Source organism: Streptomyces glomeratus (genome assembly GCF_021462825.1).
Lineage (GTDB): Bacteria > Actinomycetota > Actinomycetes > Streptomycetales > Streptomycetaceae > Streptomyces > Streptomyces glomeratus.
The window spans coordinates 288,358-343,068 of sequence record NZ_JAKEEB010000004.1 but is presented as its reverse complement, the minus strand read 5'-3'; the positions used below and the strand labels follow the sequence as shown (position 1 = coordinate 343,068).

63 protein-coding genes and 3 tRNA genes (1 of these 66 only partly in view) are annotated in these 54,711 nt (G+C 68.6%); 55 read left to right on the top strand and 11 right to left on the bottom strand.

The window, feature by feature from the left end:
- From LZ604_RS07360 to LZ604_RS07350, 3 genes are all read left to right on the top strand, one after another.
- A protein-coding gene (locus LZ604_RS07360; protein WP_234513476.1) for an AEC family transporter crosses the window boundary here: on the top strand, positions 1-6 show its 3' end. 915 nt of this gene lie to the left of the window's left edge; 6 of the gene's 921 nt are visible here — the last part of the coding sequence; the start codon falls outside the window, past its left edge; it ends in the stop codon at positions 4-6.
- Between the two features lie 165 nt (positions 7-171).
- Complete coding sequence (locus tag LZ604_RS07355; RefSeq protein ID WP_234513475.1) at positions 172-645, top strand: NUDIX domain-containing protein; 474 nt, start codon at positions 172-174, stop codon at positions 643-645.
- A gap of 64 nt (positions 646-709) precedes the next feature.
- Complete coding sequence (locus LZ604_RS07350; RefSeq protein ID WP_234513474.1) at positions 710-922, top strand: hypothetical protein; 213 nt, start codon at positions 710-712, stop codon at positions 920-922.
- A 37-nt stretch (positions 923-959) separates the two neighbouring features.
- Here LZ604_RS07350 and LZ604_RS07345 read toward each other — a convergent pair whose 3' ends face one another.
- A complete protein-coding gene (locus LZ604_RS07345; protein WP_234513473.1) occupies positions 960-1,622 on the bottom strand; it encodes an SDR family oxidoreductase in 663 nt (220 codons plus the stop codon).
- Positions 1,623-1,729: 107 nt separating this feature from the next.
- Entirely contained in the window at positions 1,730-2,977 is a 1,248-nt protein-coding gene (locus tag LZ604_RS07340) for an amidohydrolase family protein (RefSeq protein ID WP_234513472.1), read from the bottom strand.
- Between the two features lie 224 nt (positions 2,978-3,201).
- Here LZ604_RS07340 and LZ604_RS07335 point away from each other — a divergent pair.
- The 6 genes from LZ604_RS07335 to LZ604_RS07310 all read left to right on the top strand — a co-directional run bounded on the left by LZ604_RS07335 (position 3,202) and on the right by LZ604_RS07310 (position 5,920).
- Positions 3,202-3,274: transfer RNA gene (locus LZ604_RS07335), tRNA-Thr, on the top strand.
- 46 nt (positions 3,275-3,320) lie between these two features.
- Positions 3,321-3,393: transfer RNA gene (locus LZ604_RS07330), tRNA-Met, on the top strand.
- A 92-nt stretch (positions 3,394-3,485) separates the two neighbouring features.
- On the top strand, positions 3,486-3,650 hold the full coding sequence (rpmG, locus tag LZ604_RS07325; protein ID WP_003948671.1) for a 50S ribosomal protein L33: 165 nt from the start codon (positions 3,486-3,488) through the stop codon (positions 3,648-3,650).
- Between the two features lie 195 nt (positions 3,651-3,845).
- A complete protein-coding gene (locus tag LZ604_RS07320; RefSeq protein WP_234513471.1) occupies positions 3,846-4,301 on the top strand; it encodes a MaoC family dehydratase N-terminal domain-containing protein in 456 nt (151 codons plus the stop codon).
- A gap of 5 nt (positions 4,302-4,306) precedes the next feature.
- Positions 4,307-4,735: a MaoC family dehydratase gene (locus LZ604_RS07315; RefSeq protein ID WP_234513539.1), complete on the top strand. Its 429-nt coding sequence runs from the start codon at positions 4,307-4,309 to the stop codon at positions 4,733-4,735.
- Positions 4,736-4,864: 129 nt separating this feature from the next.
- Positions 4,865-5,920: a UDP-N-acetylmuramate dehydrogenase gene (locus LZ604_RS07310; RefSeq protein ID WP_234513470.1), complete on the top strand. Its 1,056-nt coding sequence runs from the start codon at positions 4,865-4,867 to the stop codon at positions 5,918-5,920.
- A 23-nt stretch (positions 5,921-5,943) separates the two neighbouring features.
- On the opposite strand, the gene LZ604_RS07305 is transcribed toward LZ604_RS07310, so the two are convergent.
- Positions 5,944-6,576, bottom strand: coding sequence for an NAD(P)-dependent oxidoreductase (locus LZ604_RS07305; RefSeq protein WP_234513469.1), 633 nt, complete (start codon positions 6,574-6,576; stop codon positions 5,944-5,946).
- A gap of 133 nt (positions 6,577-6,709) precedes the next feature.
- Here LZ604_RS07305 and LZ604_RS07300 point away from each other — a divergent pair, with 133 nt between their 5' ends.
- On the top strand, positions 6,710-7,327 hold the full coding sequence (locus LZ604_RS07300) for a TetR/AcrR family transcriptional regulator (protein WP_234513468.1): 618 nt from the start codon (positions 6,710-6,712) through the stop codon (positions 7,325-7,327).
- A gap of 70 nt (positions 7,328-7,397) precedes the next feature.
- On the opposite strand, the gene LZ604_RS07295 is transcribed toward LZ604_RS07300, so the two are convergent.
- Entirely contained in the window at positions 7,398-8,438 is a 1,041-nt protein-coding gene (locus LZ604_RS07295; RefSeq protein WP_234513467.1) for an adenosine deaminase, read from the bottom strand.
- 155 nt (positions 8,439-8,593) lie between these two features.
- Complete coding sequence (locus LZ604_RS07290) at positions 8,594-9,820, bottom strand: pyridoxal phosphate-dependent aminotransferase (protein ID WP_234513466.1); 1,227 nt, start codon at positions 9,818-9,820, stop codon at positions 8,594-8,596.
- Positions 9,821-10,082: 262 nt separating this feature from the next.
- Between LZ604_RS07290 and LZ604_RS07285 the strand changes: the two genes are divergently transcribed.
- The 11 genes from LZ604_RS07285 (at position 10,083) to LZ604_RS07235 (ending at position 24,490) form a co-directional block, all read left to right on the top strand.
- Positions 10,083-10,155: transfer RNA gene (locus tag LZ604_RS07285), tRNA-Trp, on the top strand.
- A gap of 109 nt (positions 10,156-10,264) precedes the next feature.
- Positions 10,265-10,552: a preprotein translocase subunit SecE gene (gene secE, locus LZ604_RS07280; RefSeq protein ID WP_234513465.1), complete on the top strand. Its 288-nt coding sequence runs from the start codon at positions 10,265-10,267 to the stop codon at positions 10,550-10,552.
- Positions 10,553-10,632: 80 nt separating this feature from the next.
- Positions 10,633-11,460, top strand: coding sequence for a transcription termination/antitermination protein NusG (gene nusG / locus LZ604_RS07275; RefSeq protein WP_234513464.1), 828 nt, complete (start codon positions 10,633-10,635; stop codon positions 11,458-11,460).
- 170 nt (positions 11,461-11,630) lie between these two features.
- A complete protein-coding gene (gene rplK / locus LZ604_RS07270; RefSeq protein WP_023547415.1) occupies positions 11,631-12,065 on the top strand; it encodes a 50S ribosomal protein L11 in 435 nt (144 codons plus the stop codon).
- A gap of 97 nt (positions 12,066-12,162) precedes the next feature.
- Entirely contained in the window at positions 12,163-12,888 is a 726-nt protein-coding gene (rplA, locus tag LZ604_RS07265; RefSeq protein ID WP_234513463.1) for a 50S ribosomal protein L1, read from the top strand.
- A gap of 207 nt (positions 12,889-13,095) precedes the next feature.
- Positions 13,096-13,977 (top strand): SCO4651 family lipoprotein, encoded by an 882-nt coding sequence (locus tag LZ604_RS07260; protein WP_234513462.1) that lies wholly within the window; start codon positions 13,096-13,098, stop codon positions 13,975-13,977.
- A gap of 110 nt (positions 13,978-14,087) precedes the next feature.
- Positions 14,088-14,954: an SCO4651 family lipoprotein gene (locus tag LZ604_RS07255; RefSeq protein ID WP_234513460.1), complete on the top strand. Its 867-nt coding sequence runs from the start codon at positions 14,088-14,090 to the stop codon at positions 14,952-14,954.
- 290 nt (positions 14,955-15,244) lie between these two features.
- Positions 15,245-15,775 carry a 50S ribosomal protein L10 gene (rplJ, locus tag LZ604_RS07250; protein WP_234513459.1) on the top strand — a complete coding sequence of 177 codons (531 nt, stop codon included), beginning with the start codon at positions 15,245-15,247 and terminating at the stop codon, positions 15,773-15,775.
- A gap of 111 nt (positions 15,776-15,886) precedes the next feature.
- Complete coding sequence (gene rplL, locus LZ604_RS07245) at positions 15,887-16,273, top strand: 50S ribosomal protein L7/L12 (protein WP_234513458.1); 387 nt, start codon at positions 15,887-15,889, stop codon at positions 16,271-16,273.
- Between the two features lie 731 nt (positions 16,274-17,004).
- The gene (rpoB, locus tag LZ604_RS07240) at positions 17,005-20,493 is read left to right on the top strand and encodes a DNA-directed RNA polymerase subunit beta (RefSeq protein ID WP_234513457.1); all 3,489 of its coding nucleotides are present in this window, start codon (positions 17,005-17,007) and stop codon (positions 20,491-20,493) included.
- Between the two features lie 97 nt (positions 20,494-20,590).
- Positions 20,591-24,490: a DNA-directed RNA polymerase subunit beta' gene (locus LZ604_RS07235; RefSeq protein ID WP_234513456.1), complete on the top strand. Its 3,900-nt coding sequence runs from the start codon at positions 20,591-20,593 to the stop codon at positions 24,488-24,490.
- Positions 24,491-24,571: 81 nt separating this feature from the next.
- Here LZ604_RS07235 and LZ604_RS07230 read toward each other — a convergent pair whose 3' ends face one another.
- From LZ604_RS07230 to LZ604_RS07205, 6 genes are all read right to left on the bottom strand, one after another.
- Entirely contained in the window at positions 24,572-25,489 is a 918-nt protein-coding gene (locus LZ604_RS07230; RefSeq protein WP_234513455.1) for a M48 family metalloprotease, read from the bottom strand.
- A 619-nt stretch (positions 25,490-26,108) separates the two neighbouring features.
- Complete coding sequence (locus LZ604_RS07225; RefSeq protein WP_234513454.1) at positions 26,109-26,669, bottom strand: Pycsar system effector family protein; 561 nt, start codon at positions 26,667-26,669, stop codon at positions 26,109-26,111.
- Positions 26,666-28,390: a hypothetical protein gene (locus LZ604_RS07220; protein ID WP_234513453.1), complete on the bottom strand. Its 1,725-nt coding sequence runs from the start codon at positions 28,388-28,390 to the stop codon at positions 26,666-26,668. Before LZ604_RS07220 ends, LZ604_RS07225 begins: the two co-directional genes overlap by 4 nt.
- A gap of 146 nt (positions 28,391-28,536) precedes the next feature.
- Positions 28,537-30,747 (bottom strand): hypothetical protein, encoded by a 2,211-nt coding sequence (locus LZ604_RS07215; protein ID WP_234513451.1) that lies wholly within the window; start codon positions 30,745-30,747, stop codon positions 28,537-28,539.
- Entirely contained in the window at positions 30,744-31,625 is an 882-nt protein-coding gene (locus LZ604_RS07210; RefSeq protein ID WP_234513450.1) for a hypothetical protein, read from the bottom strand. The genes LZ604_RS07215 and LZ604_RS07210 overlap by 4 nt, the downstream gene beginning before the upstream one ends.
- A 162-nt stretch (positions 31,626-31,787) precedes the next feature.
- A complete protein-coding gene (locus LZ604_RS07205) occupies positions 31,788-32,528 on the bottom strand; it encodes a Crp/Fnr family transcriptional regulator (protein ID WP_372482101.1) in 741 nt (246 codons plus the stop codon).
- A gap of 451 nt (positions 32,529-32,979) precedes the next feature.
- On the opposite strand from LZ604_RS07205, the gene rpsL reads away from it, so the two are divergent.
- The 34 genes from rpsL (at position 32,980) to LZ604_RS07035 (ending at position 54,533) form a co-directional block, all read left to right on the top strand.
- Positions 32,980-33,351: a 30S ribosomal protein S12 gene (gene rpsL / locus LZ604_RS07200; RefSeq protein WP_003948652.1), complete on the top strand. Its 372-nt coding sequence runs from the start codon at positions 32,980-32,982 to the stop codon at positions 33,349-33,351.
- Between the two features lie 2 nt (positions 33,352-33,353).
- Positions 33,354-33,824, top strand: a complete 471-nt coding sequence (gene rpsG / locus LZ604_RS07195) for a 30S ribosomal protein S7 (protein WP_009330725.1) — start codon at positions 33,354-33,356, stop codon at positions 33,822-33,824.
- 39 nt (positions 33,825-33,863) lie between these two features.
- Complete coding sequence (fusA, locus tag LZ604_RS07190; protein WP_234513448.1) at positions 33,864-35,990, top strand: elongation factor G; 2,127 nt, start codon at positions 33,864-33,866, stop codon at positions 35,988-35,990.
- A gap of 142 nt (positions 35,991-36,132) precedes the next feature.
- Positions 36,133-37,326 carry an elongation factor Tu gene (tuf, locus tag LZ604_RS07185; RefSeq protein WP_234513447.1) on the top strand — a complete coding sequence of 398 codons (1,194 nt, stop codon included), beginning with the start codon at positions 36,133-36,135 and terminating at the stop codon, positions 37,324-37,326.
- Between the two features lie 209 nt (positions 37,327-37,535).
- Positions 37,536-38,423 carry a hypothetical protein gene (locus LZ604_RS07180; RefSeq protein ID WP_234513446.1) on the top strand — a complete coding sequence of 296 codons (888 nt, stop codon included), beginning with the start codon at positions 37,536-37,538 and terminating at the stop codon, positions 38,421-38,423.
- A 409-nt stretch (positions 38,424-38,832) separates the two neighbouring features.
- Positions 38,833-39,141 carry a 30S ribosomal protein S10 gene (rpsJ, locus tag LZ604_RS07175; protein ID WP_003948644.1) on the top strand — a complete coding sequence of 103 codons (309 nt, stop codon included), beginning with the start codon at positions 38,833-38,835 and terminating at the stop codon, positions 39,139-39,141.
- A gap of 16 nt (positions 39,142-39,157) precedes the next feature.
- Entirely contained in the window at positions 39,158-39,802 is a 645-nt protein-coding gene (rplC, locus tag LZ604_RS07170) for a 50S ribosomal protein L3 (RefSeq protein WP_234513445.1), read from the top strand.
- An 8-nt stretch (positions 39,803-39,810) separates the two neighbouring features.
- Positions 39,811-40,464: a 50S ribosomal protein L4 gene (gene rplD, locus LZ604_RS07165; protein ID WP_234513443.1), complete on the top strand. Its 654-nt coding sequence runs from the start codon at positions 39,811-39,813 to the stop codon at positions 40,462-40,464.
- Entirely contained in the window at positions 40,464-40,883 is a 420-nt protein-coding gene (rplW, locus tag LZ604_RS07160; RefSeq protein WP_234513441.1) for a 50S ribosomal protein L23, read from the top strand. The genes rplD and rplW overlap by 1 nt, the downstream gene beginning before the upstream one ends.
- Before the next feature lie 40 nt (positions 40,884-40,923).
- On the top strand, positions 40,924-41,760 hold the full coding sequence (gene rplB, locus LZ604_RS07155; RefSeq protein WP_234513438.1) for a 50S ribosomal protein L2: 837 nt from the start codon (positions 40,924-40,926) through the stop codon (positions 41,758-41,760).
- Positions 41,761-41,772: 12 nt separating this feature from the next.
- Positions 41,773-42,054 carry a 30S ribosomal protein S19 gene (gene rpsS, locus LZ604_RS07150; protein WP_053759516.1) on the top strand — a complete coding sequence of 94 codons (282 nt, stop codon included), beginning with the start codon at positions 41,773-41,775 and terminating at the stop codon, positions 42,052-42,054.
- 45 nt (positions 42,055-42,099) lie between these two features.
- Complete coding sequence (gene rplV, locus LZ604_RS07145) at positions 42,100-42,447, top strand: 50S ribosomal protein L22 (RefSeq protein WP_039656230.1); 348 nt, start codon at positions 42,100-42,102, stop codon at positions 42,445-42,447.
- Positions 42,447-43,268, top strand: coding sequence for a 30S ribosomal protein S3 (gene rpsC, locus LZ604_RS07140; protein ID WP_003998826.1), 822 nt, complete (start codon positions 42,447-42,449; stop codon positions 43,266-43,268). The genes rplV and rpsC overlap by 1 nt, the downstream gene beginning before the upstream one ends.
- Before the next feature lie 5 nt (positions 43,269-43,273).
- On the top strand, positions 43,274-43,693 hold the full coding sequence (gene rplP / locus LZ604_RS07135) for a 50S ribosomal protein L16 (RefSeq protein WP_018564810.1): 420 nt from the start codon (positions 43,274-43,276) through the stop codon (positions 43,691-43,693).
- A complete protein-coding gene (gene rpmC, locus LZ604_RS07130) occupies positions 43,693-43,917 on the top strand; it encodes a 50S ribosomal protein L29 (RefSeq protein ID WP_018564811.1) in 225 nt (74 codons plus the stop codon). The genes rplP and rpmC overlap by 1 nt, the downstream gene beginning before the upstream one ends.
- Positions 43,917-44,201 (top strand): 30S ribosomal protein S17, encoded by a 285-nt coding sequence (gene rpsQ / locus LZ604_RS07125; protein ID WP_004984524.1) that lies wholly within the window; start codon positions 43,917-43,919, stop codon positions 44,199-44,201. The genes rpmC and rpsQ overlap by 1 nt, the downstream gene beginning before the upstream one ends.
- Before the next feature lie 96 nt (positions 44,202-44,297).
- The gene (gene rplN / locus LZ604_RS07120; protein WP_003998823.1) at positions 44,298-44,666 is read left to right on the top strand and encodes a 50S ribosomal protein L14; all 369 of its coding nucleotides are present in this window, start codon (positions 44,298-44,300) and stop codon (positions 44,664-44,666) included.
- 2 nt (positions 44,667-44,668) lie between these two features.
- Entirely contained in the window at positions 44,669-44,992 is a 324-nt protein-coding gene (gene rplX / locus LZ604_RS07115) for a 50S ribosomal protein L24 (RefSeq protein WP_234513436.1), read from the top strand.
- Complete coding sequence (gene rplE, locus LZ604_RS07110; RefSeq protein WP_234513434.1) at positions 44,992-45,549, top strand: 50S ribosomal protein L5; 558 nt, start codon at positions 44,992-44,994, stop codon at positions 45,547-45,549. Before rplX ends, rplE begins: the two co-directional genes overlap by 1 nt.
- Positions 45,550-45,554: 5 nt before the next feature.
- A complete protein-coding gene (locus LZ604_RS07105) occupies positions 45,555-45,740 on the top strand; it encodes a type Z 30S ribosomal protein S14 (RefSeq protein WP_003948630.1) in 186 nt (61 codons plus the stop codon).
- A gap of 209 nt (positions 45,741-45,949) precedes the next feature.
- The gene (rpsH, locus tag LZ604_RS07100; RefSeq protein ID WP_007494756.1) at positions 45,950-46,348 is read left to right on the top strand and encodes a 30S ribosomal protein S8; all 399 of its coding nucleotides are present in this window, start codon (positions 45,950-45,952) and stop codon (positions 46,346-46,348) included.
- 24 nt (positions 46,349-46,372) lie between these two features.
- Complete coding sequence (gene rplF, locus LZ604_RS07095; RefSeq protein ID WP_234513432.1) at positions 46,373-46,912, top strand: 50S ribosomal protein L6; 540 nt, start codon at positions 46,373-46,375, stop codon at positions 46,910-46,912.
- Between the two features lie 3 nt (positions 46,913-46,915).
- Positions 46,916-47,299, top strand: a complete 384-nt coding sequence (rplR, locus tag LZ604_RS07090) for a 50S ribosomal protein L18 (RefSeq protein ID WP_067299854.1) — start codon at positions 46,916-46,918, stop codon at positions 47,297-47,299.
- A gap of 36 nt (positions 47,300-47,335) precedes the next feature.
- The gene (gene rpsE, locus LZ604_RS07085; RefSeq protein WP_003992370.1) at positions 47,336-47,941 is read left to right on the top strand and encodes a 30S ribosomal protein S5; all 606 of its coding nucleotides are present in this window, start codon (positions 47,336-47,338) and stop codon (positions 47,939-47,941) included.
- A 2-nt stretch (positions 47,942-47,943) separates the two neighbouring features.
- Positions 47,944-48,126 carry a 50S ribosomal protein L30 gene (rpmD, locus tag LZ604_RS07080; RefSeq protein WP_003998814.1) on the top strand — a complete coding sequence of 61 codons (183 nt, stop codon included), beginning with the start codon at positions 47,944-47,946 and terminating at the stop codon, positions 48,124-48,126.
- A 2-nt stretch (positions 48,127-48,128) separates the two neighbouring features.
- On the top strand, positions 48,129-48,584 hold the full coding sequence (gene rplO / locus LZ604_RS07075) for a 50S ribosomal protein L15 (protein ID WP_030233862.1): 456 nt from the start codon (positions 48,129-48,131) through the stop codon (positions 48,582-48,584).
- A gap of 245 nt (positions 48,585-48,829) precedes the next feature.
- Positions 48,830-50,146: a preprotein translocase subunit SecY gene (gene secY, locus LZ604_RS07070; protein ID WP_234513430.1), complete on the top strand. Its 1,317-nt coding sequence runs from the start codon at positions 48,830-48,832 to the stop codon at positions 50,144-50,146.
- Positions 50,146-50,808 carry an adenylate kinase gene (locus LZ604_RS07065; protein ID WP_234513429.1) on the top strand — a complete coding sequence of 221 codons (663 nt, stop codon included), beginning with the start codon at positions 50,146-50,148 and terminating at the stop codon, positions 50,806-50,808. Before secY ends, LZ604_RS07065 begins: the two co-directional genes overlap by 1 nt.
- Before the next feature lie 149 nt (positions 50,809-50,957).
- Complete coding sequence (gene map, locus LZ604_RS07060) at positions 50,958-51,794, top strand: type I methionyl aminopeptidase (protein ID WP_234513428.1); 837 nt, start codon at positions 50,958-50,960, stop codon at positions 51,792-51,794.
- Positions 51,795-51,935: 141 nt separating this feature from the next.
- The gene (infA, locus tag LZ604_RS07055; RefSeq protein ID WP_003948620.1) at positions 51,936-52,157 is read left to right on the top strand and encodes a translation initiation factor IF-1; all 222 of its coding nucleotides are present in this window, start codon (positions 51,936-51,938) and stop codon (positions 52,155-52,157) included.
- A gap of 60 nt (positions 52,158-52,217) precedes the next feature.
- Positions 52,218-52,331, top strand: coding sequence for a 50S ribosomal protein L36 (rpmJ, locus tag LZ604_RS07050; RefSeq protein ID WP_003998809.1), 114 nt, complete (start codon positions 52,218-52,220; stop codon positions 52,329-52,331).
- Positions 52,332-52,519: 188 nt separating this feature from the next.
- Positions 52,520-52,900 (top strand): 30S ribosomal protein S13, encoded by a 381-nt coding sequence (gene rpsM, locus LZ604_RS07045; protein ID WP_234513427.1) that lies wholly within the window; start codon positions 52,520-52,522, stop codon positions 52,898-52,900.
- 64 nt (positions 52,901-52,964) lie between these two features.
- Complete coding sequence (gene rpsK / locus LZ604_RS07040; RefSeq protein WP_003956432.1) at positions 52,965-53,369, top strand: 30S ribosomal protein S11; 405 nt, start codon at positions 52,965-52,967, stop codon at positions 53,367-53,369.
- 141 nt (positions 53,370-53,510) lie between these two features.
- Positions 53,511-54,533, top strand: a complete 1,023-nt coding sequence (locus LZ604_RS07035; RefSeq protein WP_003966937.1) for a DNA-directed RNA polymerase subunit alpha — start codon at positions 53,511-53,513, stop codon at positions 54,531-54,533.
- The last annotated feature ends 178 nt before the right edge of the window (positions 54,534-54,711 follow it).

The following is a 54,711-nucleotide window of genomic DNA, read 5'->3' as shown; positions in this document are numbered from 1 at the left end:
GGTTGACAGGGCCCTCGGACGTTCGGCTCACGGCAGGTGGCGGCCGTCGGCCCGGACACCGCGGTTATCGTCGGAAGGTGTCCTTCGGTCGCGGTGCCGTACGCGTGGTCGGCGCGGCCCTGGGGCGATTGAGGTGTCCGTCCGTCGCCGCTGTCCCGGGGAGCCCGAGCCATGGGTCGTATCGACTATCTGCATGATCCGGACGCTCCACCCGCCAACTCCGTCGTTCCCTCGGTCGTGGCCTTCGTGCGGGACGGAGCGGGGCGGGTGTTGCTGATTCAGCGGTCCGACAACGGCCGTTGGGCGTTGCCGGGCGGAGGGCACGACATCGGGGAGACCATCGGGGACACGGTTGTCCGTGAGGTGAGGGAGGAGACCGGGATCGAGGTGGAGGTCGTCGGTCTCAGCGGGATCTACACCGACCCGGGGCATGTCATGCGGTACGACGACGGGGAGGTCCGCCAGGAGTTCAGCCTCTGCTTCCGGGCGCGCCCGGTCGGCGGGCGGCTGCGGACCAGCTCCGAGACGACGCAGGTCCGCTGGGTCGACCCGGGTGGCCTCGAGCATCTGGATGTGCACCCCACCATGCGGCTGCGGATCGAGCACGCGATGGACGAGAGCCGGCGCGCCCCCTACATCGGCTGAACCGTCCGGTTTTCCACCGGCTCACCTGCGCACCCGCCCCGGCGGGCTCTCGTACGCTGACGGCATGTCGTCGCCGCGCAGGAAGTGCCCCGAGTGCCGTCGGGAAATCGCCGTCGTGGCGGGGCGGTTCGCGCGGCACGATCCGCCGGGGGCGCGCGCCGACGGGGTGCTCGTCTCGTGCGCCGGTTCCCGTCGGCTCGCGCAGCCCGATGCCGCCCAGCCCACCTTCGACGGGTATGTCGTACCGGAGTTCCCGGGTCAGCTGCCGCTTTTCTGAGGCGTCGGCGGCGGGGGAGGGGTGACTCCGGCGCGGGTCAGTTTCCCGCCACGGACTTCACGGCCACCGACACGGGGGTCGAGCCGCCGATGAGTTCCAGGGTGAGACCGGCTGTCGCGGGCGTGTCGACGAGTTCCGCGATGACCGCGGCCACGTCGTCGCGCGGGATCGCGCCGCGTCCGGTGTGGGCCTCCAGGCGTACGAGGCCCTTGCCGGCGTCGTTCGTCAGCGCGCCGGGACGCAGGACCGTCCAGTCCAGGGACTTGTGGGCGCGTACGTACGCGTCGGCCTCGCCCTTGGCCCGCAGGTACACGTCGAAGACCTCGTCGCCCGGGTGCTCCGGGTCCGCGCCCATCGAGGAGACGACGATGAACCGGCGTACGCCGGCCCGTTCCGCCGCGTCCGCGAACTTGATCGCCGCGTCACGGTCCACCGTGTACTTGCGGTCCACGCCACTGCCCGGCCCCGCACCCGCCGCGAAGACGGCCGCGTCGGCTCCCTCCAGGTGCGCGGCGATCTGCTCGACCGGCTCCGAATCCGACTCCAGGTCGCAGACGATCGGTTCGGCGCCGCTCGCCCGCAGATCGTCGGCTTGTTCCGCGCGGCGGATGATTCCCGCTACCTCGTCACCACGCGCGGCGAGCAGCCGCTCCAGCCGCAGCGCGATCTGACCATGACCTCCAGCGATGACAATGCGCATGTTTCCGACCGTACGCCCGCGGGGGTCCCTTCGCCGCACGATCCCGTGCGCGGCTCGAAACCGGTGTTCGGCCCGGCACCGACGTCGCGTTCCTTCCCTGCAGGAGATCAGGAAGGCTGGGCCCGTCCCTGGCGCGGCAGGTCCAGGGCCACCGCCGCCGAACCGCAGTACTCCCGCACCGCGCTGGTACGGGCCACCACGCGCCCCCGGTGCACCACGATCCGGCTGTACGCGAGCGAGAGCGCCCCCGCCAGCTGTTCGCCGCGCACGGCGAGCAGCTCCGCCGGAAAGCCCGCCTCGACGCGCACCTCGGGCAGCCCGAGCGCGGCCCGCGCCGACGCGCTCACCGTGTCGTACGCGTCCTCGGGCCGCAGTCCGTACCGTGACGCCAGCAGATACGCCGCCTCCAGCGGGTCCCCGCGCCCGACCGGGTTCGCCACGTCCCTGAGCCCTCCGCTGCCCGCTGCCACCCGTACCCCGGCCGACCGCAGCAGCCGTACCGGAGCGGTGTCGCGCCGCTCGACGCCGCCGCAGCCGCCTTGCGGCAGGCAGACCACCGTCACCCCGGCGGCGGCGAGCCGGTCCGCGGCGCGGGCGGCCGTCCCCGCGGGAAGCCGCCCGAGACCGCCGCACGGACCCAGCGTCACCCCTGGGCGCAATCCGCCCGCCATGGCCGCGATCCGGGCGAGCCGTGCCGGGTCGTCGGCGTCCGTGTGCAGGTCGACCGGGCAGCCGTACTCGGAGGCCAGTTCGAGGACGGCCTCCACGTACCCCGTCGGATCGGGGTCCGTGTCCGGGCAGCCGCCCACCACCGCCGCGCCCATCTTGACCGCGTCGCGCAGCATCGCGAGCCCGTCCGCCCCGGCGGCCCCGGTCAGCACCCGCGGCATCGCCACCGTGGTCAGCTCGGCGAGCCCGCTCAGCGAACGCCGTGCCCGCAGGACCGCCGCCAGCCCCTCCAGCCCCTGGACGTCACCGATGTGGACGTGTGAGCGAAGGGCCGTGGCCCCGTGTCCGAGCTGCAGCAGCGCGGCCTCGGTGGCACGGCGCTGGACCTCGTCGGGGTGGTGCGAGACCGGCCCGTCGTCGTCCGCGGACAGGGCCGTGTCCCCGTGCGCGTGGGGCTCCGCGGGGGCCGGCAGGAGCAGATAGCCGCGCAGGTCGACGCGGGTTCCGGACGCCCCCACCGCCAGGCTGCCCGCGGTGCCGACGGCCTCGATGCGCCCGCCGCCCAGCCGTACGTCCACCGTCCGCCCGTCCGTGAGCCGTGCTCCGCAGAGCAGAAGGGGGTTCGGCTCGGCCGGTCCCGGCGGCGAGGGCGAGGAGTGGGGCGGCTGCGGTCGGCTGTCGGGCATCGCGCTCCTGTCGCTCGGGGCGGCTGCGCGCCAAGGGGCAATGGCACGGGCAAGATCACGGAGAGTGAGTCGAGCCTAGGGTGACGACCGGGCCGGGACGGGGAGGAGCGCAATAGTCGTATCGGTGTGGTGCTTGCCTGTGCGGGGCCCCGCAGGGCCGCGGACGGGTGCCGTGCAATGGATTTGGGCGAACGGCGGGCAACCGTGTAATGTCTTCATCGCTCGCCCCAATAGCTCAGTCGGCAGAGCGTCTCCATGGTAAGGAGAAGGTCTACGGTTCGATTCCGTATTGGGGCTCTGGTGTGAGAGGTTCCCGCCGTCAGGCGGGGTCCGATCGCATCACAGCGGTGTAGCTCAGTCGGTAGAGCAAGCGGCTCATAATCGCTGTGTCACCGGTTCAAGTCCGGTCACCGCTACTCACAGTAGCCGATTGTGGGGTCGGTCCTTCGATCGGCTACTCTTTCTTGCGTTTAAATGTTCGTCCATCCGTTCGTCAAGGAGCACTCACGTGGCTGCCACCGACGTCCGCCCGAAGATCACGCTTGCCTGCGTGGAGTGCAAGGAGCGGAACTACATCACCAAGAAGAACCGGCGTAACAACCCGGATCGTCTTGAGATGAAGAAGCACTGCCCGCGTTGCAATGCGCACACCGCGCACCGCGAGACGCGATAAATCAGGCTCGTACGCGAGGCCGTTCCTTCACTTGAGGGGACGGCCTCGCGGCGTTACGGCAGCCGGTGCCACGCCTTCCGCCGGCCGGACGAGAGAATGGTCCGCGCCGCACCGGCCGGGCGAAGAGCCCACCGTGACGGCGCCGGCGGCCTCGGTGAGGCCGGATCCGCAGAGTAACCAGGAGGTGCCGAGCCCATGGCGCTCGACCAGTCCTTCGTGGGGCGGTCCTACCCGCCCACCGAGCCCTACGAGGTGGGCCGGGAGAAGATCCGCGAGTTCGCGGAGGCGATCGGGGACGCCAACCCGGCCTACACCGATCCGGAGGCGGCCAAGGAACTCGGCCACTCCGATGTGATCGCCCCGCCGACCTTCGTCTTCGCGATCACGTACAAGGCCGCGGGCCAGGTCGTCCAGGACCCTCAGCTCGGCCTCGACTACAGCCGGGTCGTGCACGGTGACCAGAAGTTCACGTACACCCGCCCGGTGCGGGCCGGTGACCGGCTGAGCGTGACCTCGACCATCGAGTCGATCAAGTCGCTGGCCGGCAACGACGTGCTGGACATCCGCGGCGAGGTGCACGACGAGGCGGGCGAGCACGTGGTGACCGCCTGGACCAAGCTCGTGGCCCGGGCGTCGGAAGTGGAGGCATGACGCGTATGACCGCGAAGATCGCGTACGACACCGTCGAGGTCGGCACGGAGCTGCCGACGCAGACCTTCCCCGTCACCCGCGCCACGCTCGTGCAGTACGCGGGAGCCTCCGGGGACTTCAACCCGATCCACTGGAACGAGAAGTTCGCCAGGGAGGTGGGTCTGCCGGACGTCATCGCGCACGGCATGTTCACCATGGCCGAGGCCGCCCGTGTGGTGACCGACTGGGTCGGCGACCCGGGCGCGGTCGTCGAGTACGGGGTCCGCTTCACCCGGCCCGTCGTCGTCCCCAACGACGACCAGGGTGCTCTCATCGAGGTCAGCGGCAAGGTCGCGGCCAAGCTCGACGACCAGACCGTCCGCGTCGACCTCACGGCGACGAGCGCCGGCCAGAAGGTGCTGGGCATGTCCCGGGCGGTCGTACGACTGGCCTGACGGCTCGCGGCAACGGCCGACCGCACCTCACGGCCGAAGGCTGAGCCGCGTTCCGACGCCTCGCCCACCCGTACGCGGACCGCGTACGGGTGTGTCGGGGCTGTCGGTGGCGTCTCGTAGTCTTGGCGCGTGCAGGAACTCCACGACGCCCCGCTCGCCCCGCTGACCACCTTCCGGCTGGGCGGCCCCGCGACCCGCCTGATCACCGCCACCACCGATGCCGAGGTGATCGCCGCCGTCCGCGAGGCCGACGACTCCGGCACCCCGCTGCTGCTGATCGGCGGCGGATCCAACCTGGTGATCGGCGACAAGGGCTTCGACGGCACCGCTCTGCGCATCGCCACGAGGGGCTTCTCCCTCGACGGCACGGCGCTGGAGCTGGCCGCCGGCGAGATGTGGACCGATGCCGTCGCCCGTACCGTCGAGGCGGGACTCGCCGGAGTCGAGTGCCTCTCCGGAATTCCCGGCTCCGCCGGCGCGACCCCCATTCAGAACGTAGGGGCCTACGGCCAGGAGGTCTCCTCCACGATCACCGAGGTGGTCGCGTACGACCGCACGGCGCGCGAGACGGTCACGCTGACGAATGCCGAGTGCGCGTTCTCGTACCGCCACAGCCGCTTCAAGGCCGACCCCGACCGCTATGTCGTCCTGCGCGTCCGCTTCGCACTGGAGGACGCGCAGGGACTGTCGGGACCGGTCAAGTACGCCGAGACGGCCCGCGCCCTCGGTGTCCAGCCCGGTGAACGGGTGCCGCTGGCCACCGCCCGTGAGACGGTTCTCAAGCTGCGTGCGGGGAAAGGCATGGTGCTGGACCCCGAGGACCACGACACCTGGTCGGCGGGCTCCTTCTTCACCAACCCGATCCTCACGAACGAGGAGTTCGCCGCCTTCCACGCCCGTGTGAAGGAGCGGCTGGGCGAGGACGCGGAGCCGCCCGCGTACGCGGCGGGCGACGGCCACACCAAGACCTCCGCGGCCTGGCTCATCGACAAGGCGGGCTTCACCAAGGGGTACGGCAACGGGCCCGCCCGCATCTCCACCAAGCACACCCTGGCCCTCACCAACCGCGGCGACGCGACCACCGAAGACCTGCTGGCTCTGGCCCGCGAGGTCGTGACCGGCGTCCGGGAGGCCTTCGGGATCACGCTGGTCAACGAGCCGGTGACGGTGGGCGTCAGCCTCTGACGCGCCCCGGTGACAGCCGGGTCCTAGTAGGCCACTCCCACCCCCTGCTTCACCGTCCCCGGGTCGCCGGTCATCGCCAGCATCGCGTGGGCCACGTCGGCGCGGGCGATGAAGCGGCCACCGCGCGGGAAGCCTCCGACGACCCGGCGGTAGGAGCCGGTGAGCGGCTTGTTCTGCAGACGGGGCGGACGGACGACCGTCCAGTCCGTGGCGCTGCGGGCCAGCTCGGCCTCCATCTCCCGCAGATCGGCGTAGACGTCCTTGAGCAGCGCCGAGACCACACCGCGCACGGTGCGGTCCAGCATCCCGTCCCCCTCGGGCTCGGGGCCGACCGGACCGGCGCTGACCACGAGCAGCCGGCGCACTTCCTCGGCCTCCATGGCGCTCAGCACCGTGCGGGTGAGCCGGGTGGCGACCCCGGCATCCTTGCGGCTGCGCGCGCCGAGGCCGGACAGCACCGCGTCACGGCCGGCGACGGCGGGGCGGACCGCCTGCGGGACGGACAGATCGGCGCGGAACACCTTCAGGTGCGCTCCCGTCACGGTGAGCCGCGCCGGATCCCGGACCACCGCGGTGACCTCGTGTCCCGCGTCCAGCGCCTGCCGCACGATCTCCTGGCCTATGCCTCCGGTGGCACCGAAAACGGTGAGCTTCATGGGTACTCCCGTACGCCGTACGTCGATGTGAGTGGGTGGGTGAGTATTTACTCACCTATCTCGTCCTCTAGGGTGGGTAAGTACTCACCCACCCGTCAAGCCCCGGGGGGCGGCCGTGGAATCCTTGGTGCCCATGCAGCAGACGCAGCCGAAGCCGGCCCGGGTCCGTATCCTCGACGCCGCCCACGACCTGATGCGCACCGTCGGGCTCGCGCGGGCCACCACCAAGGAGATCGCCAAGGCGGCGGGCTGCTCGGAGGCGGCGCTGTACAAGTACTTCCCGAGCAAGGAAGAGCTGTTCATCGAGGTCCTGCACGAGCGTCTGCCGCGGCTCGCCCCGCTGCTGCGCAGCCTCGCCGCCGAACCCGGGCAGCGCACCCTGGAGGAGAACCTCACCGAGATCGCCCGCCGGGCGGCCCTCTTCTACGAGCAGAGCTTTCCGATCGCGGCCTCGCTGTACGCGGAGACCCAGCTCAAGCGGCGGCACGACGAGACGATGCGGCAGATGGGAGCGGGGCCGCACGTGCCCATCGAGGGCGTCGCCGCCTATCTGCGGGCCGAGCAGACCGCCGGGCGGGTCCGCGCCGGCGCGGACACCTTCGCGGCAGCGTCACTCCTCCTCGGCGCCTGCGCACAGCGCGCGTTCGCCTACGACGCGACGGAGACCGGTGCCCGGCCGCCCGTGGACGACTTCGCGCGCCGCCTCGCGCGGACGCTGCTGGGCGGGATCTCCGTCGCCGGGAGCCCGTAACGGCCGTGCGGCTTCCCCGGCGGCGGTGCGGGGGGAGCCCTCTGCGGGCCGCGCCGGGAGCCGCCGCCCGTCACGGGGCCGGTGCGTCGAGCCAGGAGTCCACGCCTGCCAGCAGCTTCGCCTTCACGTCCGCGGGGGCCGCCGATCCGCGGAGCGACTGCCGGGCCAGTTCCGCCAGCTCCGCGTCGGTGAAGCCGTGGTCCCGGCGGGCGATCTCGTACTGGGCCGCCAGGCGCGAGCCGAACAGCAGCGGGTCGTCGGCGCCCAGCGCCATCGGGACGCCCGCCTCGAAGAGCTTCCGCAGGGGGACGTCCTCGGGCTTCTCGTAGACGCCCAGCGCGACGTTCGACGCCGGGCACACCTCGCACGTCACCCCGCGGTCCGCCAGGCGCTTCAGCAGCCGCGGGTCCTCCGCCGCGCGCACCCCATGGCCCACCCGGTCGGCGTGCAGGTCGTCCAGGCAGTCGCGCACCGAGTACGGCCCCGTCAGCTCGCCGCCGTGCGGGGCCGACAGCAGCCCGCCGTCACGGGCGATGGCGAAGGCGCGGTCGAAGTCCCGGGCCATGCCCCGGCGTTCGTCGTTCGACAGGCCGAAGCCCACGACGCCGCGGTCCCGGTAGCGCACCGCCAGGCGCGCCAGGGTGCGGGCGTCCAGAGGGTGCTTCATCCGGTTCGCGGCGACCAGCACGCGCATCCCGAGCCCGGTCTCCCGCATCGCCGTGTCCACCGCGTCCAGGATGATCTCCAGCGCCGGGATGAGACCGCCCAGGCGCGGCGCGTACGACGTCGGGTCGACCTGGATCTCCAGCCACGCCGACCCGTCCCTGATGTCCTCCTCCGCGGCCTCCCGCACCAGCCGCTGGATGTCCTCCGGCTCTCTCAGGCATGAGCGCGCAGCGTCGTACAGCCGCTGGAAGCGGAACCAGCCCCGCTCGTCCGTCGCCCGCAGCTTGGGCGGCTCCCCGCTGACCAGCGCCTCGCTCAGGGCCTCGGGCAGCCGTACGCCGTACTTGTCGGCCAGTTCCAGGAGGGTGGCGGGCCGCATCGACCCGGTGAAGTGCAGGTGGAGATGGGCCTTCGGCAGCTCAGCGACATCACGTACGTGCTCCATCCCAGGATCCTGCCGCACCTCCCGGGCGTCCCGGTAGCGGTTTCCCCGGACGTGGTCTTGCTCGCACAAACGAAGGGGGCGCGGCGGGTGCGTCCACCCACCGCGCCCCTCGAGGCGTGAGCCCCCCGAGACGTCGGTCCCCGGCCCCGGAGACGTCAGTCCCGGGCCTCCGCCAGCAGCTTCTGGATCCGGCTCACGCCCTCGACCAGGTCCTCGTCACCGAGGGCGTAGGACAGCCGCAGGTAGCCGGGGGTGCCGAAGGCCTCGCCGGGAACGACCGCGACCTCGACCTCCTCCAGGATCAGCGCGGCCAGCTCCACCGTGTTCTGCGGGCGCTTGCCGCGGATCTCCTTGCCGATCAGCGCCTTCACCGACGGGTACGCGTAGAACGCGCCCTCCGGCTCCGGGCAGACCACGCCGTCGATCTCGTTCAGCATCCGCACGATGGTCCTGCGGCGCCGGTCGAAGGCCTCGCGCATCTTCGCGACCGCCTCCAGGTCGCCGGACACGGCCGCCAGGGCCGCCACCTGTGCGACGTTCGACACATTGGACGTCGCGTGCGACTGAAGGTTCGTCGCCGCCTTCACCACGTCCTTGGGGCCGATGATCCAGCCCACACGCCAGCCCGTCATCGCGTACGTCTTGGCGACGCCGTTGACCACGATGCACTTGTCGCGCAGCTCGGGCAGGAGCGCCGGCAGGGACACGGAGACCGCGTCGCCGTAGACGAGGTGCTCGTAGATCTCGTCGGTCAGCACCCACAGACCGTGCTCCACGGCCCAGCGGCCGATGGCCTCGGTCTCGGCCTCCGAGTACACCGCGCCGGTCGGGTTGGAGGGGGAGACGAAGAGAACGACCTTCGTCTTCTCCGTGCGGGCCGCCTCCAGCTGCTCGACGGAGACGCGGTAGCCGGTCGTCTCGTCGGCGACGACCTCCACCGGGACACCGCCGGCCAGCCGGATCGACTCCGGGTACGTCGTCCAGTACGGCGCCGGGACGATCACCTCGTCGCCCGGGTCCAGGATCGCCGCGAAGGCCTCGTAGATGGCCTGCTTGCCGCCGTTGGTGACCAGCACCTGCGAGGCGTCCACCTCGTAACCGGAGTCGCGCAGGGTCTTCGCGGCGATCGCGTTCTTCAGCTCGGGCAGGCCGCCGGCCGGCGTGTAGCGGTGGTACTTCGGGTTCTTGCAGGCCTCGACGGCCGCCTCGACGATGTAGTCCGGCGTCGGGAAGTCGGGCTCACCCGCGCCGAAGCCGATCACGGGGCGCCCGGCGGCCTTGAGGGCCTTGGCCTTGGCGTCCACGGCGAGGGTGGCGGACTCGGAGATCGCGCCGATCCGGGCGGAGACCCGACGCTCGGTGGGAGGGGTTGCAGCGCTCATGGACCCCATCGTTTCAGACCGGAAACGACGGCGGCACGCGGGTTTCACAGACTGAACCACCCCCGGGTCGCCGACTGGACACCAGTCCGGATCCGCGTGGTGGCCTGGCCGATCTTCGGCGGGCAAAGCCCGTACGGGCACTTTCTGTTCGACGCCCGGCCGCGGACCACGTACACTCTCACCTCGTTGGCCTCCAGCGGCGGCGATCGTGCGGGTGCACACCGAGCACCCGGTCGGATGCGGTACGTTGGGGTACAACCGAAGGGTCGTAGCTCAATTGGTAGAGCACTGGTCTCCAAAACCAGCGGTTGGGGGTTCAAGTCCCTCCGGCCCTGCTACACACTCCCCGACCAGGAAGTGTGCGCAGAGTACATACGTATTGCACTCGCCGTGCGGCTCCACCGGGCGCGGCACGGCCACGACCCGGGAATCAGGTGAGGACGAGTGACGGACGCCGTGGGCTCCATCGACATGCCTGACGCCCAGGATGAGCTGCAGGAGTCGAAGAAGAAGTCGCGCAAGGGCGGCAAGCGGGCCAAGAAGGGCCCGCTGAAGCGCCTTGCCCTCTTCTACCGCCAGATCGTCGCGGAGCTCCGCAAGGTCGTCTGGCCGAGCAGAAACCAGCTGACGTCGTACACCACCGTGGTGATCTTCTTCGTCGCGATCATGATCGCCCTGGTGACTCTGATTGACTATGGACTCAGCCACGCCGCCAAGTACGTCTTCGGCTGAGCCGAGAGCGAAGGACGCCGAGGTACCCGGCGTCCCTTTCGCGTGTTCCACCCCTATGTATCCAGGAAGAAGCAGCCACCGTGTCTGACCCGAACCTGAACGACGCCATCGAGCCGGACGAGTCCGTGGATGACGAGCTCGACATCGTCGAGGGCGCGGACGAGCAGGACGAGTTCGAGGCTGCCGAAGCCGAGGCGGGTGAGCCGGCCGAGGAGGCCGCCGTGAGCGTCGTGGACGAGGACGAGGTCGCCGAGCAGGACGAGGCCGCCGACGAGGAGGAGGCCGCGCCGGTCGACCCCGTCCAGGCCCTCCGCGAGGAGCTGCGCTCGCTGCCCGGCGAGTGGTACGTGATCCACACGTACGCCGGCTACGAGAACCGCGTGAAGACCAACCTCGAGCAGCGTGCCGTCTCGCTGAACGTCGAGGACTACATCTTCCAGGCCGAGGTGCCCCAGGAAGAGGTCGTCCAGATCAAGAACGGCGACCGCAAGACCATCCGCCAGAACAAGCTCCCGGGCTATGTCCTGGTGCGCATGGACCTGACGAACGAGTCCTGGGGCGTCGTCCGCAACACGCCCGGCGTCACCGGCTTCGTGGGCAACGCCTACGACCCGTATCCGCTGACCCTGGACGAGATCGTCAAGATGCTCGCCCCGGAGGCAGAGGAGAAGGCCGCGCGCGAGGCCGCCGAGGCCGAGGGCAAGCCGGCTCCGCAGCGCAAGGTCGAGGTCCAGGTGCTGGACTTCGAGGTCGGCGACTCGGTCACCGTCACCGACGGTCCGTTCGCCACGCTCCAGGCGACCATCAACGAGATCAACGCCGACTCCAAGAAGGTCAAGGGCCTCGTGGAGATCTTCGGCCGCGAGACGCCGGTCGAGCTGAGCTTCGACCAGATCCAGAAGAACTAACCCCTTCTGGTACGAGCACTTCCGACCAGGTCAGACAGGCTGCGAAAGCCGGTCTGACCTGCTCGGTTTTTGGCCCCGCAGCGGTACCCGTTATCGTTGTGCGGTATGCCTCCATCCGGATGATCCGGATCGGATGGCGAAAAACTCTCACTAAGGACCCGGAGAGAGCAATGCCTCCCAAGAAGAAGAAGGTCACGGGGCTTATCAAGCTCCAGATCCAGGCCGGTGCGGCCAACCCGGCTCCGCCGGTCGGTCCGGCGCTGGGTCAGCACGGCGTCAACATCATGGAGTTCTGCAAGGCCTACAACGCCGCGACCGAGTCGCAGCGCGGTTGGGTCATCCCGGTGGAGATCACGGTCTACGAGGACCGTTCCTTCACCTTCGTCACCAAGACGCCGCCGGCCGCCAAGATGATCCTCAAGGCCGCGGGCATCGAGAAGGGCTCCGGCGAGCCGCACAAGACCAAGGTCGCCAAGATCACCGAGGCGCAGGTCCGCGAGATCGCCCAGACCAAGATGCCCGACCTGAACGCGAACGACCTGGACGCCGCCGCGAAGATCATCGCCGGTACCGCGCGTTCCATGGGCGTCACGGTCGAGGGCTGACCCCCACCTTCGTAGATCATGCGGCCGTAGAAAGCCGCACGTGGCAGGGCCTGCTCGGCCCGTACCACGACTCCTTTCAGAACACACAGGAGCAGTTGTGAGCAAGCGCAGCAAGGCTCTCCGCGCTGCGGACGCCAAGGTCGACCGGGAGAAGCTCTACGCCCCGCTCGAGGCCGTCCGTCTCGCCAAGGAGACCTCCACGACCAAGTTCGACGGCACCGTCGAGGTCGCCTTCCGTCTGGGTGTCGACCCGCGCAAGGCCGACCAGATGGTCCGTGGCACCGTGAACCTCCCGCACGGCACCGGTAAGACCGCCCGGGTCCTGGTCTTCGCGACCGGTGACCGTGCCGAGGCCGCTCGTGCCGCGGGCGCCGACATCGTCGGCGCCGACGAGCTGATCGACGAGGTGTCGAAGGGCCGTCTGGACTTCGACGCCGTCGTCGCCACCCCGGACCTCATGGGCAAGGTCGGCCGCCTCGGCCGTGTCCTCGGCCCGCGTGGTCTGATGCCGAACCCGAAGACCGGCACCGTGACGCCGGACGTCACCAAGGCTGTCAACGACATCAAGGGTGGCAAGATCGAGTTCCGCGTCGACAAGCACTCGAACCTGCACTTCATCATCGGCAAGACGTCCTTCGACGACACCAAGCTGGTGGAGAACTACGGCGCCGCGCTGGAGGAGATCCTCCGTCTGAAGCCGTCCGCCGCCAAGGGTCGCTACATCAAGAAGGCCGCGGTCAGCACCACGATGGGCCCCGGTATCCCGGTCGACCCGAACCGCACCCGCAACCTCCTCGTCGAGGAGGACCCGGCCGCCGTCTGATCCCGACGGAAGCCGCGGGCACGCGCAGCCGACGCCGGGCCCCGCACCTTCGCAGGTGCGGGGCCCGGCGTTTTCGTGTGCCCGTCGTCCTCGCCCCGGGAGCCCGGCGGGTCCGGCAAGGGGCACATGCCGTTTCCCGTCAGGTGCGTGCCGTTCACCCCGCGTCGGAGTTAGCGTGAAGATCACTGAGCGCTCGAGGGGGAACGGATGAGGGACGGCATCGTCAGGCGCGGGGTCCTCCAGGTCGCAGCGGTCGCCGCGCTGTCCGCCCTGGCGGGGTGCAGCTTCTCCGACGACAGCGGCTCCTCCAAGGGCTCCGCGGCGCCCTCGGGCGGCCGCGCCGGCCGTGTCGACCCTCGGTCGGCCGCCGCCCTGCGAGCCGTCGAACAGGCCACCGTCAGGGCCGGTTCCGCCCGGATCGAGTCCTCCACCGCGATGGGCGGGATGCTCTCGCTGAAGACGGACGGCGCGCTCGGCTGGTCCGGCGACCCGGTCGGCACGCTCCGCATCACCTACACCGGCGGACAGCTCGCCACCACCATGCGCGAGCTGAGCAGCACCTCCATGGAGGCGCGGCTGCTGCCCGACGCCTACTACGCCAGGGTCGGCGAGACGTTCGCCCGCCGCCTTCAGGGCCGGCACTGGATTCGCTACGGCTACGGAGACCTGGCCGCCCTCCCCGGCGGCTCGGGCGCCTCTCTCACGGACCAGCTGCGCAACACCGCGCCACTCCAGCCGGTCCGGCTGCTGCGCGCTTCCGGGGGCGTGCGCAGGGTGGGCGAGGAGACGGTGCGCGGCCGGCGCACCACGCACTACTCGGGCACGGTGGACGCGGCGGCCCTCACCGGAGAGGACGCCGCCGCTCTGAAGGAGCGGCTGGAGCAGGCCGGGGTCACCGAGGAGACCGTCGACATCTGGGTCGACGATCGCGGCCTGCTGGTCAAGAAGGTGGAGAGGGGCGAGCTGGCCGGCGGGCGGATGTCGGCCACGGCCTACTACCGCGACTACGGCGTGAAGGTCTCGGCCGTCCGGCCCGCGGCGACGGACACCGCCGACTTCAAGGAACTGATGGGCACCCGGGGCCCATAGCACACTCCCGTTCGCCGCCCGCAGCCGGGAATTGACGCGCCACTGTCAGCCCTTCGGGATAAGCTCGCGGTCTTGACATGGATCAACCGTGGGTTCTCTTGGGGGGAATCATGACCTTTGCAGTACGGAACCGGGTGGAGCGCGGAGCGGCGGGCGCGGTGATCGCGGCCCTGGTCCTGGGTGGCGGAGCGGTCGCCTGTTCGAAGGGCACCGAGGAGAAGTCGCCGGAGATGACGCCCGCCGCGGCCGTCGCCGAGGCCGCGAAGACCACCGGGAAGATCACGTCCATGCACTACCGGATGACCGGTAAGGTGCCGGGCGCCGGCCAAGTGCAGGCCGAGGCCCGGATGAGCGTGAAGCCGCTGGCCATGAGCATGAAGATGACGGCCTCGGAGCAGAAGACCCAGGGTCCGGTCGAGATCCGGCTCGTCGACAAGGCGATGTACATCGGCGGGGGTGCCGAGGCCGCCAAGGAGATGGGCGGCAAGCACTGGATCAAGTTCGACCTGGCCGCGCTCGGTGCGGACAAGCAGCTGAACACCCAGCAGCTCGGGGCCGGTCAGGCGGGCCAGAACCCGGCCCAGGACTCCACCTTCCTCACCAGCTCCAAGCATGTGACGAAGGTCGGCGAAGAGACCGTCGACGGCGTGAAGACGACGCACTACAAGGGCGACATCACCCTCGCGGACATGCGCGCCTACCTCAAGGCCCAGAAGCTGGACAAGGCCACCCTCGCGCAGCGCGAGAAGAGCCTCGACCAGTACGCCAAGATGGGCGCCGACAAGATGGCCATGGACATGTGGATCGACGGCAGCAACCACACCAAGCAGTTCCGGATGCGCGGTGACGCCACCCAGGGCCCGCTGGACATGACCATCACCTTCCTCGACTACAACAAGCCGGTGACGGTGACGGCGCCGTCCGCCAAGGACACGGCCGACCTCGCCGAGATGATGAAGGGCGCCCGGCAGGGCTGACCCCGTGGCACCCGGGAACGGATTTGCCTGTCGGCGATCCGTTCCCGTACTCTCCTACAGAAGCCAAAGACCGCTGGTCGTTGCCGTGCGCTCGGACGAGAGCACGGTGACCGAAGGATCCGCCGCACTGCGGACGGCCCGCGCAGGTGACAGTGGAAGAACTCCCGGAGTGCGTGCGTGATCCGCGCGTGCGGCCGGTCGAGTCCGCCCCGTGCGCCTGCGCCGGGGCGTTTGTTTTTGCCCAGCCCCTTCCGAGCGGTCCTCATCACCCGGAAGGAGGCCGACGCTCTATGGCAAGGCCCGACAAGGCTGCCGCGGTAGCCGAGCTCGCGGAGCAGTTCCGCAGCTCGAACGCCGCCGTGCTGACCGAGTACCGGGGTCTCACTGTGGCGCAGCTCAAGACGCTGCGTCGTTCGCTCGGTGAGAACGCCCAGTACGCCGTGGTGAAGAACACGCTGACCAAGATTGCGGCCAACGAGGCCGGGATCACGACGCTCGACGACCTGTTCAACGGTCCGACGGCGGTCGCCTTCGTCACCGGTGACCCGGTGGAGTCGGCGAAGGGTCTTCGTGACTTCGCCAAGGACAACCCGAACCTCGTCATCAAGGGCGGTGTCCTTGAAGGCAAGGCGCTGTCCGCCGACGAGATCAAGAAGCTTGCGGACCTCGAGTCCCGCGAGGTTCTGCTCAGCAAGCTGGCCGGTGCCATGAAGGGCAAGCAGTCCCAGGCTGCCGCGCTCTTCCAGGCGCTGCCGTCGAAGCTCGTCCGCACCGTGGACGCTCTTCGCGCCAAGCAGGCCGAGCAGGGCGGTGCCGAGTAATTCGGCTCGCGCAGTGACCGCCGCCTGAGGCGACGGTCGTAGCGGGCCGAACGTACGCCCGCCATACATGTACATCCGGCACCAGCCGACTTATTGGAAGGATCGCCCATCATGGCGAAGCTCACCCAGGAAGACCTGCTCGCGCAGTTCGAGGAGATGACCCTCATCGAGCTCTCCGAGTTCGTGAAGGCGTTCGAGGAGAAGTTCGACGTCACCGCCGCCGCTCCGGTCGCCGTCGCCGCCGCCGGTGTCCCCGGTGCCCCGGCCGCCGAGGCCGAGGAGGAGAAGGACGAGTTCGACGTCATCCTCACCGGCGCCGGCGAGAAGAAGATCCAGGTCATCAAGGTCGTGCGTGAGCTGACCTCCCTCGGCCTGAAGGAGGCCAAGGACCTGGTCGACGGCACCCCGAAGCCGGTCCTGGAGAAGGTCAACAAGGAGCAGGCCGACAAGGCCGCCGAGGCCCTCAAGGGCGCCGGCGCCTCCGTCGAGGTCAAGTAACACCTCCTCGGGTCCCGCAGGGACCCACGGGCCCCCACAGGGCCCACCACCGGGCCCGCGCAGGGCTCACCGGGCCGTACGGGGCTTCGCTCCGTACGGCCCTTTCGCGTGTGCGGGTCGCGGTTCACCCGAACGCCGTAGCCGGCACCCGCGGGATTCCGGCCACGGCTCACCCGTAGGGCTGTAACGCGAACGCGGCGAAGGGCGATCATCCATCCGGGTGGTCGCTCTTCGCCGTTCGGGGGGTCCGGTGGCGGCTGCCTTGCGGCCGTCGCCGCGGGGAGTATGGTGATCTTCGTCGTGCCTCCCGAGGGTCCCGGTGACCGCTGCAAGTGACGATGGCAGCACCGGGTTCGGCCATGGGAGGCCTTGACGAACTGCACGCAGCGCGCAATTCTCAGGACGCGTCGTCACAACGATCCGGATCCGAGGCATGGATCGACGGCGAAGAGGGCAGTATCGATGTGCATCGAGGGCGTGGCTTGCCGCAGGTGTTGAGGGACAACGAGGGCCTCCGTCGTGAGCCTGCAAACCCGCACTGGACATCAGTGTGCCAAGTGGCTACACTGACCCTTTGCGCTGCCTTTCAGCTGCTTCCTGCCCGTCACCAGGAGCATGCCCCTCGCTTGAGCACCGACGATAAAGAGTCTCTGACCTGAGGCTTTCCATCTCTGTGCCCGGTGGGGACCGGTACGCGCGTAGTGAGTCCGAGCCCTCGGAAGGACCCCCTCTTGGCCGCCTCGCGCACTGCCTCGACCGCGAATACGAACAACGGCGCCAGCACCGCCCCGCTGCGCATCTCCTTTGCAAAGATCAAGGAGCCCCTCGAGGTTCCGAACCTTCTCGCGCTGCAAACCGAGAGCTTCGACTGGCTGCTCGGCAACGACGCGTGGAAGGCTCGCGTCGAGGAGGCTCTGGAGAACGGTCAGGACGTCCCCACCAAGTCCGGTCTGGAGGAGATCTTCGAGGAGATCTCCCCGATCGAGGACTTCTCCGGGTCGATGTCGCTGACCTTCCGGGACCACCGCTTCGAGCCGCCGAAGAACTCGATCGACGAGTGCAAGGAGCGCGACTTCACCTACGCCGCGCCCCTCTTCGTCACGGCCGAGTTCACCAACAACGAGACCGGCGAGATCAAGTCCCAGACCGTCTTCATGGGCGACTTCCCGCTCATGACGAACAAGGGCACTTTCGTCATCAACGGCACCGAGCGTGTCGTGGTGTCGCAGCTGGTCCGTTCCCCCGGTGTCTACTTCGACTCCTCCATCGACAAGACGTCCGACAAGGACATCTTCTCCGCCAAGATCATCCCGTCCCGGGGTGCCTGGCTGGAGATGGAGATCGACAAGCGCGACATGGTCGGTGTCCGTATCGACCGCAAGCGCAAGCAGTCCGTGACCGTCCTCCTGAAGGCGCTCGGCTGGACCACCGAGCAGATCCTCGAGGAGTTCGGCGAGTACGAGTCGATGCGCGCCACCCTGGAGAAGGACCACACCCAGGGCCAGGACGACGCGCTGCTCGACATCTACCGCAAGCTGCGTCCGGGCGAGCCCCCCACGCGTGAGGCCGCGCAGACGCTGCTGGAGAACCTGTACTTCAACCCGAAGCGCTACGACCTGGCCAAGGTCGGCCGCTACAAGGTCAACAAGAAGCTGGGTACGGACACCCCGCTGGACGCGGGCATCCTGACCGTCGAGGACATCATCGCGACGATCAAGTACCTGGTGAAGCTGCACGCGGGTGAGACCGAGACGGTCGGCGACACCGGCCAGAAGGTCGTCGTCGAGACCGACGACATCGACCACTTCGGCAACCGCCGCCTGCGCAGCGTCGGCGAGCTCATCCAGAACCAGGTCCGCACGGGTCTGGCCCGTATGGAGCGCGTCGTGCGCGAGCGCATGACCACCCAGGACGTCGAGGCGATCACGCCGCAGACCCTGATCAACATCCGGCCGGTCGTCGCCTCCATCAAGGAGTTCTTCGGCACCAGCCAGCTGTCCCAGTTCATGGACCAGAACAACCCGCTGTCCGGGCTGACGCACAAGCGTCGTCTGTCCGCGCTCGGCCCGGGTGGTCTCTCCCGTGAGCGGGCCGGCTTCGAGGTCCGTGACGTGCACCCCTCGCACTACGGCCGCATGTGCCCGATCGAGACCCCCGAAGGCCCGAACATCGGTCTGATCGGCTCGCTCGCCACCTACGGCCGGGTCAACGCGTTCGGTTTCGTCGAGACCCCGTACCGCAGGGTCGACGAGAACGGTGTCGTCAGCGAAGAGGTCCACTACCTCACGGCCGACGAAGAGGACCGCTTCGTCATCGCCCAGGCCAACGCGCCGCTGACCGAGGACCTCCGGTTCGCCGAGGCCCGCGTCCTGGTGCGCCGCCGTGGCGGTGAGGTCGACTACGTCGCCCCCGAGGACGTGGACTACATGGACGTCTCGCCGCGCCAGATGGTGTCGGTCGCGACCGCCATGATCCCGTTCCTCGAGCACGACGACGCCAACCGTGCCCTCATGGGCGCGAACATGATGCGTCAGGCCGTTCCGCTGATCCAGTCGGAGGCCCCGCTCGTCGGCACCGGCATGGAGTACCGCTCCGCCGTGGACGCCGGCGACGTCGTCAAGGCCGAGAAGGCCGGTGTGGTCCAGGAGGTCTCCGCGGACTACATCACCACCGCCAACGACGACGGCACGTACATCACGTACCGCCTGGCCAAGTTCGCCCGTTCCAACCAGGGCACCTCGGTCAACCAGAAGGTCGTCGTCAACGAGGGCGACCGCGTCATCGAGGGCCAGGTCCTCGCCGACGGTCCCGCCACCCAGAACGGCGAGATGGCGCTCGGCAAGAACCTGCTCGTGGCGTTCATGCCGTGGGAGGGTCACAACTACGAGGACGCGATCATCCTGTCGCAGCGCCTCGTGCAGGACGACGTCCTCTCCTCGATCCACATCGAGGAGCACGAGGTCGACGCCCGTGACACCAAGCTCGGCCCCGAGGAGATCACCCGGGACATCCCGAACGTCTCCGAGGAGGTCCTCGCCGACCTCGACGAGCGCGGCATCATCCGCATCGGTGCCGAGGTCATCGCCGGCGACATCCTCGTCGGCAAGGTGACCCCGAAGGGTGAGACCGAGCTGACCCCCGAGGAGCGCCTGCTGCGCGCGATCTTCGGTGAGAAGGCCCGTGAGGTCCGTGACACCTCGCTGAAGGTGCCGCACGGCGAGACCGGCAAGGTCATCGGTGTGCGCGTCTTCGACCGCGAGGAGGGCGACGAGCTGCCGCCGGGCGTGAACCAGCTGGTTCGCGTCTACGTCGCGCAGAAGCGCAAGATCACCGACGGTGACAAGCTCGCCGGCCGCCACGGCAACAAGGGTGTCATCTCCAAGATCCTGCCCATCGAGGACATGCCGTTCCTCGAGGACGGAACTCCGGTCGACATCATCCTCAACCCGCTGGGTGTGCCGTCCCGAATGAACCCGGGACAGGTCCTGGAGATCCACCTCGGCTGGCTCGCCAGCCGTGGCTGGGACGTGTCCGGTCTGGCCGACGAGTGGGCCCAGCGCCTGCAGGCGATCGGCGCCGACCAGGTCGACCCGCGCACCAACGTCGCGACCCCGGTCTTCGACGGTGCCCGCGAGGACGAGCTGGCGGGTCTGCTCCAGCACACCATCCCGAACCGCGACGGTGACCGCCTGGTCCTCCCGTCCGGCAAGGCGCGGCTGTTCGACGGCCGCTCCGGTGAGCCGTTCCCGGACCCGATCTCGGTCGGCTACATGTACATCCTGAAGCTGCACCACCTGGTCGACGACAAGCTGCACGCCCGCTCGACCGGTCCGTACTCGATGATCACCCAGCAGCCGCTGGGCGGTAAGGCCCAGTTCGGTGGCCAGCGCTTCGGCGAGATGGAGGTGTGGGCCCTCGAGGCCTACGGCGCCGCGTACGCCCTCCAGGAGCTGCTGACCATCAAGTCCGACGACGTCACCGGCCGCGTGAAGGTCTACGAGGCCATCGTCAAGGGCGAGAACATCCCCGAGCCCGGCATCCCCGAGTCCTTCAAGGTGCTCATCAAGGAGATGCAGTCCCTGTGCCTGAACGTGGAGGTGCTGTCCAGCGACGGTATGTCCATCGAGATGCGTGACACCGACGAGGACGTCTTCCGCGCTGCGGAGGAGCTCGGCATCGACCTGTCCCGGCGCGAGCCGAGCAGCGTCGAAGAGGTCTGACGGGAGTCCGGCGGGGCCCTCACCCACAGGGCCCCGCCGACCCCCAGGCCCCCGTTTCAGACCAAAGACTCACGACCCTGAGAGGGATTGACGCATAGTGCTCGACGTCAACTTCTTCGACGAGCTCCGGATCGGCCTGGCCACCGCGGACGACATCCGTCAGTGGAGCCACGGCGAGGTCAAGAAGCCCGAGACCATCAACTACCGCACCCTCAAGCCCGAAAAGGACGGACTCTTCTGCGAGAAGATCTTCGGTCCGACCCGGGACTGGGAGTGCTACTGCGGCAAGTACAAGCGTGTCCGCTTCAAGGGCATCATCTGTGAGCGCTGTGGCGTCGAGGTCACGCGCGCCAAGGTGCGCCGTGAGCGGATGGGCCACATCGAGCTGGCCGCTCCCGTCACGCACATCTGGTACTTCAAGGGCGTTCCGTCGCGGCTGGGCTACCTGCTCGACCTCGCCCCGAAGGACCTGGAGAAGGTCATCTACTTCGCGGCGTACATGATCACGTACGTCGACGAGGAGCGCCGCACGCGTGACCTGCCCTCCCTGGAGGCACATGTCTCCGTCGAGCGGCAGCAGATCGAGAACCGTCGCGACGCCGACCTGGAGGCCCGCGCCAAGAAGCTCGAGACGGACCTCGCCGAGCTGGAGGCCGAGGGCGCCAAGGCCGATGTGCGCCGCAAGGTGCGCGAGGGTGCCGAGCGGGAGATGAAGCAGCTGCGCGACCGTGCGCAGCGCGAGATCGACCGCCTCGACGAGGTGTGGACCCGGTTCAAGAACCTCAAGGTCCAGGACCTCGAGGGCGACGAGCTGCTCTACCGCGAGCTGCGTGACCGCTTCGGCACGTACTTCGACGGTTCGATGGGTGCCGCGGCGCTGCAGAAGCGCCTGGAGTCCTTCGACCTCGAGGAGGAGGCCGAGCGGCTTCGCGAGATCATCCGCACCGGCAAGGGCCAGAAGAAGACCCGTGCCCTCAAGCGCCTGAAGGTCGTCTCCGCGTTCCTGCAGACGTCCAACAGCCCCAAGGGCATGGTCCTGGACTGCGTGCCGGTCATCCCGCCGGACCTGCGTCCGATGGTGCAGCTGGACGGTGGCCGCTTCGCGACCTCCGACCTGAACGACCTGTACCGCCGTGTGATCAACCGCAACAACCGTCTGAAGAGGCTCCTGGACCTCGGTGCCCCGGAGATCATCGTCAACAACGAGAAGCGCATGCTTCAGGAGGCTGTTGACGCCCTCTTCGACAACGGCCGTCGCGGCCGCCCGGTGACGGGCCCCGGCAACCGCCCGCTGAAGTCCCTCAGCGACATGCTGAAGGGCAAGCAGGGTCGTTTCCGTCAGAACCTGCTCGGCAAGCGTGTCGACTACTCGGCGCGTTCCGTGATCGTCGTCGGTCCGCAGCTGAAGCTGCACCAGTGCGGTCTGCCGAAGGCGATGGCGCTGGAGCTGTTCAAGCCGTTCGTGATGAAGCGCCTGGTCGACCTGAACCACGCGCAGAACATCAAGAGCGCCAAGCGCATGGTCGAGCGCGGCCGCACGGTCGTGTACGACGTGCTGGAAGAGGTCATCGCGGAGCACCCGGTTCTGCTGAACCGTGCGCCCACGCTGCACCGCCTCGGCATCCAGGCCTTCGAGCCGCAGCTGGTCGAGGGCAAGGCCATCCAGATCCACCCGCTCGTCTGCACCGCGTTCAACGCGGACTTCGACGGTGACCAGATGGCCGTGCACCTGCCGCTGTCCGCGGAGGCGCAGGCCGAGGCCCGCATCCTGATGCTGTCCTCGAACAACATCCTCAAGCCGGCCGACGGCCGCCCGGTCACGATGCCGACCCAGGACATGGTCCTCGGTCTGTTCTTCCTGACCACGGACGGCGAGATGCGGAACGTGAAGGGCGAGGACCGCTCCTTCGCGTCCGTGGCCGAGGCGATCATGGCGTTCGACGCCGGCGAGCTCTCGCTGCAGTCGCGCGTGGACATCCGCTTCCCGGTGGGCACCATCCCGCCGCGCGGCTGGACCCCGCCGGCCCAGGAGGAGGGCGAGCCGGAGTGGCAGCAGGGTGACAGCTTCCGTCTGAGGACCACGCTGGGCCGTGCGCTCTTCAACGAGCTGCTGCCCGAGGACTACCCGTTCGTCGACTACGAGGTCGGCAAGAAGCAGCTCTCCGAGATCGTCAACGACCTCGCCGAGCGCTACCCCAAGGTCATCGTGGCGGCCACGCTCGACAACCTGAAGGCGGCCGGCTTCTACTGGGCCACCCGTTCCGGCGTCACCGTCGCCATCTCCGACGTCGTCGTTCCCGAGGCGAAGAAGGAGATCGTCAAGGGCTACGAGGCGCAGGACGAGAAGGTCCAGAAGCAGTACGAGCGCGGTCTGATCACCAAGGACGAGCGCACGCAGGAGCTCATCGCGATCTGGACCAAGGCGACCAACGAGGTCGCCGAGGCGATGAACGACAACTTCCCGAAGACCAACCCGATCTTCATGATGGTGAACTCGGGTGCACGAGGCAACATGATGCAGATGCGTCAGATTGCCGGTATGCGTGGTCTGGTGTCGAACGCGAAGAACGAGACGATCCCGCGTCCGATCAAGGCGTCCTTCCGTGAGGGTCTGTCCGTGCTGGAGTACTTCATCTCCACGCACGGTGCCCGTAAGGGTCTGGCGGACACCGCTCTGCGTACCGCCGACTCGGGTTACCTCACCCGTCGTCTGGTCGACGTCTCCCAGGACGTCATCATCCGCGAGGAGGACTGCGGCACCGAGCGTGGCCTCAAGCTCCACATCGCGGAGGTCGGCGCGGACGGCGTGCTGCGCAAGGCGGAGAACGTCGAGACGTCCGTGTACGCGCGCTGCCTCGCCGAGGACATCGTCGTCGACGGTCAGGTGCTGGCCCCGGCCGGTACCGACCTGGGTGACGTCCTCATCGAGGAGCTCGTCGCCCGTGGCGTCTCGGAGGTCAAGACCCGCTCGGTCCTGACCTGTGAGTCCGCCGTCGGCACCTGCGCCATGTGCTACGGCCGTTCGCTGGCCACCGGCAAGCTGGTCGACATCGGTGAGGCGGTCGGCATCATCGCCGCCCAGTCCATCGGTGAGCCCGGTACCCAGCTGACGATGCGTACCTTCCACACCGGTGGTGTGGCCGGTGACGACATCACCCAGGGTCTGCCGCGTGTCGTCGAGCTCTTCGAGGCCCGTACCCCGAAGGGTGTCGCCCCGATCTCCGAGGCCCAGGGCCGCGTGCGGATCGAGGAGACCGAGAAGACCAAGAAGATCGTCATCACGCCGGACGACGGCAGCGACGAGACGGCGTACCCGATCTCGAAGCGCGCCCGACTCCTGGTCAGCGAGGGCGAGCACGTCGAGGTGGGCCAGAAGCTCACCGTGGGTGCCACCAACCCGCACGACGTGCTGCGCATCCTGGGCCAGCGTGCCGTCCAGGTCCACCTGGTCGGCGAGGTCCAGAAGGTGTACAACTCGCAGGGTGTGTCGATCCACGACAAGCACATCGAGATCATCATCCGGCAGATGCTCCGCCGTGTGACGATCATCGAGTCCGGCGATGCCGAGCTGCTGCCCGGCGAGCTGGTCGAGCGCTCGAAGTTCGAGCAGGAGAACCGTCGTGTGGTCCAGGAGGGCGGTCACCCGGCCTCCGGTCGTCCGCAGCTCATGGGTATCACCAAGGCCTCGCTGGCGACCGAGTCCTGGCTGTCGGCGGCGTCCTTCCAGGAGACGACCAGGGTCCTCACGGACGCGGCGATCAACGCCAAGTCCGACTCCCTGATCGGCCTCAAGGAGAACGTCATCATCGGTAAGCTCATCCCGGCCGGTACGGGTCTGTCCCGCTACCGCAACATCCGGGTCGAGCCGACCGAGGAGGCCAAGGCCGCGATGTACTCGGCCGTCGGCTACGACGACATCGACTACTCGCCGTTCGGCGCGGGCTCCGGCCAGGCCGTGCCGCTGGAGGACTACGACTACGGTCCGTACAACCAGTAAGCGAGCAGCCTGAACCGAAGGGCGGTCACCTTGCGGGGTGACCGCCCTTCGGCGTGTCCGGGGACCGGTCCGCGGCGGGGTTCAGCGCCCCGGCTGGAGGTACGGCTGAAGGTGGTGCAGCCGGGTGTGGTAGTCCGGGTGCGAGGAGAGCAGCTTGGCGAGGGCACCCTCCTCCACGGGGGTGCCCCCGTTCCGCGCGGCCAGCTCGGCCGCCGTCCGCTGCTCCTGCTGGTGCAGCTTGTCCAGCACGGCGGCCAGCATCGGGGCGAAGCCGAGGGCGGCCGCGTGTTCGTCGGCGCGCAGCTCGGCGCGGCGGCCGACGGCGGCCAGCGCGTAGGGAACGCCCAGGAGCAGCAGCGGCAGTCCGTAGAGGGTGCTGATCGTCGCCAGGGCGATGCCGCCCATGAACAACACCACGAAGGCGACGCCGAAGCAGCCGAACGCCCGGGACACCTTGAACACGAAGCCGGAGAACGCCTTGAGGAGGCGCCAGGCCACCCTGCCGGGCAGCGCGTACCAGTAGCCGAGCAGCGAGGACCACGCGTGGCCACCGACGTGGTGGCCCAGCTCGTGCGCCAGTACGGCGGCCAGCTCGCCGTTGGGCAGCTGGTTCATGGCGAAGCGGGTGACGCCGACGATGTGGCCGGCCGCGGCGACCGCGTTCAGGCTGTCGCTGTCCTCCACCCACAGCTCGTAGGCGCGGCCCTCGATACCGGCGCGGGCCGTGACCATGCGCCACACCGGTTCGAGTTTGGCTCGTTCCTGTGGTGTGGGGTAGCGCAGACGGAGCAGACGGCGCGCGAGGGCGCTTTCGGTGGGGCGGTGGAACACGAGTGCGCCGCTGGCGAGCCAGACGAGGATCACCAGGAACGCGAAGTCGCCGAAGAAGGCGGAGACCAGGGCGACCACGAAGAGGCTGCACAGAAAGTTCGGCAGGTGGAGCAGGAGATTGCCGACGGCGGTGGCGTCGGTGCGGCGCTGGTCCTTGGACAGGTGCACCCGACCGTGATCGGTACTGATGTGATGCGGGTGCGCCGGGTCGTCGGGGGAGAGGGGCGGGGCCGGCCGGGGATGCTCCGGAGCGGGGGTGGACTGGGCGTACGGAGGCGTGAAGCCGGCCTCGGGATACGGAGGAGCGGAGGCCGCTTCCGGGTATGCGGGAGGAGGCGCAGCGGCTTGCGGATAGGGGGGAGTCGCGCCGGCCTGCGGAGAGTGCGGCGGTGGCGCTGTCTGCGGGTACGGGGGAGGGGTTGTCTGCGGGTACGGCGGTGGGGCCGGGGCCGGGGTGGATGACGGGTACGGGGGCGGGGCTGCCGTCTGGGGGTACTGCGGGGGCTCTGGGGCCTGGGGGTGCTGCGGGGCGGGGCCCGATTCCGGGTACTGCGGGGCCGGGCTCGTCTGCGGGTACTGCGGGGCCGGGCCCGTCTGCGGGTACTGCGGGGCAGGGCCCGTCTGCGGGTACGCGGGTGGCTGTTCGGGGTGGTGCGGCCGCGCTATCGGCTGCTGTGCGGCGGGCTGGGCCGGCGAGCCGGGATACTCCGGCGGGACCGGTTGCGGTTGCGACATGGTCGTTTCGTTCCTTCACGTGCGGGTGCGGGGACGGCTGCGATGCGGCGGGTCAGCCGATCAGCAGGGAGGCGGGCAGCAGGACCGTGCCGGCGCCGAAGGCGACGAGACCCGCCCGGATCCACTGGTGCTTGCGCGCGGCGATCCGGCTCGTCTCGGTGAGCGCCCTGGTCAGGCCGGCCGTGGGGAGGCGTTCGGTGGCTGTGAGCGCGCTCTCCAAGTGGCCCTGGCGGACGGCCTGCTGGATGTCGCCGAAGTAGGACAGGGGCAGGCCGGGCACCCAGGTCCCAGAGCGGTAGCGGGGGAGTACGGCGAGCAGCAGGGCGAGCAGCGAGAGGGCGAGGCACACGGCCCCGGCCCACCACAGCACGGTGCCCGGCCCGGAGAGCGCCGTCGGGGTCCGGTTCCGTCCGGCGAGCAGTCCGCTGAAGACACCGGCGGTCATACCGAGGGCGGCGACCAGGACCGACGCCTTGCCGTCGGCCCGGGCGATCTCGGCCCGCAGTTCGGTGAGGAGTCGCTCACAGAGCCGGGGCAGTGCGGCGGGGTCCTCGGTGGGGTCGGCGCCGGGGCCGCCGGCGGGCGGGGCGGGCGCGGGTCCTGGGACGGTCATGTGCCGCCCGTTCCGGTCCCGTTCCCGGTTCCACCGGGCCGCCCCGACGGGTGGGTACCGCGGGTGTCGTCGGGGTCCTCGGTGTTCCCGGGACCTTCGGCACCGCCCGGAACCGTGGCATCGGCCGGGTTCGCCGGGGCCGGCCGGTCGGGCATGGTGGGTGTGGTGCCGTAGCCGGGCGGGGGCTGCCAGGCCGGGGCCTGCGGGCCGTGCGCGCCCTGCTGTGCACCCCCAGGTGCGCCGTCGGTTCCGTACGGTGTGGCCGCTGGCCAGGGCTGCGGCGCGCCCGGGACCGGCGACGGGAAGGGCGGGGTACCCGGGAGCGGCGGTGTGAAGGGCGCGGCGGCCGGGGCCGGTGGCGGGAACGGAGGGACGCCCTGGACCGGCGGTGTGTAGGACGGCGCGCCCGGGACCGGAGGTGTGTACGACGGCGCCCCCGGAACCGGAGGGGGGAACGGGGTGGCAGTAGGCATCGGCGGCGCGTAGGAAGGCCCGCCGGGGACCTCGTCCGACGGAGCGCCGCCCTGCCAAGCGGCATCCACGGCTTCGGACGGCTCGGCCGTCCCCGGATAGGCCGGCCCTGTTCCCTCGGGCAGCGGGTGCGGGGTCTGGGGGACGCCGGGGAGCCGTTGGGTGAGGATGTCGTTGACCGTGCGGAGGGCAAGCTGCTTGGGCCCCTCCAGCTCGTAGCCTTCCGCCGCGTCACCGTTCAGAAGCTGCCGTACCAGCTCCATCTGCGACTGGATCATGCGGAGTTGGTCCTCGCGCATGCTGGACATCACGAGCCGCGAGTCCTCCGGGTGCTGGGCGAGGTGAAGCGCCCAGGCGTGGACGCCGCCCTGCTGGAGGTGCCACTGGTAGAAGTCGATCTTCTGGGCCTCGATCTGCTGGAGTTCCAGCTCCTGCTGCCCCTGTTGCAGAGCGAGCTGATGCTGCTGTCCGCTGTGCAGCAGGGCCTGCTCATGCTGCCACCGCTGCTGTTGGAGCATCAGTTCCTGCTGCTGGGTGCCGTATGCCATCGCCCGTTCGATCTGGAAGGCGTCCTGCTGCCGGTGGCGGCGGTCCGCCTCGGCGTCGACGTCCATGCCCCGCTGGGTCGCGCGGATCTGCTGGGCGGCGGAGTGGTCGATGGCCTGCAACCGCTGCTGGTGCTCGATGTTGGCCTTGTCGCGTTTGATGCGCAGGGTCCAGGTGACCTGGAGCCCCGCGGGCGCCCCGAGCGGCCCCAGCACGGTGACCGCCTGGAGCAGCTCTTGTTCGGCCGCCGCGCTGTCGGTGATGGCGAAGCGGCGGGTCACCGGCCGGGCGGCCTGCTGGAGTTCGCCGAGGATCAGTCCCGGCACGTCCCGGTGTCCGCTCGCCACGAACCGGGCCGGGTCCACGACCTGCCAGGAGAGGTCGACCTCGGCCGTGAACTCGAAGGCGTCGTTGTCGCTGGGCAGCGCGAGTTCGGCGGTCCACGGATGGACGCCCATGTCCACCTCGTACACGGCCGTGTACCGGTTCGCGGCGACCTCGGCGCGCGTCGGGCGCCGAGGTGGCAGGTACGCCTCGTAGGAGCCCTTCGGGGTGGAGAAGACGAGTGCGTGGTCGATGCGGACCAGCTGTCTCAGGTTGAGCTCGAAGCGCGACAGCTGGCGGACGGTGAGCACCGGGTCGACCAGCTGTGTGTGCCGGTCCGCCGACTGCTGCCACTCGGGCTGGCGGTGGAAGGTGGGCATGGTGCGTATGGCTCCTCGGGACGTACCGGTGGACGTGCGAAAGGACGTGCGGGCGGACGTATGGGGGAGGTGCGGGCGGACGTATGGGGGAGGTGCGGGCGGACGTATGGGGGAGGTGCGGGCGGACGTATGGGGTGCGGGCGGGCTCAGCGGGTGGGCAGTGTGGTGAGCAGACGGGCAGCGACCTGCGGCGGGGGAGCGCCGTCCTCGCCGGGCATGGTCCGCAGCAGATGGCTCAGCCGCTGGTGCTCGGCGGGCGTGGTGACGAGCGTGGGCAGCAGCGAGGCCAGCGCCCACTCGACCGTCGTGGACCGGTCGGCGATCAGCACCCACTCGCGCAGCGTGTCGAGCGCGTGCCGGGTGGTGCGCGGATCGGACAGTGCGGCCCGCCACAGGCACGGGATGTCCTGCGCGGCCGCGCCGCCCCCGGCCGCCGAACGGGCGTACCAGCCGAGGATCAGCGGAGTGCCGTAGCGCTCGTCGTCGTTCTCGGTGCGCTTGCAGGCGCCGACGAACCCGCCGAGCGTGAGGTCGTGCACGGCCCGGTCGTCGTCCAGATGGCCGCGCAGCTCCCTGAGGACCGTCTCACTCGCGGACGACAGCAGCAGGAGTTCCACCGCCTCCGCGAGTTCGCGCGCCAGCTCGCCGTCGATGTCGTCCGGCGCGTCCGCGTACAGCCGCCGTACGGCGCCGCGCAGTGCGGCCAGGGCCTGTTCCGGGCGCTCCGGGCCGATCAGCCCGTACGCCCGCACCGCCACCCAGCGCAGCCGCGGGTCGCCGCCCTCGCACCAGGTGTCGAGGATGCGGGGGATGTTGGGCGTGTCGATGAGATGGGCGAGCGTGAGGGCGTTGACGGCGACGAGCCGGTGCCGGAACCGCTTGGAGGTGCCCCATGGCTCGATGACCAGTGCCATCGCCGACGGCAGGTCGGTGCGGGCGAGGACGGCGACGGTGGAGGCGGCGCGGGTGCGGACCAGGGGGCGGCCGTCGTCGGCGAGCCGGCGCAGCCAGCGGATGAGGGCCGGGCGGGCGGACGGGTGCCCGGTCCACACCTCGCGCAGCAGCACCAGGGAGGCCCGCTCGTCGCGGAATCTGGCGTTCTGCTGGGTGACCGGGCCCCACTCGGTGTGCTCGTCGTCCAAGTACTTCTCGGCGCGTGCCCGTTGGAGTCGCTTGCCGACGTGGGTGCCGAAGACGGGGACCTCCGGCACGCGTGCCGGATTCTCGGTCTCCTGGAGGAAGCGGTAGAGCAGGTCGCTGAGTTCTGCGGTCAGCGCGTACGGGCTGCCGTCGAAGGCGGCCAGCGCGACGAGGAACGCCTTGTCCCGCAGATGGAGAGAGGACTCGTCCTCCTCGAACCACTCCTGGACCTGGCTCTCCAGCGAGACCAGCGAGAACTGGGCGACGGCGTCCTCGGCGACCTCCCCGGCGGCATAGCGGCCGAGCAGCTGCGCGAAGGCGGCCGCCTCGCGCGGCTGGTGGCTGCGCTCCAGGAAGTCGGCCACCTGCGGCAGGCCGAGCAGCTTCGCGGCCGTCTCCTCGTCGCCGCGGGCACGCAGATGGGCGGCGAGGACGTCGTCGGCGGCCGGCGGGCGCCACTCCTCGGCGGTCACATCGTCCAGGGCCGCGCCGGGATCGAGGGTGACGACGAGGTACGCATCCCGTCCGGCGAGGCGGTCGCGGGCCGCCAGCAGATGGGTCCAGCGCAGCGGCTCGTCGCGGCGCGGGGCGAGGTCGCACAGGAGGTGCCCGCGGGCCTGCTCGCCGCCGACCCGGTCGGCCAGGCCGCTCGGGCTGGTGTCGCGGACCAGCGTGCGCACGGGGAGTGCGCCGAGGCGGTGCAGCAGCATCAGGCCGGCGGTGCGCCGGCCGGTGAAGCGGCCGCCGGAGAGCACCAGGACGCGGTCCTGGCGCAGCCGGACCAGCAGACGGGACATCAGCTCCTCGTCGGCGACGAACCGGCCCGCCAGCTCCTCCAGGGTGGCCCGCGGGACCTCGCCGGAGGCGGCGGCCGCGGTGGGGCCGGGGACCGCGAGCTGGTAGATCTCCGTCTTGCTGCCGAGGAAGACATCGCCGGAGAAGTGGCCGCCGCTGATGCCGCCGTGCTGGTCGCCACCGAGCAGCCCGCCGCTGAAGCGGGCCCGGGCGCCGACGTTCATGGACCGCGGGCTGTGGTCGACCAGGTCCCGCCGCGCCGACCAGGCGTTCTGCGGCTGGTCGCGCTCCTCGGACTCGCCCTCGTCGCCGCGTGCGGTGTCGTCGGCGGCGGGCGCGGGGTCGCCCGGGGCCTGGTCCTTGGCCGGGGTCCCGGCGCCGGGTGCCGGGTGCGGGGGAGCCCCCGTCTCGGGTGTGCTCATGCGCGCCCGCCCCGCTCGCGGTCGCCGCTCTCGCCGAGGACGACTTCACCGGAGAAGTGGCCGCCGCTGATGCCGCCGTACTGGTGGCCGCCGACCAGGCCGCCGCTGAACGTGGAGCCCTGGATGTTGACGACAGGGCCCGGCGCCGGGGCTCCCCCTGATCCGGCCGGCGCCGGGCGGTCCTCGGGTTCCTCGGGGTCCTCGCCCCGCGGGGCCACCCGCGGCGCCGGGCGGCCCCCCGAACCGCCCGGCGCCTCCCCCGCCCCCGTGTCACCGTGGTCCTTACGGCCGTCCGTGGCCGTGGCGCCGGGCACCGGCCCGTGCAGCCATGCCTTCAGAGGGCCGTTCTTGCTCTCCACCGTCACCGGGTGGAAGTCGGCGGCCGGGATGCCCACGTGGTCGTGGCGCACGACCCCGGCGTACAGGGCGTCCGATACGCACAGCGCGAAGTCGTCGGTCCGCTCGCGCAGTGCGTCACGCAGCAGCCGGGCGTCCAGCAGCCGGCAGGCGTGGTTCAGATCGGAGCCGACCCAGCCGTCGAGCTCGTCGATCGCGACGAAACCGGTGGCGAGGACGCCGCGCAGCCGCATCTGCGCGGAGCGGGACGCCATGCGGTTGACCGTCCGCAGGTGCGCCGGGACGTCCGTGAGCAGGGCCCGCAGCAGGGCCGTGACCGGGGCGCTCGCGTCGATGAGTTCCATCACCGAGTCACCGCGGTCGGCCCGCAGCCGCCGGGTCTCGTCGATGCCGGCGGCTTCCAGCGTGCGGTCGGTGATGTCGTAGAGCATGCGCCGCAGATACGCCTGCTCCACGTCGTCCCGGTCGCTGAACCTCTCGATGTCCAGCAACAGGATCGTGCGGCTCACGGGATCGGTCATGGTCGCCTCTCGAGGGGGTACGCGGTGCAGGGCAGAAGACTGGCCGCGCGGATTCCTCCGTGGTGAGGGCGGATGACGCACTTGGAATGTGACCGTGTGCACAGAGCGCCGGACGGGACGCCGGTGGAGGCTTGTGCCGTCACCCTCCGGCGATCACCGCGGTCAGGAGCCGTCCGGGGTGGGGCCCGCAGCCGCGATGCGACGGAGCAGGTCGGGGCGGCGAATCAGCAGCGTGCGGCGGCCCGTGACCACCGCTTCCCGGTCCCGCAGCTCGCGCAGCAGCCGCTGCACCATCTCCCGCGAGGCGCCCACCGAGCCGGCCAGCTCCTGTTTGCTCAGCGGTACGGACAGCTCGATGCCGTCGGGTGTACGGCGGCCGTGGGTACGGGCGAGGTCCAGCAGGAGGACGGCGAAACGCTCCCGCACGCTCATGGACGCGAACTCCAGCCGGCGCCGGTCGGCCGCGCGGGTGCGGTCCGCGGTCAGTCCCAGCAGGGCGAACGAGACGGCGGGGGAGCGGTTCAGGAAGTCCTTGAACCGCTCGTGCTCCACGGCCGTCGCCCGCACCGGTTCCAGCGCGGTCACCGTCGCCGACCGCGGCCGCCCGGTCAGCGCGGCCGACTCGCCCACGATGTCGCCGGGCCCGCGCAGCGCGAGCAGCGCCTCGTAGCCGTTGGCCGCCGATGCGGTGACCTTCGTCCAGCCGTGCACGAGAAAGAGGACGTGGGACGAGGGCTCGTGCTGGTGCACCAGCACCATGCGCGGAGCGAAGGTCAGCTCGCGGCCGAGTGCCAGCAGCGCCGAGCGGTCCTCGGCCTCCAGACGCGCCAGGAAGGGCACGCGGTCGTCCAGACCGCCGTCGTCCGGCGAGTACGCCGCCGTCGGTGTCCCCGGTGTCGCCATGCCCATCCCCCGATTCCTCGCCCCAGCGGACGGATCAACGTACTCAAAGCGCAAGACCGCGTGGCGGGGAAGGGCGCGATTCGGCCATGGGTGTCCGAAGGGGCCCGGGTGGCTTCCGACCTGCCGCTCCACTGTCCGCGTCGCCCGTGGCCGGGCCACGGGCGAACGGGGAGGAAACCCGGGCGGGGAGGTGGAAAGTCCGGCGTGTCGCGGGGGACTCCATTTGTTTTGACCGAAGTCCGTGCGGTAGGTACGCTCAGACCTTGTGCCTGGGGTGTGCCCTGGCTCTCGTGCGTGCCTTCAAACCGCACACGGAGTCGTGACCGGCCACCGTAATCTGCGCCCTTCACGCCTTCCGGCGGGAGTCTGCGGGATTCGACACACCCGACCGCGTGGGTCGGCGAAGTTCCAGGTTAGCTGTACCCATCGGCACACAGAAACCGGAGAAGTAGTGCCTACGATCCAGCAGCTGGTCCGCAAGGGCCGGCAGGACAAGGTCGAGAAGAACAAGACGCCCGCACTCGAGGGTTCCCCTCAGCGTCGTGGCGTCTGCACGCGTGTGTTCACGACCACCCCGAAGAAGCCGAACTCGGCCCTGCGTAAGGTCGCGCGTGTGCGTCTGACCAGCGGGATCGAGGTCACCGCTTACATTCCGGGTGAGGGACACAACCTGCAGGAGCACTCCATCGTGCTCGTGCGTGGCGGCCGTGTGAAGGACCTGCCGGGTGTTCGCTACAAGATCATCCGTGGCTCCCTCGACACCCAGGGTGTCAAGAACCGCAAGCAGGCCCGCAGCCGTTACGGCGCCAAGAAGGAGAAGTAAGAATGCCTCGTAAGGGCCCCGCCCCGAAGCGCCCGGTCATCATCGACCCGGTCTACGGTTCTCCTCTGGTGACCTCCCTGATCAACAAGGTGCTGCTGAACGGCAAGCGCTCCACCGCCGAGCGCATCGTCTACGGCGCCATGGAGGGCCTGCGCGACAAGACCGGCAACGACCCGGTCATCACGCTCAAGCGCGCTCTCGAGAACATCAAGCCGACCCTCGAGGTCAAGTCCCGCCGTGTCGGTGGCGCCACCTACCAGGTCCCGGTCGAGGTCAAGCCCGGCCGTGCCAACACCCTGGCGCTGCGCTGGCTGGTCGGTTACTCCCGCGCCCGTCGCGAGAAGACCATGACCGAGCGTCTGCTCAACGAGCTCCTCGACGCCAGCAACGGCCTCGGTGCCGCTGTGAAGAAGCGCGAGGACACGCACAAGATGGCCGAGTCCAACAAGGCCTTCGCGCACTACCGCTGGTAGTCGCAGTCCACATCGAGACCGAGAGAAGACTGAAGCCTTATGGCTACCACTTCGCTTGACCTGGCCAAGGTGCGCAACATCGGCATCATGGCCCACATCGACGCGGGCAAGACGACCACCACCGAGCGGATCCTGTTCTACACCGGCGTTTCGTACAAGATCGGTGAGGTCCACGACGGCGCTGCCACCATGGACTGGATGGAGCAGGAGCAGGAGCGTGGCATCACGATCACCTCTGCTGCCACCACCTGTCACTGGCCGCTGGAGAACGTCGACCACACCATCAACATCATCGACACCCCGGGCCACGTCGACTTCACGGTCGAGGTGGAGCGCTCCCTGCGCGTGCTCGACGGTGCCGTGACGGTGTTCGACGGCGTCGCCGGCGTTGAGCCGCAGTCCGAGACGGTGTGGCGTCAGGCGGACCGCTACGGCGTTCCGCGCATCTGCTTCGTCAACAAGCTCGACCGCACCGGTGCCGAGTTCCACCGCTGCGTCGACATGATCTCCGACCGCCTGGGTGCGCAGCCGCTGGTCATGCAGCTGCCGATCGGTGCGGAGGCGGACTTCAAGGGCGTCATCGACCTCGTGAAGATGAAGGCCCTCGTCTGGTCCGCCGAGGCGACCAAGGGCGAGATGTACGACATCGTCGACATCCCGGCCACGCACACCGAGGCCGCCGACGAGTGGCGCGGCAAGCTGCTCGAGGCCGTCGCGGAGAACGACGAGGAGCTGATGGAGCTGTACCTGGAGGGCGAGGAGCCCTCCGAGGAGCAGCTGTACGCGGCGATCCGTCGTATCACCATCGCGTCCGGCAAGGGCACCGGCACCACCGTCACCCCGGTGTTCTGCGGCACCGCGTTCAAGAACAAGGGCGTTCAGCCCCTGCTCGACGCGGTCGTGCGCTACCTCCCCTCCCCGCTCGACGTCGAGGCCATCGAGGGCCACGCCGTCAACGACCCGGAGGAGGTCGTCAAGCGCAAGCCGTCCGACGAGGAGCCCCTCTCGGCGCTGGCGTTCAAGATCATGAGCGACCCCCACCTGGGCAAGCTCACCTTCGTCCGGGTGTACTCGGGCCGCCTGGAGTCCGGCTCTTCGGTGCTGAACTCCGTCAAGGGCAAGAAGGAGCGCATCGGCAAGATCTATCGCATGCACGCCAACAAGCGTGAGGAGATCGAGTCGGTGGGCGCCGGCGACATCGTCGCCGTCATGGGCCTCAAGCAGACCACCACCGGTGAGACGCTGAGCGACGACAAGAAGCCGGTCATCCTGGAGTCCATGGACTTCCCGGCGCCGGTCATCCAGGTCGCCATCGAGCCCAAGTCGAAGGGCGACCAGGAGAAGCTGGGCGTCGCGATCCAGCGCCTGGCCGAGGAGGACCCGTCGTTCCAGGTCCACTCGGACCAGGAGACCGGCCAGACCATCATCGGTGGCATGGGCGAGCTGCACCTCGAGGTGCTGGTCGACCGTATGCGCCGTGAGTTCAAGGTCGAGGCCAACGTCGGCAAGCCCCAGGTCGCGTACCGTGAGACGATCCGCAAGGCCGTCGAGCGCGTCGACTACACGCACAAGAAGCAGACTGGTGGTACCGGCCAGTTCGCCAAGGTGCAGATCGCCATCGAGCCTCTCGAGGCCGGCGACACCTCGTACGAGTTCGTGAACCAGGTCACCGGTGGCCGTATCCCGAAGGAGTACATCCCTTCGGTCGACGCCGGTGCCCAGGAGGCCATGCAGTTCGGCATCCTCGCCGGTTACGAGATGACCGGCGTGCGTGTCATCCTGCTCGACGGTGGCTACCACGAGGTCGACTCCTCCGAGCTGGCGTTCAAGATCGCTGGTTCGCAGGCCTTCAAGGAGGCCGCCCGCAAGGCCAGCCCTGTGCTGCTCGAGCCGATGATGGCCGTCGAGGTCACCACGCCCGAGGACTACATGGGTGAGGTCATCGGTGACATCAACTCCCGCCGTGGCCAGATCCAGGCCATGGAGGAGCGTGCCGGCGCCCGTGTCGTGAAGGGCCTGGTTCCGCTGTCGGAGATGTTCGGCTACGTCGGCGACCTCCGCAGCAAGACGTCGGGTCGCGCGAGCTACTCGATGCAGTTCGACTCCTACGCCGAGGTTCCGCGGAACGTCGCCGAGGAGATCATCGCGAAGGCCAAGGGCGAGTAACGCACCCCGTTTACACGCTTTAGGCTTGACACCGACCGCCGGGGGTTCTTCCTCGCGAAGGACCCCGGCGAGCGGCACCCCAGCAAAGATCACCTGGCGCCGATGAGTAAGGCGTACAGAACCACTCCACAGGAGGACCCCAGTGGCGAAGGCGAAGTTCGAGCGGACTAAGCCGCACGTCAACATCGGCACCATCGGTCACATCGACCACGGTAAGACGACCCTCACGGCCGCCATTACCAAGGTGCTGCACGACGCGTACCCGGACCTGAACGAGGCCACCCCGTTCGACAACATCGACAAGGCGCCCGAGGAGCGTCAGCGCGGTATCACCATCTCCATCGCGCACGTCGAGTACCAGACCGAGTCGCGTCACTACGCCCACGTTGACTGCCCGGGTCACGCGGACTACATCAAGAACATGATCACCGGTGCCGCCCAGATGGACGGCGCGATCCTGGTGGTCGCCGCCACCGACGGCCCGATGCCGCAGACCAAGGAGCACGTGCTCCTGGCCCGCCAGGTCGGCGTTCCGTACATCGTCGTCGCCCTGAACAAGGCCGACATGGTGGACGACGAGGAGATCCTGGAGCTCGTCGAGCTCGAGGTCCGTGAGCTCCTCACCGAGTACGAGTTCCCGGGCGACGACGTTCCGGTCGTCAAGGTCTCCGCTCTGAAGGCCCTCGAGGGCGAGAAGGAGTGGGTGGACTCCGTCCTCAACCTGATGGCGGCCGTCGACGAGTCGATCCCGCAGCCGGAGCGCGACGTCGACAAGCCGTTCCTGATGCCGATCGAGGACGTCTTCACCATCACCGGTCGCGGTACGGTCGTCACCGGCCGTATCGAGCGTGGTGTCCTCAAGGTCAACGAGACCGTCGACATCATCGGCATCAAGCCGGAGAAGACCTCCACCACGGTCACCGGCATCGAGATGTTCCGCAAGCTGCTCGACGAGGGCCAGGCCGGTGAGAACGTCGGTCTGCTGCTCCGTGGCATCAAGCGCGAGGACGTCGAGCGCGGCCAGGTCATCATCAAGCCGGGCTCGGTCACCCCGCACACCGAGTTCGAGGCGCAGGCCTACATCCTCTCCAAGGACGAGGGTGGCCGCCACACGCCGTTCTTCAACAACTACCGTCCGCAGTTCTACTTCCGTACGACGGACGTGACCGGCGTCGTGACCCTCCCCGAGGGCACCGAGATGGTCATGCCGGGTGACAACACCGAGATGAAGGTGGAGCTCATCCAGCCCGTCGCCATGGAAGAGGGCCTGAAGTTCGCCATCCGCGAGGGTGGCCGCACGGTGGGCGCCGGCCAGGTCACCAAGATCGTCAAGTAAGTACCTCTTGCTTGAGGGTCACCCGTTGACCTGAAGAGGCCCGTACGACTCCGGTCGTGCGGGCCTCTTCGCGTTCTCCGCCGCGACGGCGCCGAGGGTCCTCCCCCTGCGCGCTCCCGGCACCCGCGCCGCCATCTGTCCCAGGAGCCCGCCGTCCACCTACCATGCGGGAAGGCCGTGACACCGCTCGGCTGCGCGAAGGGGGAACCGTGCAGGGCGAGATCGTCGGGACTCTGATCACCACTGTGGGAGTTCTCGGGGCGGCGGCCCTCGCGCGCGAGCGTGGAAACCGCAGGAGCCACAAGGACTACAGGGAACCCCTGATGGCCCTGAGCGCCTACTGCGGTCAGGTCAGAGCAGTGGCCCGGGCCGCGGTGACGGACTGCCAGGAGGCGCTGGAGCTCCTGCGGAGGGCGTCGGCACCGGTCGAGCGGACGGCCGGCGAGCGGGACCGGCTCTTCCGGGAGAAGGCGGAGAACGCGCGGCCTGACGAGCAGGTGGCCGAGTCCCTGCGCGCCGAGCTTCGCAGCTACGAGGAGGGCATTCACACCTTCCTGCGGACGCTGGGAAAGCTGGGCGAGAGGATCGACGCCCTGGCCCGGACGCCGTCGCCCCGGCAGATCGCTCAGGTTCGCCGGCGTGATCTGCCCGGCCTGGAAGCGGCCCTGGTGGCACTGGACGCGACGTTCGAGCGCTGCAGGGACAGCTACTTCCAGCGGTTCGCGGACTATCTGCGGGGGCGCGGCCAGCGCAGACTGCGAGAGCAGGCGGACCGGCAGTACCGGCGCTTCGCCCAGGGCGTCGGGACCATCACGTTCGGGTACGCGCCTGCCGAGGAGCGCGGCGACGACGCGGGTGCTGCGGGTGTCCCCGCGCCCGGTGTGGCGGGGGCGCCCCCTTGCGGGTACTGCATCTGGCGCTGCCCCCACGCGCCGGGTCAGGGCGGCACCCCCGCTCCCGGTCAGGACGACGGGGGCCCGGGCGACCGGAACGGCACCCGTTCCCCGCTCCCCACCGGCCTCGTCGGCCCCCGGGGGGAGGCGGAGCCGCCGGGCGGACGCGCGTCGGCGCAGGGCCGGACGGGCGCCCGGGTTTGACCCTGGTCACTCCGGGGGTATTCTCTCCGGCTCGATTGGCCAGGCCCCCGCTCCGTATGGCAGACTAGCGGGGTTGCTCGGTCGAGTGTTGATGCTGCGCGCCTCCCGCCGGGAGGACCGGAAGCGAGTCCCACAGTACTCGTCGTCCTAACTGCCTCACGGCAGCGCTGGGGCGGACGTACGGGAATCTTCCGGGAAGCGTGGGCGCGGCACCGGCCAGGCACCCGGTGGGCTATCCGCCCTCGGTCCCACGGTTCCGGCAGGGCCGTGCGCAATCTCCGGCAGGGATGTTCGGACAAGGGGCATCCATGTCAGCGGGGAAGCGACACGCCCGACCGCGTGGGTCGGCGAAGAGGGGCTGGACCGCCGGGTTCCAGAGCGTGAGAAGAGACAGGACTACGAAGTAGCCATGGCGGGACAGAAGATCCGCATCCGGCTCAAGGCCTACGACCACGAGGTCATCGACTCCTCGGCGAAGAAGATCGTCGAGACGGTGACCCGTACTGGTGCGTCGGTCGCGGGCCCGGTGCCGCTGCCCACTGAGAAGAACGTGTACTGCGTCATCAAGTCGCCGCACAAGTACAAGGACTCGCGCGAGCACTTCGAGATGCGCACGCACAAGCGCCTGATCGACATCCTCGACCCGACCCCCAAGACCGTTGACTCTCTGATGCGACTCGACCTCCCGGCCGGTGTCGACATCGAGATCAAGCTCTGAGGCCGGTGATCTGAGAATGGCTAAGCAGATCAAGGGCATCCTGGGCGAGAAGCTCGGTATGACGCAGGTCTGGGACGAGAACAACCGCGTTGTTCCCGTGACCGTCGTCAAGGCCGGGCCGAATGTCGTGACCCAGGTTCGTACGAACGACGTCGACGGCTACGAGTCCGTCCAGATCGCCTTCGGCGAGATCGACCCGCGCAAGGTGAACAAGCCCCTCAAGGGCCACTTCGCCAAGGCGGACGTCACCCCGCGTCGTCACCTCGTCGAGATCCGCACGTCGGATGCCTCCGAGTACACCCTCGGCCAGGAGATCACCGCTGAGGTGTTCGAGGCCGGTGTGAAGGTCGACGTCACCGGTAAGAGCAAGGGCAAGGGCTTCGCCGGTGTCATGAAGCGTCACAACTTCAAGGGCCTCGGCGCCGGACACGGCACCCAGCGCAAGCACCGCTCTCCCGGTTCGATCGGTGGCTGCGCCACCCCGGGCCGTGTGTTCAAGGGCCTCCGCATGGCGGGTCGCATGGGCAACGAGCGAGTCACCACCCAGAACCTGACCGTCCACGCCGTTGACGCGGAGAAGGGTCTGCTGCTCATCAAGGGCGCGGTTCCCGGTCCGAACGGCGGCCTCGTCCTGGTCCGCACCGCGGCCAAGGGGGCCTGAGGTAACCGATGAGCACTGTTGACATCCTTTCGCCGGCGGGCGAGAAGGCCGGTTCCGTCGAGCTCCCCGCGGAGATCTTCGGCGTTGAGAAGGTCAGCGTCCCGCTGATCCACCAGGTCGTCGTCGCACAGCTGGCCGCTGCCCGCCAGGGCACGCACAAGACGAAGACGCGTGGCGAGGTCCGTGGTGGCGGCAAGAAGCCGTACCGCCAGAAGGGCACCGGTCGCGCCCGCCAGGGCTCGACCCGCGCGCCGCAGTTCGCCGGTGGTGGCGTCGTGCACGGTCCCGTGCCGCGCGACTACTCGCAGCGGACCCCCAAGAAGATGAAGGCCGCGGCCCTGCGCCACGCCCTCACCGACCGGGCCCGCAACAACCGCATCCACGTCGTGACCGACGTGGTCGAGTCGGACATCTCCACCAAGGCCGCCAAGGCTCTCCTCGGCAAGATCAGCGAGCGCAAGAACGTGCTCCTGGTCGTCGAGCGCGAGAACGAGAAGGCCCTGCTGTCCGCTCGCAACCTGCCCCAGGTCCACATCCTGGAGCCGGGCCAGCTGAACACGTACGACGTGATCGTCTCCGACGACGTGGTCTTCACCCAGGCCGCTTTCGAGTCCTTCGTGTCCGGCCCGAAGGCCAACGACACCGAAGGGAGCGAGGCCTGATGGCTATCCGTCACCCCGCCATTGCCTCGAAGGCCGCCAAGGCCGCCAAGGCCGCGCGCGTCGCCAAGGCGCGTCGCCACGCCGCCGAGGGCAAGAACACCGTCGTCACCCCGGCGAGCAAGGCGTACACGGACCCCCGTGACGTCCTGCTGAAGCCGGTCGTGTCGGAGAAGAGCTACGCGCTCCTCGACGAGAACAAGTACACGTTCATCGTTGCCCCGAGCGCCAACAAGACCCAGATCAAGGAGGCCGTCCAGGCGGTCTTCTCGGTCAAGGTCACCGGGGTCAACACGATCAACCGCCAGGGCAAGCGCAAGCGGACCCGCACGGGCTTCGGCCAGCGTGCCGCCACCAAGCGCGCGATCGTGACCCTCGCCGAGGGCGACCGTATCGACATCTTCGGCGGTCCGACCGCCTGAGGGCGGTCCGGATCGTCCGATATCGGACGAGGACTGAGAAATGGGAATCCGCAAGTACAAGCCGACTACGCCGGGCCGTCGTGGCGCCAGCGTCGCCGACTTCGTCGAGGTCACGCGGTCCACGCCGGAGAAGTCGCTGGTCCGTCCCCTGCACAGCAAGGGCGGCCGTAACAACGCCGGTCGTGTGACCGTTCGCCACCAGGGTGGCGGACACAAGCGCGCCTACCGCGTGATCGACTTCCGTCGTCACGACAAGGACGGCGTGCCGGCGAAGGTCGCGCACATCGAGTACGACCCCAACCGCACCGCGCGCATCGCGCTCCTGCACTACGCGGACGGCGAGAAGCGCTACATCCTCGCGCCGCGTGGCCTGAGCCAGGGCGACCGCGTCGAGAACGGTCCCGGGGCCGACATCAAGCCGGGCAACAACCTTGCCCTGCGCAACATCCCGGTCGGTACGACGCTGCACGCCATCGAGCTGCGTCCGGGCGGCGGCGCCAAGTTCGCCCGCTCGGCCGGTGCCTCGGTGCAGCTGCTCGCGAAGGAGGGCGCCTACGCCCACCTGCGCATGCCGTCCGGTGAGATCCGCCTGGTCGACGTCCGCTGCCGCGCCACCGTCGGCGAGGTCGGCAACGCCGAGCAGAGCAACATCAACTGGGGCAAGGCCGGCCGCAAGCGCTGGCTGGGCGTGCGCCCGACCGTGCGTGGTGTGGTCATGAACCCCGTGGACCACCCGCACGGTGGTGGTGAGGGCCGTACCTCCGGTGGTCGCCACCCGGTGTCCCCGTGGGGTCAGAAGGAAGGCCGTACTCGTTCCGCCAAGAAGGCGAGCAACAAGTACATCGTCCGCCGCCGCAAGACGAACAAGAAGCGCTAAGGACGGGTTGAGATGCCTCGTAGCCTGAAGAAGGGGCCCTTCGTCGACGACCACCTCATGAAGAAGGTGGACGCCCAGAACGAAGCCGGCACCAAGAACGTCATCAAGACCTGGTCCCGCCGCTCGATGATCGTCCCGGCAATGCTGGGCCACACGCTGGCGGTGCACAACGGCAAGACCCACATCCCGGTGTTCGTCACCGAGTCGATGGTCGGCCACAAGCTCGGCGAGTTCTCGCCGACGCGCACCTTCCGGGGTCACGTCAAGGACGACAGGAAGTCGAAGCGCCGCTAACCGCGGATCGCATTCAGACACGTAAGTAACTCTGAAGGGACAACCATGGAAGCCAGGGCCCAGGCGCGGTACATCCGCGTCACGCCCATGAAGGCCCGCCGTGTGGTGGACCTCATCCGTGGCATGGACGCCACGGAGGCCCAGGCTGTTCTGCGATTCGCTCCGCAGGCAGCCTCGGTTCCGGTCGGCAAGGTGCTGGACAGCGCCATTGCCAACGCCGCGCACAACTACGACCACACCGATGTCGACAGCCTCGTCGTTTCCGAGGCCTACGTCGACGAGGGCCCGACCCTGAAGCGGTTCCGTCCGCGTGCCCAGGGCCGTGCCTACCGGATCCGCAAGCGGACCAGCCACATCACCGTGGTCGTCAGCAGCAAGGAAGGAACCCGGTAATGGGCCAGAAGGTAAACCCGCATGGGTTCCGGCTCGGTGTCACGACCGACTTCAAGTCGCGTTGGTACGCCGACAAGCTGTACAAGGACTACGTCAAGGAAGACGTCGCCATCCGTCGGATGATGACGTCCGGCATGGAGCGCGCCGGCATCTCCAAGGTCGAGATCGAGCGCACCCGTGACCGCGTCCGCGTGGACATCCACACCGCGCGTCCGGGCATCGTCATCGGCCGCCGTGGCGCCGAGGCCGACCGCATCCGCGGTGACCTCGAGAAGCTCACGGGCAAGCAGGTCCAGCTGAACATCCTCGAGGTCAAGAACCCCGAGACGGACGCTCAGCTCGTGGCCCAGGCCGTTGCCGAGCAGCTCTCCTCCCGCGTCTCCTTCCGCCGCGCCATGCGCAAGAGCATGCAGTCGGCGATGAAGGCGGGCGCCAAGGGCATCAAGATCCAGTGCGGTGGCCGCCTCGGCGGCGCCGAGATGTCCCGCTCGGAGTTCTACCGCGAGGGCCGTGTGCCCCTGCACACGCTCCGCGCGAACGTGGACTACGGCTTCTTCGAGGCCAAGACGACCTTCGGCCGCATCGGTGTGAAGGTCTGGATCTACAAGGGCGACGTCAAGAACATCGCCGAGGTCCGCGCCGAGAACGCTGCCGCCCGTGCGGGTAACCGCCCGGCCCGCGGTGGCGCCGACCGCCCGGCCCGTGGTGGCCGCGGTGGCGAGCGGCGCGGTCGTAAGCCGCAGCAGGCTGCCGGCGCCGAGGCCCCCAAGGCCGAGGCTCCCGCGTCCGCTCCGGCTGAGAGCACCGGAACGGAGGCCTGACCGACATGCTGATCCCCCGTAGGGTCAAGCACCGCAAGCAGCACCACCCGAAGCGCGATGGAATGGCCAAGGGTGGAACGCAGGTTGCGTTCGGCGAGTACGGCATCCAGGCGCTGACCCCGGCGTACGTGACGAACCGCCAGATCGAGGCGGCTCGTATCGCCATGACCCGTCACATCAAGCGTGGCGGCAAGGTCTGGATCAACATCTACCCGGACCGCCCGCTGACCAAGAAGCCCGCCGAGACCCGCATGGGTTCCGGTAAGGGTTCGCCGGAGTGGTGGATCGCGAACGTCAAGCCCGGTCGGGTGATGTTCGAGCTGTCCTACCCGAACGAGAAGATCGCCCGTGAGGCGCTGACCCGTGCGGCCCACAAGCTGCCGATGAAGTGCCGGATCGTCAAGCGCGAGGCAGGTGAAGCGTGATGTCGGCCGGTACCAAGGCGTCCGAGCTGCGCGAGCTGGGCAACGAGGAGCTTCTGGGCAAGCTCCGCGAGGCCAAGGAAGAGCTGTTCAACCTCCGCTTCCAGGCGGCGACGGGCCAGCTCGAGAACCACGGCCGTCTGAAGGCGGTCCGCAAGGACATCGCGCGGATCTACACCCTGATGCGCGAGCGTGAGCTGGGCATCGAAACGGTGGAGAACGCCTGATGAGCGAGAACAACGTGACTGAGAACACTGAGGCGCGCGGCTTCCGCAAGACCCGCGAGGGTCTCGTCGTCAGCGACAAGATGGACAAGACCGTCGTCGTCGCCGTCGAGGACCGCGTCAAGCACGCGCTGTACGGCAAGGTCATCCGCCGTACGAACAAGCTCAAGGCGCACGACGAGCAGAACGCCGCGGGTGTCGGCGACCGTGTCCTCCTGATGGAGACCCGGCCGCTGTCCGCGACCAAGCGCTGGCGCGTCGTCGAGATCCTCGAGAAGGCCAAGTAATTCTCCTGCGGGCAAACCCGCAGGACAGTTCCGCCAGGCTCCGGGGGCCGCTGAGAGGCGGCCCCCGGGGAACCGGCAGACAAACAGGAGATAGACGTGATCCAGCAGGAGTCGCGACTGCGTGTCGCCGACAACACTGGTGCCAAGGAGATCCTTTGCATCCGTGTGCTCGGTGGCTCCGGTCGCCGCTACGCGGGCATCGGTGACGTCATCGTCGCCACCGTCAAGGACGCGATCCCCGGTGGCAACGTGAAGAAGGGTGACGTCGTCAAGGCGGTCATCGTTCGCACCGTCAAGGAGCGCCGCCGTCCGGACGGCTCGTACATCCGCTTCGACGAGAACGCCGCCGTCATTCTGAAGAACGACGGTGACCCTCGCGGCACCCGCATCTTCGGCCCGGTCGGGCGTGAGCTGCGCGAGAAGAAGTTCATGAAGATCATCTCGCTGGCTCCGGAGGTGCTGTAAGCATGAAGATCAAGAAGGGCGACCTGGTCCAGGTCATCACCGGCAAGGACAAGGGCAAGCAGGGCAAGGTCATCGCGGCCTACCCTCGCGAGGACCGCGTCCTGGTCGAGGGTGTCAACCGGGTCAAGAAGCACACCAAGGCCGGCCCGACCGCCGGCGGTTCCCAGGCCGGCGGCATCGTGACCACCGAGGCCCCGATCCACGTGTCCAACGTTCAGCTGGTCGTGGAGAAGGACGGTCAGAAGGTCGTCACGCGTGTCGGCTACCGCTTCGACGAGAACGGCAACAAGATCCGCGTTGCCAAGCGGACGGGTGAGGACATCTGATGACTACCACCACCAATCCGCGTCTGAAGCAGAAGTACCGCGACGAGATCGCCCCCAAGCTGCGTGACGAGTTCAAGTACGAGAACGTCATGCAGATTCCGGGCCTCGTCAAGATCGTGGTCAACATGGGTGTGGGCGACGCCGCCCGCGACTCCAAGCTGATCGAGGGCGCCATCCGCGACCTCACCACGATCACCGGTCAGAAGCCGGCCGTCACCAAGGCCCGCAAGTCCATCGCGCAGTTCAAGCTGCGTGAGGGCCAGCCGATCGGTGCCCACGTCACGCTCCGTGGCGACCGCATGTGGGAGTTCCTGGACCGCACCCTGTCGCTCGCGCTGCCGCGCATCCGCGACTTCCGCGGCCTGTCCCCCAAGCAGTTCGACGGCCGTGGCAACTACACCTTCGGTCTCACCGAGCAGGTCATGTTCCACGAGATCGACCAGGACAAGATCGACCGCGTCCGGGGTATGGACATCACCGTGGTCACCACGGCGACCAACGACGCTGAGGGCCGTGCGCTCCTTCGTCACCTCGGCTTCCCGTTCAAGGAGGCGTGAGCGAGATGGCGAAGAAGGCTCTGATCGCTAAGGCTGCTCGCAAGCCCAAGTTCGGTGTGCGTGGCTACACGCGCTGCCAGCGCTGCGGCCGTCCGCATTCCGTGTACCGCAAGTTCGGCCTGTGCCGCGTGTGCCTTCGTGAGATGGCTCACCGTGGCGAGCTGCCGGGCGTGACCAAGAGCTCCTGGTAACAGCCCAGTTGGGTTGATACCGGGCTCTCGGTAAGCATCTGGGTCGGCAGGCGGCCCACCTCACATGCCTTAGGCTTGTGGGGTTGGGCGTCTGTCGCCCGTACGACTTACTACGCCGTAGGTCCACCGCGCCGCACCCGTCCCGTCTCGGATCGGGGAGAGGGATGGCGCACCAGGAAACCCCGGCGAGAGAGGCCGAAGGCCAATTCATGACCATGACTGATCCGATCGCAGACATGCTTACGCGTCTGCGTAACGCGAACTCGGCGTACCACGACTCCGTGACGATGCCGGCATCGAAGATCAAGTCGCACATCGCGGAGATCCTCCAGCAGGAGGGCTTCATCACGGGCTGGAAGATCGAGGACGCCGAGGTCGGCAAGAACCTCGTCCTCGAGCTGAAGTTCGGCCCGAACCGTGAGCGCTCCATCGCGGGCATCAAGCGGATCTCCAAGCCCGGTCTCCGGGTGTACGCGAAGTCCACCAACCTGCCGAAGGTGCTCGGCGGCCTCGGCGTGGCGATCATCTCCACGTCGCACGGGCTCCTCACCGACAAGCAGGCCGGCAAGAAGGGCGTGGGTGGGGAAGTCCTCGCCTACGTCTGGTAGCAGAAGGGAACGGAGGAAACAGCTATGTCGCGTATTGGCAAGCTCCCCATCACGGTTCCCGCCGGCGTGGACGTCACCATCGACGGCCGTACGGTCTCGGTCAAGGGCCCCAAGGGCGAGCTGACCCACACCGTCGTGGCACCGATCGAGATCGTCAAGGGTGAGGAAGGCGTTCTGAACGTCACCCGCCCGAACGACGAGCGTCAGAACAAGGCCCTGCACGGCCTGTCCCGCACGCTGGTGGCGAACATGATCACCGGCGTGACCCAGGGTTACGTGAAGAAGCTCGAGATCAGCGGTGTCGGTTACCGCGTGACGGCCAAGGGCTCGAACCTCGAGTTCGCGCTCGGCTACAGCCACCCGATCGTCGTCGAGGCGCCCGAGGGCATCACCTTCAAGGTGGAGACCCCGACCCGCTTCCAGGTCGAGGGCATCGACAAGCAGAAGGTCGGCGAGGTTGCGGCCAACATCCGCAAGCTGCGCAAGCCCGACCCGTACAAGGCCAAGGGTGTCAAGTACGAGGGCGAAGTCATCCGCCGCAAGGTCGGAAAGGCGGGTAAGTAAGCCATGGCATACGGGCAGAAGATCCTCAAGGGCGACGCCTACAAGCGCGCCGCGATCAAGCGCCGTCACATCCGGATCCGCAAGCGGATCGCCGGTACGGCGGAGCGTCCCCGTCTGGTCGTGACCCGCTCCAACCGCCACATCGTGGCGCAGGTGATCGACGACCTCAAGGGCCACACCCTGGCTTCCGCGTCCACTCTGGACGCGTCGGTCCGTGGGGGCGAGGGCGATAAGTCCTCGCAGGCCAAGCAGGTCGGCGCCCTGGTCGCCGAGCGTGCCAAGGCCGCCGGTGTCGAGGCTGTCGTGTTCGACCGTGGTGGCAACCAGTACGCCGGGCGCATCGCCGCCCTGGCGGACGCCGCCCGCGAAGCCGGGCTCAAGTTCTGAGCCGCTTGTAGCTAGCGGAAAGAGAGAGGTAATCCAATGGCTGGACCCCAGCGCCGCGGTGGCGGTGCCGGTGGCGGCGAGCGGCGGGACCGGAAGGGCCGTGACGGCGGCGCAGCTGCCGCCGAGAAGACCGCGTACGTTGAGCGCGTCGTCGCGATCAACCGCGTCGCCAAGGTTGTGAAGGGTGGTCGTCGCTTCAGCTTCACCGCGCTGGTCGTGGTGGGCGACGGTGACGGCACCGTGGGTGTCGGATACGGCAAGGCCAAGGAGGTGCCGGCCGCCATCGCCAAGGGCGTTGAGGAGGCCAAGAAGCACTTCTTCAAGGTCCCCCGGATCCAGGGCACCATCCCTCACCCCATCCAGGGTGAGAAGGCTGCCGGCGTCGTACTGCTCAAGCCCGCGTCCCCGGGTACCGGTGTTATCGCCGGTGGTCCGGTGCGTGCCGTGCTCGAGTGCGCCGGTATCCACGACGTCCTGTCGAAGTCGCTCGGCTCCGACAACGCGATCAACATCGTGCACGCGACCGTGGCGGCCCTGAAGGGTCTGCAGCGTCCCGAGGAGATCGCGGCCCGCCGTGGTCTGCCGCTCGAGGACGTCGCTCCCGCGGCTCTGCTGCGTGCGCGTGCCGGGGCGGGTGCGTAATCATGGCGCAGCTCAAGATCACGCAGGTCAAGTCCTACATCGGCAGCAAGCAGAACCACCGTGACACCCTGCGGTCGCTTGGTCTCAAGGGGATCAACACCGTGGTCGTCAAGGAGGACCGCCCCGAGTTCCGCGGCATGGTGCACACCGTCCGCCACCTCGTGACGGTCGAGGAGGTCGACTGATCATGGCGGAGCAGAACCCGCTCAAGATCCACAACCTCCGTCCCGCCCCGGGCGCCAAGACCGCCAAGACCCGTGTCGGTCGTGGTGAGGCGTCGAAGGGTAAGACGGCCGGTCGTGGCACCAAGGGCACCAAGGCCCGCTACCAGGTTCCGGAGCGCTTCGAGGGTGGCCAGATGCCGCTGCACATGCGCCTCCCGAAGCTGAAGGGCTTCAAGAACCCCTTCAAGACCGAGTACCAGGTCGTGAACCTCGACAAGCTGGCCGCGCTCTACCCCGAGGGTGGCGAGGTCACCGTCGAGGGTCTGGTGGCCAAGGGCGCCGTTCGCAAGAACGCGCTCGTCAAGGTCCTCGGCCAGGGCGAGGTCTCCGTGGCGCTGCAGGTGACGGTCGACGCCGTCTCCGGCTCCGCCAAGGAGAAGATCACCGCTGCCGGCGGTACCGTCACCGAGCTCGTCTGAATTTTTCGGGCGTCTCGATGACCTGAACGATCCCGACCGGGGATATCCCACATAAGGGGTATCCCCGGTTGGTCGTTCCAAGGGGGGCAGTCTCGCCGGTAAGGTGGCCTGCACTGCCAACTTTCACAGGGTGCCGCAGTGCGGGCACTCTGGACGGCAGTCGACCGTTACTCATGTCGTTGTCCAAGTCGGAATCTCAAGACCGTCACCCTTGACGCAGTTGCGCGGGGGTCGCAGGAGGCACCGTGCTCACCGCGTTCGCCCGGGCGTTCAGGACGCCCGACCTGCGCAAGAAGCTGCTCTTCACGCTCGCGATCATCGTGGTGTACCGGGTCGGTACGCACATCCCGATCCCCGGCGTCGACTACAAGAGCGTCCAGACCTGTATCGACGTGGCCAACAAGGGCAACCAGAGCCTGTTCGGTCTGGTCAACATGTTCAGCGGCGGAGCGCTGCTGCAGATCACGGTCTTCGCGCTCGGCATCATGCCGTACATCACGGCGAGCATCATTCTCCAGCTGCTGACCGTGGTCATCCCGCGCCTGGAGGCCCTGAAGAAGGAGGGCCAGGCGGGTACGGCGAAGATCACGCAGTACACCCGTTACCTGACGGTGGCGCTGGCGATCCTCCAGGGCACCGGTCTGGTGGCCACCGCCCGCAGCGGCGCGCTGTTCAACGGCTGCCCGGTGGCGACCCAGATCGTCCCGGACCAGTCGATCTTCACCACCATCACGATGGTCATCTGCATGACCGCCGGTACGGCCGTCGTCATGTGGCTCGGTGAGCTGATCACCGACCGCGGCATCGGCAACGGCATGTCGATCCTGATGTTCATCTCGATCGCCGCGACGTTCCCGACCGCGCTGTGGGCCATCAAGAAGCAGGGAACCCTGGCCGGCGGCTGGATCGAGTTCGGCACGGTCATCCTCGTCGGCCTGGTCATGGTCGGCCTGGTGGTCTTCGTCGAGCAGGCGCAGCGGCGCATCCCCGTCCAGTACGCGAAGCGCATGATCGGCCGCCGCTCCTACGGCGGTACGTCCACATACATCCCGCTGAAGGTGAACCAGGCGGGTGTGATTCCCGTCATCTTCGCGTCGTCGTTGCTGTACATCCCGGCTCTGGTGGCCCAGTTCGCCGGGGGCACTTCCGACTGGAAGCGCTGGATCAACGACAACCTGACCAAGGGCGACCACCCGCTTTACATCACTTTGTACTTCTTGCTCATCGTTTTCTTCGCGTTCTTCTACGTGGCGATCTCGTTCAACCCCGAGGAAGTCGCGGACAACATGAAGAAGTATGGTGGCTTCATCCCGGGCATCCGGGCCGGTCGGCCCACCGCTGAGTACCTGTCGTACGTGCTCAACCGGATCACCTGGCCGGGTTCGCTGTACCTGGGTCTGATCGCTCTCGTACCGACAATGGCGTTGGTTGGCTTCGGGGCTAGCCAGAACTTCCCGTTCGGTGGGACCAGCATCCTGATCATCGTGGGTGTCGGTCTCGAGACGGTGAAGCAGATCGAGAGCCAGCTCCAGCAGCGCAATTACGAAGGGTTCCTCCGCTGATGCGAATCGTCCTCGTCGGGCCGCCCGGTGCCGGTAAGGGAACGCAGGCCGCGTTCCTCGCCAAGAACCTGTCGATCCCGCACATCTCCACGGGCGACCTGTTCCGCGCCAACATCAGCCAGCAGACGGAACTCGGCAAGCTGGCGAAGTCCTACATGGACAAGGGCGAACTGGTCCCGGACGAGGTCACCATCGCGATGGCCAAGGACCGTATGGAGCAGCCCGACGCGAGGAACGGCTTCCTGCTGGACGGCTTCCCTCGTAACGTGCAGCAGGCCGAGGCGCTGGACGACATGCTCAAGGCCGAGGGTATGAAGCTGGACTCGGTCCTCGACCTCGAGGTTCCCGAGGAGGAGGTCGTCAAGCGCATCGCGGGCCGCCGCGTGTGCCGCAACGACTCGTCGCACGTCTTCCATGTGTCGTACAAGCCGGCGAAGCAGGACGGCGTCTGCGACATCTGCGGCGGCGAGCTGTACCAGCGCGACGACGACTCCGAGGAGACCGTCCGCAAGCGGCTGGAGGTCTACCACACCCAGACCGAGCCGATCATCGACTACTACAAGGCCCAGGACCTGGTGGTCACCATCTCGGCCCTCGGCAAGGTGGAAGAGGTCACCCAGCGCGCCATGGAGGCGCTCAAGCAGAAGGCCGGCGACAAGTAGCCTTCGTCGCCGCCACGGCCGCGGTTCCCCTGCCGGGGGACCGCGGCCGATCTGTGGGCGGTGCTCCTCGGGGGCGGAGGGGCTGGATGACACAGCCCCGTATCGTTGAAGGTATCCGTAGTCTCCCGGTCAGAAAGGCCGCAGTCCTCATGGTGCAGATCAAGACCCCCGAGCAGATCGCCAAGATGCGCGAGGCGGGGCTGGTCGTCGCCGCCGTGCACGCGGCCACCCGGGAGGCGGCGGTGCCGGGCGCCACGACGAAGGATCTGGACGAGGTGGCTCGCAAGGTCCTCGCCGAGCACGGGGCGAAGTCGAACTTCCTGGGCTACGGCGGCTTCCCCGCGACCATCTGCACCTCGGTGAACGAGGTGGTCGTCCATGGCATCCCCTCGGAGGACGTGGTGCTCAAGGACGGCGACATCATCTCCGTCGACGCGGGCGCGATCGTCGACGGCTGGCACGGGGACGCCGCCTTCACCGCGTTCGTGGGGTCCGGCCACGCCCCGGAGCTGGTCGAGCTGTCCCGGGTGACCGAGGAGTCCATGTGGGCCGGGATCGCGGCGATGAAGCAGGGCAACCGGCTCGTCGACGTCTCCCGGGCCGTCGAGACGTACATCCGTCGGCAGCCCAAGCCGGGCGGCGGGCGGTACGGGATCATCGAGGACTACGGCGGGCACGGCATCGGCACCGAGATGCACATGGACCCGCACCTGCTGAACTACGTGGACCGGCGGCGCGGCAAGGGCCCGAAGCTGGTGCCCGGCTTCTGCCTGGCGATCGAGCCGATGGTGTCGCTGGGAACCCCGAGGACGGAGGTCCTCGAGGACGACTGGACCGTCATCACCACGGACGGTACGTGGTCGTCGCACTGGGAGCACTCCGTCGCCCTGACGGAACAGGGCCCCCTGGTGCTCACGGCCCCCGACGGCGGCAAGGCCAAGCTGGCGGAGTACGGCGTCACCGCCGCCCCCGATCCTCTCGCATAATGATCTCCGCCTCGGGGCAGACTCCCCCGATTCGTGTTTCCGGGTGCGCTGACGTAGACTGACTCGTCGGCTCTCGTGCACTCGCATGCCCGCATGCGCTCGTACGGAGTCGATCAAGGTAGTCGATTCGAAGGGCGAAGCGTGGCCAAGAAGCAAGGTGCCATCGAGATCGAGGGCACTGTCGTCGAGTCTCTGCCGAACGCCATGTTCAAGGTCGAGCTCCAGAACGGCCACCAGGTCCTGGCACACATCAGCGGCAAGATGCGTATGCACTACATCCGCATCCTCCCTGACGACCGGGTCGTGGTGGAGCTGTCTCCGTACGACCTGACGCGTGGCCGGATCGTCTACCGCTACAAGTAGATCTTGCCCGCACCCTGCTCCGGCGGGGTGGTGGCACTGACCCGGAGAACCTCACATCCCATGAAGGTCAAGCCGAGCGTCAAGAAGATCTGCGACAAGTGCAGGGTGATCCGCCGTCACGGCCGGGTCATGGTCATCTGCGAGAACCCGCGCCACAAGCAGCGCCAGGGCTGACGCACGACCGCACCCTCTGCATCGACTCGCAGAGATTCGCGCGACGCAAGCTGAATAGTTCATACGCAGGGCCCGAGCCATATGGCTCGACACCCCCGGTTCGGAGGCCGGGGACCCAGTTCGTACCTAGTACGGCGGCTGGGAGCCGGTCCTGCGGAAGACCTCCGAAGATCAACTGGAGCCATTGAATGGCACGCGTTTCCGGTGTTGACATCCCGCGCGACAAGCGCGTGGAGATCGCCCTCACCTACGTGTTCGGCATCGGCCGGACCCTTTCGCAGCAGACGCTGGCAGCCACCGGCGTCGACCCGAACACCCGCGTTCGCGACCTGACCGAAGAGCAGCTCGTCGCGATCCGCGAGTACGTCGACAACAACATCAGGACCGAGGGTGACCTCCGTCGCGAGATCCAGGCCGACATCCGCCGCAAGGTGGAGATCGGCACGTACCAGGGTCTGCGGCACCGCCGCGGTCTGCCCGTCCGCGGTCAGCGCACCAGCACCAACGCCCGTACCCGCAAGGGCCCGCGTCGCGCCATCGCCGGCAAGAAGAAGCCGGGCAAGAAGTAGTCCGCAGCGGACACCTGTCCACGGTCTTCGCTGTAGGACCGACCACCTCCCTAGGAGTTAAAGGATGCCCCCCAAGGGACGTCAGGGCGCTGCCAAGAAGGTGCGCCGCAAGGAAAAGAAGAACGTCGCTCACGGCCACGCGCACATCAAGAGCACGTTCAACAACACCATCGTTTCGATCACCGACCCGTCCGGCAACGTGATCTCCTGGGCCTCCGCCGGCCACGTCGGCTTCAAGGGCTCCCGGAAGTCCACGCCGTTCGCCGCGCAGATGGCCGCCGAGTCGGCCGCCCGCCGCGCCCAGGAGCACGGCATGCGCAAGGTCGACGTGTTCGTCAAGGGTCCGGGCTCCGGTCGTGAGACCGCGATCCGCTCCCTGCAGGCCACGGGCCTCGAGGTCGGCTCCATCCAGGACGTCACCCCGACCCCGCACAACGGCTGCCGTCCCCCGAAGCGCCGCCGCGTCTGACGCTTCGAGGTAGCGGTTTCCGGGCGGTACGGCCCCTTCCGGCCGTGCCGCCCGTACCCTTGCAGTACCCGCGCCTTCCGGGCGTGGATTCCGTCGGGTGTCATATAGCGGGCGCCCACGACTGAAGGATCTGATCCACACATGCTGATCGCTCAGCGTCCCTCGTTGACCGAAGAGGTCGTCGACGAGTTCCGCTCCCGGTTCGTGATCGAGCCGCTGGAGCCGGGCTTCGGCTACACCCTCGGCAACTCGCTGCGTCGTACGCTCCTCTCCTCGATCCCGGGTGCGGCGGTCACGTCCATCCGCATCGACGGCGTTCTGCACGAGTTCACCACCGTGCCGGGCGTCAAGGAGGACGTCACCGACCTGATCCTCAACATCAAGCAGCTGGTCGTCTCCTCGGAGCACGACGAGCCGGTCGTGATGTACCTGCGCAAGCAGGGCCCGGGTCTCGTCACCGCCGCCGACATCGCGCCCCCGGCCGGTGTCGAGGTGCACAACCCCGACCTCGTCCTCGCCACGCTGAACGGCAAGGGCAAGCTGGAGATGGAGCTGACCGTCGAGCGCGGTCGCGGTTACGTCTCCGCCGTGCAGAACAAGCAGGTGGGCCAGGAGATCGGCCGTATCCCGGTCGACTCGATCTACTCGCCGGTTCTCAAGGTCACCTACAAGGTCGAGGCGACCCGTGTCGAGCAGCGCACCGACTTCGACAAGCTGATCGTCGACGTCGAGACCAAGCAGGCCATGCGTCCGCGTGACGCCATGGCGTCGGCCGGCAAGACCCTGGTCGAGCTGTTCGGCCTCGCCCGCGAGCTGAACATCGACGCCGAGGGCATCGACATGGGCCCGTCCCCGACGGACGCCGCCCTGGCCGCCGACCTGGCGCTGCCGATCGAGGAGCTGGAGCTCACGGTCCGCTCCTACAACTGCCTCAAGCGTGAGGGCATCCACTCCGTGGGTGAGCTCGTCGCCCGCTCCGAGGCCGACCTGCTGGACATCCGCAACTTCGGCGCGAAGTCCATCGACGAGGTCAAGGCGAAGCTGGCCGGCATGGGCCTGGCCCTGAAGGACAGCCCGCCCGGATTCGACCCGACCGCCGCCGCGGACGCCTTCGGCGCGGACGACGACGCGGACGCGGGCTTCGTCGAGACCGAGCAGTACTGAGAGCTCGGACCAGACGGTCCGATTTCGGGTGCGGGTGCGCTGTGCTTGATCGCACGGTTCCCCGCTCCGCTTCCGGGGCGCCCCTTCGGGGACGCCCCGGATCTCCGACGGGCGACCGCCCGCTCGGATACTGACTCCGGTACCTGACACGGCCGGGGCAGACACCTAGGAGAAACAC

Coding starts and splice junctions, on each gene's coding strand:
- LZ604_RS07220 (WP_234513453.1), bottom strand. CDS start 28,390: ATGCCCACCTTCCACCGCCAGCCCGAGTGGCAGCAGTCGGCGGACCGG.
- rplW (WP_234513441.1), top strand. CDS start 40,464: ATGGCTATCCGTCACCCCGCCATTGCCTCGAAGGCCGCCAAGGCCGCC.
- rpmD (WP_003998814.1), top strand. CDS start 47,944: ATGGCGCAGCTCAAGATCACGCAGGTCAAGTCCTACATCGGCAGCAAG.
- LZ604_RS07350 (WP_234513474.1), top strand. CDS start 710: ATGTCGTCGCCGCGCAGGAAGTGCCCCGAGTGCCGTCGGGAAATCGCC.
- fusA (WP_234513448.1), top strand. CDS start 33,864: ATGGCTACCACTTCGCTTGACCTGGCCAAGGTGCGCAACATCGGCATC.
- LZ604_RS07225 (WP_234513454.1), bottom strand. CDS start 26,669: ATGACCGTCCCAGGACCCGCGCCCGCCCCGCCCGCCGGCGGCCCCGGC.
- rplJ (WP_234513459.1), top strand. CDS start 15,245: ATGGCAAGGCCCGACAAGGCTGCCGCGGTAGCCGAGCTCGCGGAGCAG.
- LZ604_RS07255 (WP_234513460.1), top strand. CDS start 14,088: ATGACCTTTGCAGTACGGAACCGGGTGGAGCGCGGAGCGGCGGGCGCG.
- LZ604_RS07295 (WP_234513467.1), bottom strand. CDS start 8,438: ATGGAGCACGTACGTGATGTCGCTGAGCTGCCGAAGGCCCATCTCCAC.
- LZ604_RS07035 (WP_003966937.1), top strand. CDS start 53,511: ATGCTGATCGCTCAGCGTCCCTCGTTGACCGAAGAGGTCGTCGACGAG.
- rplK (WP_023547415.1), top strand. CDS start 11,631: ATGCCTCCCAAGAAGAAGAAGGTCACGGGGCTTATCAAGCTCCAGATC.
- LZ604_RS07300 (WP_234513468.1), top strand. CDS start 6,710: ATGCAGCAGACGCAGCCGAAGCCGGCCCGGGTCCGTATCCTCGACGCC.
- rplE (WP_234513434.1), top strand. CDS start 44,992: ATGACTACCACCACCAATCCGCGTCTGAAGCAGAAGTACCGCGACGAG.
- LZ604_RS07205 (WP_372482101.1), bottom strand. CDS start 32,528: ATGGCGACACCGGGGACACCGACGGCGGCGTACTCGCCGGACGACGGC.
- rpsJ (WP_003948644.1), top strand. CDS start 38,833: ATGGCGGGACAGAAGATCCGCATCCGGCTCAAGGCCTACGACCACGAG.
- rplD (WP_234513443.1), top strand. CDS start 39,811: ATGAGCACTGTTGACATCCTTTCGCCGGCGGGCGAGAAGGCCGGTTCC.
- rpmC (WP_018564811.1), top strand. CDS start 43,693: ATGTCGGCCGGTACCAAGGCGTCCGAGCTGCGCGAGCTGGGCAACGAG.
- rplP (WP_018564810.1), top strand. CDS start 43,274: ATGCTGATCCCCCGTAGGGTCAAGCACCGCAAGCAGCACCACCCGAAG.
- LZ604_RS07215 (WP_234513451.1), bottom strand. CDS start 30,747: ATGAGCACACCCGAGACGGGGGCTCCCCCGCACCCGGCACCCGGCGCC.
- rpsH (WP_007494756.1), top strand. CDS start 45,950: ATGACCATGACTGATCCGATCGCAGACATGCTTACGCGTCTGCGTAAC.
- rplL (WP_234513458.1), top strand. CDS start 15,887: ATGGCGAAGCTCACCCAGGAAGACCTGCTCGCGCAGTTCGAGGAGATG.
- rpsE (WP_003992370.1), top strand. CDS start 47,336: ATGGCTGGACCCCAGCGCCGCGGTGGCGGTGCCGGTGGCGGCGAGCGG.
- rpsM (WP_234513427.1), top strand. CDS start 52,520: ATGGCACGCGTTTCCGGTGTTGACATCCCGCGCGACAAGCGCGTGGAG.
- rplB (WP_234513438.1), top strand. CDS start 40,924: ATGGGAATCCGCAAGTACAAGCCGACTACGCCGGGCCGTCGTGGCGCC.
- LZ604_RS07305 (WP_234513469.1), bottom strand. CDS start 6,576: ATGAAGCTCACCGTTTTCGGTGCCACCGGAGGCATAGGCCAGGAGATC.
- rplC (WP_234513445.1), top strand. CDS start 39,158: ATGGCTAAGCAGATCAAGGGCATCCTGGGCGAGAAGCTCGGTATGACG.
- rpsC (WP_003998826.1), top strand. CDS start 42,447: ATGGGCCAGAAGGTAAACCCGCATGGGTTCCGGCTCGGTGTCACGACC.
- LZ604_RS07345 (WP_234513473.1), bottom strand. CDS start 1,622: ATGCGCATTGTCATCGCTGGAGGTCATGGTCAGATCGCGCTGCGGCTG.
- map (WP_234513428.1), top strand. CDS start 50,958: ATGGTGCAGATCAAGACCCCCGAGCAGATCGCCAAGATGCGCGAGGCG.
- rplX (WP_234513436.1), top strand. CDS start 44,669: ATGAAGATCAAGAAGGGCGACCTGGTCCAGGTCATCACCGGCAAGGAC.
- LZ604_RS07340 (WP_234513472.1), bottom strand. CDS start 2,977: ATGCCCGACAGCCGACCGCAGCCGCCCCACTCCTCGCCCTCGCCGCCG.
- rplF (WP_234513432.1), top strand. CDS start 46,373: ATGTCGCGTATTGGCAAGCTCCCCATCACGGTTCCCGCCGGCGTGGAC.
- rplO (WP_030233862.1), top strand. CDS start 48,129: ATGGCGGAGCAGAACCCGCTCAAGATCCACAACCTCCGTCCCGCCCCG.
- LZ604_RS07105 (WP_003948630.1), top strand. CDS start 45,555: ATGGCGAAGAAGGCTCTGATCGCTAAGGCTGCTCGCAAGCCCAAGTTC.
- rpsK (WP_003956432.1), top strand. CDS start 52,965: ATGCCCCCCAAGGGACGTCAGGGCGCTGCCAAGAAGGTGCGCCGCAAG.
- LZ604_RS07065 (WP_234513429.1), top strand. CDS start 50,146: ATGCGAATCGTCCTCGTCGGGCCGCCCGGTGCCGGTAAGGGAACGCAG.
- rplV (WP_039656230.1), top strand. CDS start 42,100: ATGGAAGCCAGGGCCCAGGCGCGGTACATCCGCGTCACGCCCATGAAG.
- rpsS (WP_053759516.1), top strand. CDS start 41,773: ATGCCTCGTAGCCTGAAGAAGGGGCCCTTCGTCGACGACCACCTCATG.
- rpsG (WP_009330725.1), top strand. CDS start 33,354: ATGCCTCGTAAGGGCCCCGCCCCGAAGCGCCCGGTCATCATCGACCCG.
- LZ604_RS07260 (WP_234513462.1), top strand. CDS start 13,096: ATGAGGGACGGCATCGTCAGGCGCGGGGTCCTCCAGGTCGCAGCGGTC.
- LZ604_RS07355 (WP_234513475.1), top strand. CDS start 172: ATGGGTCGTATCGACTATCTGCATGATCCGGACGCTCCACCCGCCAAC.
- rpmJ (WP_003998809.1), top strand. CDS start 52,218: ATGAAGGTCAAGCCGAGCGTCAAGAAGATCTGCGACAAGTGCAGGGTG.
- LZ604_RS07320 (WP_234513471.1), top strand. CDS start 3,846: ATGGCGCTCGACCAGTCCTTCGTGGGGCGGTCCTACCCGCCCACCGAG.
- LZ604_RS07210 (WP_234513450.1), bottom strand. CDS start 31,625: ATGACCGATCCCGTGAGCCGCACGATCCTGTTGCTGGACATCGAGAGG.
- LZ604_RS07315 (WP_234513539.1), top strand. CDS start 4,307: ATGACCGCGAAGATCGCGTACGACACCGTCGAGGTCGGCACGGAGCTG.
- rpsQ (WP_004984524.1), top strand. CDS start 43,917: ATGAGCGAGAACAACGTGACTGAGAACACTGAGGCGCGCGGCTTCCGC.
- rplR (WP_067299854.1), top strand. CDS start 46,916: ATGGCATACGGGCAGAAGATCCTCAAGGGCGACGCCTACAAGCGCGCC.
- LZ604_RS07290 (WP_234513466.1), bottom strand. CDS start 9,820: ATGAGCGCTGCAACCCCTCCCACCGAGCGTCGGGTCTCCGCCCGGATC.